This is a genomic window from Streptomyces sp. NPDC048751 (assembly GCF_043198595.1).
Classification (GTDB): domain Bacteria; phylum Actinomycetota; class Actinomycetes; order Streptomycetales; family Streptomycetaceae; genus Streptomyces.
On record NZ_JBICUX010000003.1, the window covers coordinates 504357 to 558628 of the forward strand.

General features: G+C 71.4%; 56 protein-coding genes and 1 riboswitch (2 of these 57 cut by a window edge). Of the genes, 30 read left to right on the top strand and 26 right to left on the bottom strand.

The features are described from left to right. From ACGFNV_RS13985 to ACGFNV_RS14000, 4 genes are all read left to right on the top strand, one after another. On the top strand, window positions 1-691 hold the end of the coding sequence (locus ACGFNV_RS13985; protein ID WP_393622194.1) for an MFS transporter. 743 nt of this gene lie to the left of the window's left edge; 691 of the gene's 1434 nt are visible here — the last part of the coding sequence; its start codon lies off the left edge, out of view; its stop codon occupies window positions 689-691. Window positions 692-971: 280 nt separating this feature from the next. Further along, window positions 972-1466: a DUF2771 domain-containing protein gene (locus ACGFNV_RS13990; RefSeq protein ID WP_393622196.1), complete on the top strand. Its 495-nt coding sequence runs from the start codon at window positions 972-974 to the stop codon at window positions 1464-1466. Window positions 1467-1486: 20 nt separating this feature from the next. Further along, window positions 1487-2188 carry a futalosine hydrolase gene (locus ACGFNV_RS13995; protein ID WP_393622197.1) on the top strand — a complete coding sequence of 234 codons (702 nt, stop codon included), beginning with the start codon at window positions 1487-1489 and terminating at the stop codon, window positions 2186-2188. Beyond that, window positions 2178-3026, top strand: coding sequence for a 1,4-dihydroxy-6-naphthoate synthase (locus tag ACGFNV_RS14000; protein ID WP_393622199.1), 849 nt, complete (start codon window positions 2178-2180; stop codon window positions 3024-3026). Before ACGFNV_RS13995 ends, ACGFNV_RS14000 begins: the two co-directional genes overlap by 11 nt. A gap of 24 nt (window positions 3027-3050) precedes the next feature. Here ACGFNV_RS14000 and ACGFNV_RS14005 read toward each other — a convergent pair whose 3' ends face one another. Further along, entirely contained in the window at window positions 3051-3434 is a 384-nt protein-coding gene (locus ACGFNV_RS14005; protein WP_133929040.1) for a cold-shock protein, read from the bottom strand. Window positions 3435-3585: 151 nt separating this feature from the next. Between ACGFNV_RS14005 and ACGFNV_RS14010 the strand changes: the two genes are divergently transcribed. After that, a complete protein-coding gene (locus ACGFNV_RS14010) occupies window positions 3586-3837 on the top strand; it encodes a hypothetical protein (protein ID WP_393622201.1) in 252 nt (83 codons plus the stop codon). Here ACGFNV_RS14010 and ACGFNV_RS14015 read toward each other — a convergent pair. Both ACGFNV_RS14015 and ACGFNV_RS14020 read right to left on the bottom strand, forming a co-directional pair. Further along, window positions 3813-4457 carry an HAD family hydrolase gene (locus ACGFNV_RS14015; protein WP_393622203.1) on the bottom strand — a complete coding sequence of 215 codons (645 nt, stop codon included), beginning with the start codon at window positions 4455-4457 and terminating at the stop codon, window positions 3813-3815. The two genes, ACGFNV_RS14010 and ACGFNV_RS14015, sit on opposite strands and share 25 nt — an antisense overlap. A 106-nt stretch (window positions 4458-4563) precedes the next feature. Beyond that, a complete protein-coding gene (locus ACGFNV_RS14020; RefSeq protein ID WP_393622205.1) occupies window positions 4564-5595 on the bottom strand; it encodes a hypothetical protein in 1032 nt (343 codons plus the stop codon). 145 nt (window positions 5596-5740) lie between these two features. Here ACGFNV_RS14020 and ACGFNV_RS14025 point away from each other — a divergent pair, with 145 nt between their 5' ends. Further along, window positions 5741-8290 (top strand): helicase-associated domain-containing protein, encoded by a 2550-nt coding sequence (locus ACGFNV_RS14025; protein ID WP_393622207.1) that lies wholly within the window; start codon window positions 5741-5743, stop codon window positions 8288-8290. Window positions 8291-8402: 112 nt separating this feature from the next. Here the strand turns inward: ACGFNV_RS14025 and ACGFNV_RS14030 are convergent, their stop codons facing one another. Next, window positions 8403-9308 carry an NADP-dependent oxidoreductase gene (locus tag ACGFNV_RS14030; RefSeq protein WP_393622209.1) on the bottom strand — a complete coding sequence of 302 codons (906 nt, stop codon included), beginning with the start codon at window positions 9306-9308 and terminating at the stop codon, window positions 8403-8405. 228 nt (window positions 9309-9536) lie between these two features. On the opposite strand from ACGFNV_RS14030, the gene ACGFNV_RS14035 reads away from it, so the two are divergent. Together ACGFNV_RS14035 and ACGFNV_RS14040 are read left to right on the top strand one after the other, a co-directional pair. Continuing rightward, window positions 9537-9914 carry a winged helix-turn-helix transcriptional regulator gene (locus ACGFNV_RS14035; protein ID WP_393622210.1) on the top strand — a complete coding sequence of 126 codons (378 nt, stop codon included), beginning with the start codon at window positions 9537-9539 and terminating at the stop codon, window positions 9912-9914. A 420-nt stretch (window positions 9915-10334) separates the two neighbouring features. Beyond that, window positions 10335-11975 carry a DNA repair helicase XPB gene (locus ACGFNV_RS14040; protein ID WP_393622212.1) on the top strand — a complete coding sequence of 547 codons (1641 nt, stop codon included), beginning with the start codon at window positions 10335-10337 and terminating at the stop codon, window positions 11973-11975. A 33-nt stretch (window positions 11976-12008) separates the two neighbouring features. Here the strand turns inward: ACGFNV_RS14040 and ACGFNV_RS14045 are convergent, their stop codons facing one another. Beyond that, window positions 12009-12188, bottom strand: coding sequence for a hypothetical protein (locus tag ACGFNV_RS14045; protein WP_393622214.1), 180 nt, complete (start codon window positions 12186-12188; stop codon window positions 12009-12011). A gap of 341 nt (window positions 12189-12529) precedes the next feature. On the opposite strand from ACGFNV_RS14045, the gene ACGFNV_RS14050 reads away from it, so the two are divergent. Beyond that, window positions 12530-14494, top strand: a complete 1965-nt coding sequence (locus ACGFNV_RS14050; RefSeq protein ID WP_393622521.1) for a HelD family protein — start codon at window positions 12530-12532, stop codon at window positions 14492-14494. A gap of 15 nt (window positions 14495-14509) precedes the next feature. Here the strand turns inward: ACGFNV_RS14050 and ACGFNV_RS14055 are convergent, their stop codons facing one another. Beyond that, a complete protein-coding gene (locus ACGFNV_RS14055; protein ID WP_393622215.1) occupies window positions 14510-15214 on the bottom strand; it encodes a copper homeostasis protein CutC in 705 nt (234 codons plus the stop codon). A gap of 79 nt (window positions 15215-15293) precedes the next feature. After that, window positions 15294-15965 (bottom strand): maleylpyruvate isomerase family mycothiol-dependent enzyme, encoded by a 672-nt coding sequence (locus ACGFNV_RS14060; protein ID WP_393622217.1) that lies wholly within the window; start codon window positions 15963-15965, stop codon window positions 15294-15296. 48 nt (window positions 15966-16013) lie between these two features. Between ACGFNV_RS14060 and ACGFNV_RS14065 the strand changes: the two genes are divergently transcribed. After that, window positions 16014-16658, top strand: a complete 645-nt coding sequence (locus ACGFNV_RS14065; protein WP_393622218.1) for a hypothetical protein — start codon at window positions 16014-16016, stop codon at window positions 16656-16658. Between the two features lie 28 nt (window positions 16659-16686). Then, window positions 16687-17769 (top strand): GNAT family N-acetyltransferase, encoded by a 1083-nt coding sequence (locus ACGFNV_RS14070; protein ID WP_393622219.1) that lies wholly within the window; start codon window positions 16687-16689, stop codon window positions 17767-17769. On the opposite strand, the gene ACGFNV_RS14075 is transcribed toward ACGFNV_RS14070, so the two are convergent. Then, entirely contained in the window at window positions 17751-18035 is a 285-nt protein-coding gene (locus ACGFNV_RS14075) for a DUF4031 domain-containing protein (protein ID WP_393622220.1), read from the bottom strand. The two genes, ACGFNV_RS14070 and ACGFNV_RS14075, sit on opposite strands and share 19 nt — an antisense overlap. Then, window positions 18032-18415 carry a hypothetical protein gene (locus ACGFNV_RS14080; RefSeq protein WP_393622222.1) on the bottom strand — a complete coding sequence of 128 codons (384 nt, stop codon included), beginning with the start codon at window positions 18413-18415 and terminating at the stop codon, window positions 18032-18034. Before ACGFNV_RS14080 ends, ACGFNV_RS14075 begins: the two co-directional genes overlap by 4 nt. A 55-nt stretch (window positions 18416-18470) precedes the next feature. Here ACGFNV_RS14080 and ACGFNV_RS14085 point away from each other — a divergent pair, with 55 nt between their 5' ends. The 4 genes from ACGFNV_RS14085 to ACGFNV_RS14100 all read left to right on the top strand — a co-directional run bounded on the left by ACGFNV_RS14085 (window position 18471) and on the right by ACGFNV_RS14100 (window position 21782). Next, a complete protein-coding gene (locus tag ACGFNV_RS14085) occupies window positions 18471-19400 on the top strand; it encodes a MurR/RpiR family transcriptional regulator (RefSeq protein WP_393622223.1) in 930 nt (309 codons plus the stop codon). Window positions 19401-19446: 46 nt separating this feature from the next. Further along, entirely contained in the window at window positions 19447-20430 is a 984-nt protein-coding gene (gene murQ, locus ACGFNV_RS14090; protein WP_393622225.1) for an N-acetylmuramic acid 6-phosphate etherase, read from the top strand. Between the two features lie 74 nt (window positions 20431-20504). Then, a complete protein-coding gene (locus ACGFNV_RS14095) occupies window positions 20505-21068 on the top strand; it encodes a GNAT family N-acetyltransferase (protein ID WP_393622226.1) in 564 nt (187 codons plus the stop codon). 132 nt (window positions 21069-21200) lie between these two features. Beyond that, on the top strand, window positions 21201-21782 hold the full coding sequence (locus ACGFNV_RS14100; RefSeq protein ID WP_393622228.1) for a hypothetical protein: 582 nt from the start codon (window positions 21201-21203) through the stop codon (window positions 21780-21782). 23 nt (window positions 21783-21805) lie between these two features. On the opposite strand, the gene ACGFNV_RS14105 is transcribed toward ACGFNV_RS14100, so the two are convergent. From ACGFNV_RS14105 to thrC, 6 genes are all read right to left on the bottom strand, one after another. Beyond that, entirely contained in the window at window positions 21806-23290 is a 1485-nt protein-coding gene (locus ACGFNV_RS14105) for an MFS transporter (protein WP_393622230.1), read from the bottom strand. Between the two features lie 178 nt (window positions 23291-23468). Continuing rightward, entirely contained in the window at window positions 23469-24596 is a 1128-nt protein-coding gene (locus tag ACGFNV_RS14110; protein ID WP_393622231.1) for an NADH:flavin oxidoreductase, read from the bottom strand. A gap of 199 nt (window positions 24597-24795) precedes the next feature. Next, window positions 24796-26418, bottom strand: coding sequence for a chaperonin GroEL (gene groL / locus ACGFNV_RS14115; protein ID WP_393622233.1), 1623 nt, complete (start codon window positions 26416-26418; stop codon window positions 24796-24798). 339 nt (window positions 26419-26757) lie between these two features. Next, the gene (locus ACGFNV_RS14120; RefSeq protein WP_007493268.1) at window positions 26758-26964 is read right to left on the bottom strand and encodes a cold-shock protein; all 207 of its coding nucleotides are present in this window, start codon (window positions 26962-26964) and stop codon (window positions 26758-26760) included. A gap of 432 nt (window positions 26965-27396) precedes the next feature. Continuing rightward, window positions 27397-27672 carry a MoaD/ThiS family protein gene (locus ACGFNV_RS14125; RefSeq protein WP_003991133.1) on the bottom strand — a complete coding sequence of 92 codons (276 nt, stop codon included), beginning with the start codon at window positions 27670-27672 and terminating at the stop codon, window positions 27397-27399. Next, the gene (gene thrC, locus ACGFNV_RS14130) at window positions 27669-28955 is read right to left on the bottom strand and encodes a threonine synthase (protein ID WP_393622235.1); all 1287 of its coding nucleotides are present in this window, start codon (window positions 28953-28955) and stop codon (window positions 27669-27671) included. Before thrC ends, ACGFNV_RS14125 begins: the two co-directional genes overlap by 4 nt. 17 nt (window positions 28956-28972) lie before the next feature. Next, window positions 28973-29126: riboswitch (SAM riboswitch) on the bottom strand. 131 nt (window positions 29127-29257) lie between these two features. Between thrC and ACGFNV_RS14135 the strand changes: the two genes are divergently transcribed. After that, entirely contained in the window at window positions 29258-30202 is a 945-nt protein-coding gene (locus ACGFNV_RS14135) for a glucosyl-3-phosphoglycerate synthase (protein ID WP_393622236.1), read from the top strand. 80 nt (window positions 30203-30282) lie between these two features. After that, the gene (locus ACGFNV_RS14140; RefSeq protein WP_393622238.1) at window positions 30283-31770 is read left to right on the top strand and encodes a trehalose-6-phosphate synthase; all 1488 of its coding nucleotides are present in this window, start codon (window positions 30283-30285) and stop codon (window positions 31768-31770) included. Here ACGFNV_RS14140 and otsB read toward each other — a convergent pair. From otsB to ACGFNV_RS14155, 3 genes are all read right to left on the bottom strand, one after another. Continuing rightward, window positions 31758-32618 (bottom strand): trehalose-phosphatase, encoded by an 861-nt coding sequence (gene otsB / locus ACGFNV_RS14145; protein ID WP_393622240.1) that lies wholly within the window; start codon window positions 32616-32618, stop codon window positions 31758-31760. The two genes, ACGFNV_RS14140 and otsB, sit on opposite strands and share 13 nt — an antisense overlap. 148 nt (window positions 32619-32766) lie before the next feature. Beyond that, the gene (locus ACGFNV_RS14150) at window positions 32767-32994 is read right to left on the bottom strand and encodes a DUF3263 domain-containing protein (protein WP_393622242.1); all 228 of its coding nucleotides are present in this window, start codon (window positions 32992-32994) and stop codon (window positions 32767-32769) included. Window positions 32995-33028: 34 nt separating this feature from the next. Beyond that, on the bottom strand, window positions 33029-34294 hold the full coding sequence (locus ACGFNV_RS14155) for an extracellular solute-binding protein (RefSeq protein ID WP_393622244.1): 1266 nt from the start codon (window positions 34292-34294) through the stop codon (window positions 33029-33031). 104 nt (window positions 34295-34398) lie between these two features. Between ACGFNV_RS14155 and ACGFNV_RS14160 the strand changes: the two genes are divergently transcribed. The 3 genes from ACGFNV_RS14160 to ACGFNV_RS14170 all read left to right on the top strand — a co-directional run bounded on the left by ACGFNV_RS14160 (window position 34399) and on the right by ACGFNV_RS14170 (window position 37536). Continuing rightward, window positions 34399-35346, top strand: a complete 948-nt coding sequence (locus tag ACGFNV_RS14160) for an ROK family protein (protein WP_393622245.1) — start codon at window positions 34399-34401, stop codon at window positions 35344-35346. Next, a complete protein-coding gene (gene nagA / locus ACGFNV_RS14165; protein WP_393622247.1) occupies window positions 35346-36488 on the top strand; it encodes an N-acetylglucosamine-6-phosphate deacetylase in 1143 nt (380 codons plus the stop codon). The genes ACGFNV_RS14160 and nagA overlap by 1 nt, the downstream gene beginning before the upstream one ends. Before the next feature lie 118 nt (window positions 36489-36606). Then, on the top strand, window positions 36607-37536 hold the full coding sequence (locus ACGFNV_RS14170; RefSeq protein ID WP_393622523.1) for a 1-phosphofructokinase family hexose kinase: 930 nt from the start codon (window positions 36607-36609) through the stop codon (window positions 37534-37536). 3 nt (window positions 37537-37539) lie between these two features. On the opposite strand, the gene ACGFNV_RS14175 is transcribed toward ACGFNV_RS14170, so the two are convergent. Both ACGFNV_RS14175 and cdgB read right to left on the bottom strand, forming a co-directional pair. Further along, the gene (locus ACGFNV_RS14175; RefSeq protein ID WP_393622248.1) at window positions 37540-38508 is read right to left on the bottom strand and encodes a carbohydrate-binding protein; all 969 of its coding nucleotides are present in this window, start codon (window positions 38506-38508) and stop codon (window positions 37540-37542) included. 130 nt (window positions 38509-38638) lie between these two features. Next, on the bottom strand, window positions 38639-40282 hold the full coding sequence (gene cdgB, locus ACGFNV_RS14180; protein ID WP_393622249.1) for a diguanylate cyclase CdgB: 1644 nt from the start codon (window positions 40280-40282) through the stop codon (window positions 38639-38641). A 402-nt stretch (window positions 40283-40684) separates the two neighbouring features. Here cdgB and ACGFNV_RS14185 point away from each other — a divergent pair, with 402 nt between their 5' ends. Then, window positions 40685-41176, top strand: a complete 492-nt coding sequence (locus ACGFNV_RS14185) for a flavin reductase family protein (RefSeq protein WP_393622525.1) — start codon at window positions 40685-40687, stop codon at window positions 41174-41176. A gap of 51 nt (window positions 41177-41227) precedes the next feature. After that, complete coding sequence (locus ACGFNV_RS14190; protein WP_393622250.1) at window positions 41228-41716, top strand: GNAT family N-acetyltransferase; 489 nt, start codon at window positions 41228-41230, stop codon at window positions 41714-41716. A 21-nt stretch (window positions 41717-41737) separates the two neighbouring features. Here ACGFNV_RS14190 and ACGFNV_RS14195 read toward each other — a convergent pair whose 3' ends face one another. After that, on the bottom strand, window positions 41738-42586 hold the full coding sequence (locus tag ACGFNV_RS14195) for a sigma-70 family RNA polymerase sigma factor (RefSeq protein WP_393622252.1): 849 nt from the start codon (window positions 42584-42586) through the stop codon (window positions 41738-41740). 116 nt (window positions 42587-42702) lie between these two features. Further along, a complete protein-coding gene (gene arfB, locus ACGFNV_RS14200; protein ID WP_393622253.1) occupies window positions 42703-43140 on the bottom strand; it encodes an alternative ribosome rescue aminoacyl-tRNA hydrolase ArfB in 438 nt (145 codons plus the stop codon). A gap of 160 nt (window positions 43141-43300) precedes the next feature. On the opposite strand from arfB, the gene ACGFNV_RS14205 reads away from it, so the two are divergent. Both ACGFNV_RS14205 and ACGFNV_RS14210 read left to right on the top strand, forming a co-directional pair. Beyond that, a complete protein-coding gene (locus ACGFNV_RS14205; protein ID WP_393622255.1) occupies window positions 43301-43876 on the top strand; it encodes a TerD family protein in 576 nt (191 codons plus the stop codon). Window positions 43877-43973: 97 nt separating this feature from the next. After that, window positions 43974-44984 (top strand): GNAT family N-acetyltransferase, encoded by a 1011-nt coding sequence (locus ACGFNV_RS14210; RefSeq protein WP_393622256.1) that lies wholly within the window; start codon window positions 43974-43976, stop codon window positions 44982-44984. Here ACGFNV_RS14210 and ACGFNV_RS14215 read toward each other — a convergent pair. Next, window positions 44981-46396 (bottom strand): M1 family metallopeptidase, encoded by a 1416-nt coding sequence (locus tag ACGFNV_RS14215; RefSeq protein WP_393622257.1) that lies wholly within the window; start codon window positions 46394-46396, stop codon window positions 44981-44983. The two genes, ACGFNV_RS14210 and ACGFNV_RS14215, sit on opposite strands and share 4 nt — an antisense overlap. 154 nt (window positions 46397-46550) lie before the next feature. Between ACGFNV_RS14215 and ACGFNV_RS14220 the strand changes: the two genes are divergently transcribed. Then, on the top strand, window positions 46551-47051 hold the full coding sequence (locus ACGFNV_RS14220) for a hypothetical protein (protein WP_393622258.1): 501 nt from the start codon (window positions 46551-46553) through the stop codon (window positions 47049-47051). A gap of 46 nt (window positions 47052-47097) precedes the next feature. Here the strand turns inward: ACGFNV_RS14220 and ACGFNV_RS14225 are convergent, their stop codons facing one another. Continuing rightward, window positions 47098-47775: a pentapeptide repeat-containing protein gene (locus tag ACGFNV_RS14225; RefSeq protein WP_393622260.1), complete on the bottom strand. Its 678-nt coding sequence runs from the start codon at window positions 47773-47775 to the stop codon at window positions 47098-47100. A gap of 98 nt (window positions 47776-47873) precedes the next feature. Here ACGFNV_RS14225 and ACGFNV_RS14230 point away from each other — a divergent pair, with 98 nt between their 5' ends. The 3 genes from ACGFNV_RS14230 to ACGFNV_RS14240 all read left to right on the top strand — a co-directional run bounded on the left by ACGFNV_RS14230 (window position 47874) and on the right by ACGFNV_RS14240 (window position 51727). Continuing rightward, window positions 47874-49079, top strand: a complete 1206-nt coding sequence (locus ACGFNV_RS14230; RefSeq protein WP_393622262.1) for an FAD-dependent oxidoreductase — start codon at window positions 47874-47876, stop codon at window positions 49077-49079. A gap of 108 nt (window positions 49080-49187) precedes the next feature. After that, window positions 49188-50168, top strand: a complete 981-nt coding sequence (locus ACGFNV_RS14235) for a zinc-binding dehydrogenase (RefSeq protein ID WP_393622264.1) — start codon at window positions 49188-49190, stop codon at window positions 50166-50168. A 56-nt stretch (window positions 50169-50224) separates the two neighbouring features. Beyond that, complete coding sequence (locus tag ACGFNV_RS14240) at window positions 50225-51727, top strand: MFS transporter (RefSeq protein WP_393622266.1); 1503 nt, start codon at window positions 50225-50227, stop codon at window positions 51725-51727. Window positions 51728-51748: 21 nt separating this feature from the next. On the opposite strand, the gene ACGFNV_RS14245 is transcribed toward ACGFNV_RS14240, so the two are convergent. Next, window positions 51749-52228 (bottom strand): GNAT family N-acetyltransferase, encoded by a 480-nt coding sequence (locus ACGFNV_RS14245; RefSeq protein WP_393622268.1) that lies wholly within the window; start codon window positions 52226-52228, stop codon window positions 51749-51751. 9 nt (window positions 52229-52237) lie between these two features. Then, window positions 52238-53158 (bottom strand): aminoglycoside phosphotransferase family protein, encoded by a 921-nt coding sequence (locus ACGFNV_RS14250; RefSeq protein ID WP_393622269.1) that lies wholly within the window; start codon window positions 53156-53158, stop codon window positions 52238-52240. On the opposite strand from ACGFNV_RS14250, the gene ACGFNV_RS14255 reads away from it, so the two are divergent. Then, window positions 53157-53822: a rhomboid-like protein gene (locus tag ACGFNV_RS14255; RefSeq protein WP_393622271.1), complete on the top strand. Its 666-nt coding sequence runs from the start codon at window positions 53157-53159 to the stop codon at window positions 53820-53822. The two genes, ACGFNV_RS14250 and ACGFNV_RS14255, sit on opposite strands and share 2 nt — an antisense overlap. A 107-nt stretch (window positions 53823-53929) precedes the next feature. Then, on the top strand, window positions 53930-54272 hold the 5' portion of the coding sequence (locus ACGFNV_RS14260; RefSeq protein WP_393622272.1) for a hypothetical protein. It continues 194 nt past the right edge of the window; 343 of the gene's 537 nt are visible here — the first part of the coding sequence; its start codon is at window positions 53930-53932; the stop codon falls past the right edge of the window.

Consider the following 54272-nt stretch of genomic DNA (forward strand, 5'->3'; position numbering starts at 1 on the left):
GAAGGTCGACTCGGCCAAGGGTGAGGACACCGCGCTGCTCGCGGCGGACGAACGGCACCTGCACGGGCCGCACCGGCAGCCCGTCAAGCGGCCGGGGCTGCGGACGGTCGGCATCGCCGTCACCCACGCCCTGGGCGCCAACGCGGGGCTGCGCTGTCTGTCCGGCTTCCTGATCTTCTTCCTGGCGTTCCTGCTGCGCGAGCATCCGCTGACCGGTCAGAGCGCGGCCGTGTCGCTGGGGATGGTGGCGGTCGCGGCGGGGGTGGGCAACGCGCTCGGCACGGCGGTCGGGGCGTGGCTGCGGACCCGTAAGCCGGAGATCATCATCGTGACGGTCGTCGCCGTGGTGCTGGGCGCGGCGGTCATAGCGGCGGTGTTCTTCGGCGCGTTCCTGGTGGCGTGCCTGGCGGCGTTCGCCGGGTTCGCGCAGGCGCTGGCCAAGCTGTCCCTGGACGCGCTGATCCAGCGGGACGTGCCCGAGCTGGTGCGTACCTCGGCGTTCGCGCGTTCCGAGACGCTGCTGCAGGTGGCGTGGGTGCTGGGCGGCGCGATAGGCATAGCGATGCCGCTGAACGGCGCGCTGGGCCTGGCGGTGGGCGCCGGCATCGTGGCGATCGCCTGGGCGACGACCGTACGGGGGCTGCTGCGCTCGGCCCGGCTCGGCGGGACGGCACGGACCCGCGTGGGCTAGGGCCTGTTGCGAAAGTGGCGCCTGCCGCGCGACGCCCGGCACGCGCTCTCGCCGCACCGCCCGGAAGCCCGAGTACGCCCAGTACGAGGGCTTCCAGGCGGCACGCCGAGAGCACGCACCGGACGCCGCGCGGCCGCCCTTCGGGCGACGACGCCACTTTCGCAACAGGCCCTAGTGCCGCGCACTAGCCAGGGCGCAACATGCCCCAAGGGGTCGTGACACACGGCGATGCCGCACCCCACGTAGGGAGGGGGGTGGACGTGCCCGATAGCCTTCGGCCATGACCTCGATGCAATCCGTGTCTGTGCGACGCCGCCGCGCCGTCGCCGCCGCCGGCGCCGTTTCCGCCGGACTGCTCGTCCTGTCGGCCTGCGACAAGCCGACCCCGATGTCCACGATCACCGTCGGCCGCTCCTCGGTCAGCGAGGAGGCCACCTGCGGTGGCGAGGGTGACGCCCTGAAGGCCGCGGATCTGGCGGCGTGCCTCAAGGACACCGGCGACGTCAAGTCCATCTCGGTCGACCCGGACGAGACGGTGCGCATCGGTGTCGACCCCGATGTGGCCGACAAGCGCTGGACGATCCTGATGAACGGTCAGCAGCTGACCGAGGACAGCGACAAGACCTACCGCACGATCCCGGGCAGCGTGTTCTTCAACGCCCAGTACGGCGCGCAGGGCAACTCCACGCTGGTCTCCATCCGCGCGGGCGACGGCAAGAAGGAGAGCCAGACCGTCACCGGTCTGTGGACCTTCAAGCTCAAGAAGGACGACTGATCGCTGCCGCTGGGCTTCGGGTGCTGGTCGCCACCGCGGTTCCCGTGGAGCGGGACGCGGTGGCAGGGGCCTTCGCGGGCCCCGGTCGTGAGGTGCGGCCGCCCGGCGTGACCCTGCACCACGTCGGCGAGGGGTACGACCTGCTCGCCGCCGGTGTCGGCCCCGCGCTCGCCGCCGCCTCCACGGCCACCGCCCTCACCGCGGCCGCCCTCGACGGCGCCCCCTACGGGCTGGTCGTGTCGGCCGGGATCGGCGGCGGCTTCCTCCCCGACGCTCCGGTCGGCTCCCTCGTCGTCGCGGACGCGATCACGGCCGCCGACCTCGGCGCGGAGACCGCCGACGGCTTCCTGCCGGTCACGGACCTGGGCTTCGGCACCGTCACCCACCGGCCACCGGATTCACTCGTACGGGAGACCGCGGCCGCCGCGGGAGCGCGTACCGGCACCGTGCTGACCGTCTCCACGGTCACCGGGACCGCCGAACGGGCCGCGGCGTTGCGCACCCGTCACCCCACCGCCCTCGTCGAGGCCATGGAGGGCTTCGGGGTCGCCGAGGCCGCCGCCGCGCACGGTGTGCCCGTGCTGGAGATCCGCGCGGTGTCCAATCCCGTCGGCCCGCGCGACCGCGCCGCCTGGCGCATCGGCGACGCGCTGGCGGCCCTGACCGGGGCCTTCGGGAAGCTCACGCCCGTACTGGAAGGTTGGAACCGGCATGACCAGTGAGCCCGTGAAGATCGCGTACTCGCCCTGTCCCAACGACACCTTCGTCTTCGACGCCCTCGCCCACGACCGCATCCCCGGCGCGCCCGCCCTGGACGTGACCTTCGCGGACATCGACGTCACCAACGGCATGGCCGAGCGCGGCGAGTTCGACGTGCTGAAGGTGTCGTACGCCGTGCTGCCCTACGTCCTCGGCGACTACGCGCTGCTGCCCTGCGGGGGCGCGCTGGGGCGGGGCTGCGGGCCGCTGGTGCTGGCGCGGGAGGAGGGCGTGGACCTCACCGGTCGTACGGTCGCGGTGCCGAGCGAGCGGTCGACGGCGTATCTGCTGTTCCGGCTGTGGGCGGCGGACACCGTCCCGGACGGCGTCGGCGAGATCGTGGTGATGCCCTTCCACGAGATCATGCCGGCGGTTCGGGACGGAAAGGTCGACGCGGGCCTCGTCATCCACGAGGCGCGGTTCACGTACCAGAACTTCGGGCTGCACAAGCTCGCCGACATGGGCGAGCACTGGGAGGGCACGACCGGGCTGCCGATCCCGCTCGGCGCGATCATCGCCAGGCGGTCGCTGGGGGCCGACGCCCTGAGGCTGCTCGCGGACTCGATCCGTACGTCCGTACGCGCGGCCTGGGACGACCCCGAGGTGTCCCGCCCGTACGTCATGGAGCACGCCCAGGAAATGGATCCGGCCGTCGCCGACCAGCACATCGGGCTGTACGTCAACGAGTTCACCGCCGACCTCGGCGAGGACGGCTACGCGGCGGTCAGGGGACTGCTGACACGCGCGGCGGCCGAGGGACTGTTGCCGCCCCTCGGCCCGAACGCACTCGACTTTCCCTAACCGGCGACGATGCCTCTACAGGAGCTAGACGTCCAACTGGTCGGCGACCGCGCGCAGCAGGCCCGCGATTTTCTTGCCGGAGGTCTTCTCGGGGTAGCGGCCCTTCTCGAGCATCGGCGTGATGTTCTCGAGGAGGGTCGTCAAGTCTTGAACGATGGAAGCGAGTTCGTCCGGCTTCTTGCGCTGGGCGGCAGCGACCGAGGGCGTCGGGTCGAGGAGGGTGACCGAAAGGGCCTGGTCGCCGCGCTGACCTGCGACGACTCCGAACTCCACGCGCTGTCCGGGCTTGAGCGCCTCGACTCCGGCGGGGAGGACCGAGGAATGGACGAAGACGTCACCGCCGTCGTCGCGGGAGAGAAAGCCGAAGCCCTTCTCACTGTTGAACCACTTGACCTTGCCGGTGGGCACGTCTGTCCTCGTCCTCGTACTCGTCGGAAAACTGCTTATTAACGCACTGGGGCGGGTCGTCGGGACCCGCCGGTACCAAGGCTAATGGTCTCCGGGCGGGTGACAAGACGTCGCCCGGTTGTTCCTTCGCGCAGGGAACTACCCTGGTCGAGTGCGTGACAAAACCCAAACGAATTCCGCCGCTCCCGGTGACCGATTGATCCGAGCCGGTGCGATCGTGTTCTTCATCGGTACGGTGGCCACTCTCGTCACGGTGGCCCCGCTCCTCCTCGGTACGTCGCCTTTTCCGACGTACATGTTCGGCCTGAGCATGCTGATGGGTGTCGGCTTCCTGCTGGCCGGTGCCGGCGTGCTCCGGTCGATCGCCGCGGGACGGCGTCAGGCGCGCGGCGCGTCGAGGTAGCCGGCGAGCCACTCCGGGAACGCGGTCAGGTCGGCGAGGACCACGTCGGCACCGAGCGCCCGCAGTTCCTCGACGCCGTACGGGCCGGTCGCCACGGTGACGGAGAGGGCACCGGCCGCCCGGGCGCCCCGTACGTCGCCCTCGTGGTCGCCGACGTACACGCCCGCGCCGTGCTCGCGCAGCGCCTGCGCCTTCTGCTCGGCCCACAGGTCGCCGACCAGCACGTCCGGTTCGATGCCCAGGTGCTCCAGGTGCAGCTTGGCGTTGGGCTCGTACTTGGCGGTCACGACGATGGCCCGTCCACCGGCCGCCCGCACGGCCTCGATCGCCTCCCTCGCGCCGGGCAGCGCGGGTGTGGCGGCGATGGCGACGCTCGGGTACATCGCGCGGTACAGGTCCGCGGTGGCCGCCACCTCCTCCGCCGGGAACCAGTTGACCAACTCCTGCGCCAGCGGCGGCCCGAGCCGGGTGACGGCGAGATCCGCGTCGATGTACGTCCCCGTCCGCTCCGCCAGCGCGGTGTAGCAGGCGTGGATGCCGGGCCGGGAGTCGATGAGGGTCATGTCGAGGTCGAAGCCGACGGTCGGGGCGGGTGAGCTCGTGGAGGCCATATGGGCCATTCTGCCCAGCCGCTCTGTCGGCTCCGCCGCTGGGGACCGCCCGAGGGCTACCGCCCACCGTTGTCCACCTCTGGCGACCTCTGGCTACTTCTCTGGTCGCAACTGACTACTTCTGTCGCTGGGACCGCCACACCAGGAACAGGGCCGACGCGACGGCCGCCCCCCGCACCACCCACGGCCAGGTCTCGGCGACCGCCTCGTTCATGTGGCCCTCGGCGATGGGGGTGCCCCAGCGGTCGTTGGTGCGGCCCCACAGCCACAGGAGCCCGGCGGTGACCGCGAGGCCCGGCACGCCCATCACCGCCAGCTTGGACTCCGTGGGGGTCAGCCGGCGGGAGCCGTACGCGATGAGCCAGCCGAGGATCAGCACGAACCAGTTGCCGAGGACCGCGCCGGCGACGAGACAGCCGGCGGCGATCAGCAGGAGGGGGTTGCTCCACTTGCCGGGCCGCAGCCCGGGGAGCCGCCGCCGCACGACCACGGCTTCCTCGACCACCTCGGCGGCCGCCTCGGCCTCGGCTGCCTTCTCCGCGGCGGCGGCCTTCGCCCGGGCCTCCTTCTCCGCGGCCTCCTTCGCCTCCTTCGGCGGTGGAGGCTTGAGCAGATCGGGGATCTCCACGCCGCCGACGAACCCGGGCACCTCGTCGCCGAGCCCGAAGGGACTGCCCCCGTCCGACTGCTGCCACCAGTCCGGCCGGCTCACCCCGCTGCCCAGTTCCGCCGCGCTCGCGAGATGCGGCGGGGAGGGCCCGTCGGACGCCGGGCGGCTCGGCGCGGCGGGACCCGGACGGGGCCGGGGCCGCGGGACGACCCGCCGGATCCCCTTCGGCCGCTCCTCCCGCTCCTCCCGAGTCTCCCCGTCGCGCTGTACGGGCACGGAGGGGGCCGGCGCCTGGGGGACGTCCGCCGTTCCGCCGGCCGCGGCGGTGACGACGTCGTCGGGGCTGCCGAGGCGGTCGATGATGCGGCGGACGGCCGCGGGACTGTCCACGGTCGCCTTCGACCGGCGCTTGTCGATCTCGTTGCGCAACTCCGAGACGAGCCGCATCCGCGCGGCCGACGGCAACTGCCGCTGCTGGGCCACGTCCCCGACGCGACTCAGATACTCGAAGACGACCTGGTCACTCTCGATCCCCACGAAGCCCCTCCGGGGCGGGTGCGTTGGACTGCCCGATGGATTACCCGATCGGGGACGAAGGTAGCGCAGGTCCGCATCTCCCAGCCCGCCCGGCGTTCACGGACGCCGCCCCCCACCGTCGTACCCACCCGCTAACGTGGGTCGGATGAGCAGCCCGGCTACCCCGCCCCGCTCCCTCGCGGAAGCGCTCCGCGGCAGGGACGACGTGTCCCTGGCCGCCCTTCTGCGTGCCCGCCCGGACCTCATCACCCCCGTCCCCACGGACCTCACGCAGCTCGCCACCCGCGCCGGCACCCGTGCCTCCGTCGTCCGCGCCCTGGAACACCTGGACCGTTTCGCCCTGCAGACCGCGGAGGCGCTGGCCGTGGCCGCGGACCCGGCGCCGTACGACGAGCTGCTCGGTCTGATGGCCGGTGACGACCGCGACCCGGCCGTCACCGCCGCGCTCCCCGCCGCTCTGGCGACCCTGCGCGCGCAGGCGCTGGTCTGGGGCGGCGACGACCGGCTCCGTCTCGTGCGCACCGCCCGCGAGCTGCTCGCGCCGTCCCCTCAGCACCCGTCGCCGACCGGCCTCGGCCCGTCGGTGCAGGAGTCGACCGCGGGCATGTCGCCGGGCCGCATCCAGGAGATCGTCACCACCGCCGGACTGCCCTCCACACATGACGCGGTCTCCGCCGTGGCCTCGCTCGCGGCCCTGTTCGGCGACCGCGAACGCATGGCCGCGCTGCTCGCCGAGGCCCCGGAGGAGGCACGGGACGTCCTGTCACGGCTGGTCTGGGGTCCGCCGTACGGCCAGGTCACCGCCGACCCCGCCGCCCACCTGCGCTGGCTCCTCGACCGCGGCCTGCTGGTGCCGACGGCGCCCGGGACGGTCGTACTCCCGCGCGAAGTCGCCCTGCACCTGCGCGACGGCCGCGCGCACCGGGCCCCCGAGCCGGTACCTCCCGCGGTGGAGTCGACGGCGGCGCACCGGCCGCAGATCGTGGACGCGACGGCGGCCGGGCAGGCGTACACGGCGCTGGCGACCGTCGAGGAGCTGCTGAAGGACTGGGACGAGGGCGGGCCCGCGGTGCTGCGGGCGGGCGGGCTCAGCGTGCGGGACCTGAAGCGGACCGCCGTCGCCCTCGACGTGCCCGAGCCGACCGCCGCCTTCTGGGTCGAGCTGGCGTACGCGGCCGGGCTGCTGGCGTCGGACGGGGAGGCCGACGAGCGGTACGCGGCGACACCGGCGTACGACGAGTGGCTGGGGCAGCCCGCCGCGCAGCGCTGGGTACGGCTGGCCGAGGCGTGGCTGACGGCGACCCGGACGGCGGGGCTGGTCGGCGGCCGGGACGCGAAGGACCGGACGCTGTCTGCGCTGGGTCCCGGTCTCGACCGCTCGGCCGCGCCCGAGGTCCGGCACCGCGTCCTGACCCTGCTGGCGGCCCTCCCCGAGGGCGCCGCCCCGGCCGCCGAGTCGGTCCTGGCCCGCCTCCGCTGGGAACGCCCCCTGCGCGGCCCGCACCAGGAGGACGACCTGCGCACCCGTCTCGCCGGGTGGACCCTGTCCGAGGCGGAGCTGCTGGGCGTGACGGGCCGGGGCGCGCTGTCGGCGCACGGCCGGGCCCTGCTCGGGGCGCCGGCGTCACGGTCACAGCGGCAACCGCACGGCGACCCGGCGCGACCGGCGGACGGCGGCCCCGGTGACAAGCTGCCCGTCCACCACCACCGCCCCGCACCCCCGGACCCCCTCTCCCCCGCCGAGCAGACCGTGGCCTCCGCGGCCGCCGCCCGTCTCCTCGCCCCGCTCCTCCCCGAACCGCTCGACCACGTCCTGCTCCAGGCCGACCTGACCGCGGTGGCGCCGGGCCCCCTGCAACGCCCGTTGGCCGACATGCTGGGTGTCCTCGCGGACGTCGAGTCGAAGGGCGGGGCGACGGTCTACCGCTTCACGCCCGCCTCCGTGCGCCGGGCCCTGGACGCCGGCCGGAGCGCCTCCGACCTGCACGCCTTCCTCACCGCGCACTCCCGCACGCCGGTGCCGCAGCCGCTGGCGTACCTCATCGACGACGTGGCGCGCCGGCACGGGCACCTCCGGGTGGGCGCGGCCTCGGCGTACGTGCGCTGCGACGACGACGCCGTACTGAACGAGATCCTCGCCGACAAGCGCGCCGCGGCCCTGCGCCTGCGCCGGCTCGCCCCCACGGTCCTCGCGGCCCAGGCCGACCCGGCGACGCTCCTCGACGGCCTGCGCGCGATGGGCTTCGCGCCCGCCGCCGAGTCCGCCGAGGGCGACGTCCTGGTCACCCGCGCCCACGCCCACCGCACCCCGGCCCGCACGGCCCCGGTGCCGGTCCCGGACGGCCCCCCGGTCCCGGACTCCACCCTCCTCACGGCCGCGATCCGCGCGATCCGCGCCGGCGACCTCGCCTCCACCACGCCCCGCAAGCCCACCTCCGCCGACCCCCCACCGACCGGCGGCGCCCTCCCGCGCACCAGCTCCGCCGAAACCCTCGCCACCGTGCAGGCCGCCGTCCTCACCGGCGACACCCTCTGGATCGGCTACGTCAACGCCGAGGGCACCGCCAGCCAGCGCGTCATCGCCCCCGTCCGCGTCGAGGGCGGCTTCGTCACGGCCTACGACCACACCGCGGACGAGGTCCGCACGTACCCGCTGCACCGGATCACGGGGGTCGCGGAGCTCGCGGACGACTGACGGTGATCGTCGGACGCGCGCCGCCTGAGCAGAACACACGCAACGGCGCCCCGACCTCGTCCGTCTGGTTGGGGCGCCGCTGTGTGTGGTGCATCTGTGCCATGCCCCCGCCTCAGATGCAGATCACGATCTTTCCGCAGGTGCGTCCGCGCTCGGCGTGCGCGTGGGCGTCGGCGATCCGCTCCAGGCGGTAGGTGTGTTCGATACGGGGTGTGTAGCGGCCTTGCCGGCCCAGTTCCGCGGCTGCGGACAGGAGGGTGGAGTCGTTCTCCGCGTTGACCACATGCGTGCCCAGGCGCTGCCCGCCCGCATGGTCGGCGACCGTCGCGACGCGCTTCGGGTCGCCCGTGATCGCGACGAGGTCGTCCAGGGATCCGGAGGCCGCGGTGTCGAGCGCGATGTCGACGCCGTGCGGAGCGAGAGCGGAGAGGCGCTGCGCGAGGCCGGGGCCGTAGGTGGTGGGAACGGCGCCGAGAGAGGTGAGGAACTCGTGGTTGCGTTCGCTGGCTGTCCCGATCACGGTGGCACCTTGTGCCACAGCGATCTCGACTGCCGCGCTGCCCACGCCTCCGGCGGCTCCTTCGACGAGAAGGGTACGTCCCGCGAGGGAGCCGAGCGCGTTCAGGCCACGCATCGCGGTCACAGACGCAAGACCGGCGCCCGCAGCCTGCTCGTCGTTCCACGTGTCGGGGGCGTGGGCCCAGGCGGAGAGGATGACCAGTTCTGCTGTTGCGCCGGTGACACCGCCCAGCCCGAAGACGCGGTCGCCGATGCTCACCCCGTGTACTCCGTCACCGATTTCGTCGACCACGCCAGCGGCGTCGCGCCCGGGAATGGCGGGTAGCTCCAGGGGAATCAGCTGGTGCAGGGCACCGGCGCGCAGCTTCCAGTCGATGGGATTGACGCTGGCCGCCGCGACGCGGACACGTATCTCACCAAGTCCGGGGTGAGGGTCGGGGGCCTGCTCGATCACCAGGCTCTCCGCCCCGCCGTATTCGTGGAAGCGGGCTGCACGCATAATGTCCTGCCTTTAACTTTATGGATCGAATTGATGGTGTTCATTCCACGCCCGTTACCCTGATGGGGTGCGGATCGGTGAGGTTGCCGAGCAGGCGGGCGGCAACCCGCCCCGAAAAACCACGATCCTGCTCATCGTCGGAATACCTCCCGCCGAGTCGACGCTCCGGAAGATATCCAGAAGGTCGGTCACCAGATGGATACCAAGACCGGAGACAGGGGACCCTCGATGACGCAACGGCCACCGCTGCCACCCGACTTGTTCGACGAGCTGTGCCCGTCCCCACTGCTGCCTTTCCGCTTCGGTGACAAATGGGCGCCCATGGTCCTCCGCTGCCTGGACGACGGCCCGCGCAGATACTCCGAACTCCGCGTGCCACTGGGCCGCGTCACCCCGAAGTCGCTCACTCAGTCACTCCGCGGCCTGGAGCGGGACGGGTTCGTGTCACGCACGGTGCACGCCGACCCGAAACTGCGGGTGGAGTACGCGCTGACACCGCTGGGCCGCAGCACGCTGGAGCCGCTGGCCGCCACCTGCCGATGGGCGACCGAGCACTGGGACGAGCTGCTCGACGCCCACGAAAGCGGCATCTCCTCCAACGGCTGACTCGAACCTGCGTTGGTGGGCCGTGTCCGGTGGCGTCGGCGTCAGTCCTGGCTGTCAGCCGCCTCAGTCCCCTGTTCGCTCTCCTTCGCCGCTGCCGCCCGCCGCATGTGCCCCTCCTCGCCGAAGTGCACCGACAGACGGGAAGTGTCCCTCGAGCCCACGCGAGAAGCCCGAGACATCGATGTCTTCCTCGCGGCTACTGCCTCCCAGCCGCGTGCCTCGCACAACGCCTCGCAAGCCGCTCTCTGGCGCTCAGGAGAAGTCGTCTCGTCCGTTTCTCGCGATAGGCGAACATAGATAGCGGCGCGCATACCCGGCGCGCTGGCCGGAACGCCCTTCCGGTGCCGGGCACGGGGCATGGCCCGAGCCGTGACAGGTGCACTGTCTGTCACGCTGGAGATCCTATCCGTGGAGGTATGTGTGTCCTGCCTAATCGTCCAGTCCGACAAGACCCTGCTCCTGGAAGTCGACCACGAGCGGGCCGATGACTGTCGTCGGGTCATCGCGCCCTTCGCGGAGTTGGAGCGGGCGCCGGAGCACATCCACACGTATCGGGTGACGCCGCTGGGGCTGTGGAACGCGCGGGCGGCGGGGCACGACGCCGAGCAGGTGGTGGACGCGCTGGTGGAGTACAGCCGGTATCCGGTGCCGCACGCGCTGCTCGTGGACATCGCGGAGACGATGGACCGGTACGGCAGGCTGACGCTGAGCAAGCATCCGGCGCACGGTCTGGTGCTGACGACCACGGACCGGCCGGTGCTGGAGGAGATCCTGCGGTCGAAGCGGATCGCTCCGCTGGTGGGGGCGCGGATCGATCCGGACACCGTGGTCGTGCACCCTTCCGAGCGCGGGCAGATCAAGCAGACGCTGCTGAAGCTCGGCTGGCCCGCCGAGGACCTCGCCGGGTACGTCGACGGTGAGGCGCACCCGATCGAGCTGGCCGAGGACGGGTGGGCGCTCAGGCCGTACCAGAAGCAGGCCGTGGAGAACTTCTGGCACGGCGGCAGCGGGGTCGTCGTCCTGCCCTGCGGTGCCGGGAAGACGCTGGTCGGGGCCGGGTCCATGGCGCAGGCGAAGTCGACCACGCTGATCCTCGTCACCAACACCGTCTCGGCACGGCAGTGGAAGCACGAGCTCGTGAAGCGGACCTCGCTCACCGAGGACGAGATCGGTGAGTACAGCGGGACGCGGAAGGAGATCCGGCCCGTCACCATCGCCACGTACCAGGTGCTGACGACGAAGCGGAAGGGGATCTATCCCCACCTGGAGCTGTTCGACTCGCGGGACTGGGGGCTCATCGTCTACGACGAGGTGCATCTGCTGCCCGCGCCCGTCTTCAAGTTCACCGCCGATCTCCAGGCGCGGCGGCGACTCGGGCTGACCGCCACCCTCGTCCGGGAGGACGGGCGCGAGTCGGACGTGTTCTCGCTGATCGGGCCGAAGCGGTTCGACGCTCCGTGGAAGGAGATCGAGGCGCAGGGGTACATCGCGCCCGCCGACTGCGTGGAGGTACGGGTCAACCTGACCGACTCCGAGCGGCTCTCGTACGCCACCGCCGAGACCGAGGAGAAGTACCGCTTCTGCGCGACGACCGCGACGAAGCGGAAGGTGACGGAGGCGCTCGTGCGGAAGTTCGCCGGGCAGCAGATCCTCGTCATCGGGCAGTACATCGACCAGCTGGACGAGTTGGGTGAGCATCTGAACGCGCCTGTGATCAAGGGCGAGACGTCCAACGCCCAGCGGGAGAAGCTGTTCGACGCCTTCCGGGAGGGCGAGATCAGCGTGCTGGTGGTGTCGAAGGTGGCGAACTTCTCGATCGACCTGCCGGAGGCGACGGTCGCCATCCAGGTGTCGGGGACGTTCGGGTCACGGCAGGAGGAGGCTCAGCGGCTCGGGCGGGTGCTGCGGCCCAAGGCGGACGGGCACCAGGCCCACTTCTACTCGGTCGTGGCGCGGGACACCATCGACCAGGACTTCGCTGCGCACCGCCAGCGGTTCCTGGCGGAGCAGGGGTACGCGTACCGGATCGTGGACGCCGACGAGATTCTCGCCGAGAACTGACCGGCCACCACCGGTTACTTACGGCGGACGCGGTTACTTACGGCGGACGCCGGCTTCCTCGCCGTACTCGCCCAGGATGATCACGTCGAAGGCGGCGCCCGCGAAGACCCTGATCGCGCGGAGGGCGTCGCCGAGGGGGTGGCGGGGGGCGTCGGTGAGGGGTGTCGCGCCGGACGGGCGACCGGAGGCTGGGGTGAAGGTCGCTGCACTCATGTCTCCATGGTGCGTCGACGGGCATAAAGGGGGCATCGGTCCCAGGTCCTGATCTTCCGTACTACTTGGGTACCGTCCGGGGCCCGTGCTTCCCCTAGGGGGAGGGAGCCACGGGGAGGAAAAAACCATTCGCGGCCTCCTCCCCCGCTCCCCTACAATCTCCGCTCTTGCCCGCCTCCCTCACGGAGTGCCGCCGTCCGGACGGAAACCGGTCGGCATCCCGCAGCGCCCGTCCCGCAGGCCCTTCCGGAGGCACCCCCTTGTCCACGCCCGTGTCCGCCGACCATCCCCTCTCCCGAGAGCGCTCCCACCTCGCCGCCTCGCGTGCCGCCCTGCGTGCCATGCGGGAGGACGTCGAGGCGCTCGACATCAGCGACGTCACCGCGAACTGGGTCAACGCCCAGATCCTGGAGCGCCAGATCGGCGAGCGCATCAAGGCGTTGGCCGACCTCAGTGACACCCCGCTGTTCTTCGGCCGGCTCGACTACCTGCACGCGCCCGGCGCGGAGCAGGCCGAGGGCGCGGAGGGCGAGCGCTTCTACATCGGGCGTCGGCATGTGCACGACGGCGAGGGCGACCCGATGGTCATCGACTGGCGCGCGCCGGTCTCGCAGCCGTTCTACCGGGCCTCGAAGAAGGACCCGATGGACGTCGGCCTGCGTCGCCGTTTCGGCTACACGGGCGGCGACCTCACGGCGTACGAGGACGAGCACCTCTCCGACCCGTCCGAGGCGGCGACGACCAGCAAGCTGCTCCAGCAGGAGATCGAGCGGCCGCGTGTCGGTCCGATGCGGGACATCGTGGCGACGATCCAGCCGGAGCAGGACGAGATCGTGCGCTCGGGGCTCTCCGGCAGCGTCTGCGTCCAGGGAGGCCCCGGCACCGGGAAGACCGCCGTCGGCCTGCACCGTGTCGCCTACCTCCTCTACGCCCACCGCGAGCGGCTCGCCCGCACCGGCACCCTCGTCATCGGGCCGAACCGGTCCTTCCTCCACTACATCGAGCAAGTGCTCCCCGCCCTGGGCGAGTTGTCGGTCAAGCAGGCCACCGTCGACGACCTGGTCGCGCACGTCGAGGTCCGGGGCACCGACGACGCGGCGGCCGCGACCGTGAAGGGCGACGCGCGGATGGCCGAGGTGCTGCGCAGGGCCGTCTACGCGCACGTGACCATGCCCACCGAGCCGGTCGTCGTCGTGCGCGGCTCACGGAGGTGGCGGGTCCCGGCGTACGAACTCGAGGACGTGGTACGCGAGTTGCTGGACCGCGACATCCGCTACGGCGCCGCCCGCGACGCCCTGCCGCAGCGCATCGCGCACGCCGTGCTGGTGCAGATGGAGCGGGCCGGGGAGGCGCCGGACGACCGGGTGCAGGACGCCGTCGCCCGCAACAGCGCGGTGAAGGCGGCGGTGAAGGCGGTCTGGCCGGCCGTCGACCCGGCGAAGCTGGTGCTGCGGCTGCTGACCGACGCGGACTTCCTCGCCGAGCACGCGGAGGGGATCCTCAGTGAGGACGAGCAGAAGACGATCCTGTGGGCGAAGCCAGTGCGGTCGGTGAAGTCCGCCAAGTGGTCGGCCGCGGACGCGGTGCTGATCGACGAGGTGACGGACGTCGTCGAGCGCACGCACTCCCTGGGGCATGTGGTCCTCGACGAGGCACAGGACCTCTCCCCCATGCAGTACCGGGCCGTCGGCCGCCGCTGCACCACCGGCTCCGCGACCGTCCTCGGCGACCTGGCACAGGGCACCACCCCCTGGGCGACCCGGAGTTGGGACGAGGCCCTGGCGCACCTGGGCAAGTCCGACGCCGTGGTCGAGGAGCTGACGGCCGGTTTCCGTGTGCCGACGGACGTCATCTCGTACGCCTCCCGGCTGCTCCCGCACATCGCGCCGGGCCTGACCCCGGTCGCCTCGGTGCGTGAGAACCCGGGCTTCTTCGACCTGCGGCCGGTCTCCGGGGACGGTGAGGTCGTCGCCGCCTGCGAGGAGTTGCTGCGCAACGAGGGCTCGACGGGCCTGATCGCCGCCGACGCCCGCGTCCCGGCACTCGCCGAGGCGCTCACGGCGGCCGGGATCCCGTACCTCGCCCCCGGCGAGGAGACCACCCGCGAGACCCGCCTGACCCTCGTCCCGGCGTCCCTCGCCAAGGGCCTGGAGTACGACTACGTGGTGCTGGACGAGCCCCGTGCGGTCGTCGACGGCGAGCCGGACGAACGCACGGGCCTGCGCCGCCTGTACGTGGCCCTGACCCGAGCCGTCTCGGGCCTGATCGTCACGCACGCGGCCCCGCTGCCGGAGCAGCTCAGCTAGGGCCTGTCCGGCGGATCACGCCTGCTCGCCGTCGGCGTCCAACACCCGCCGCCACTCCGCGACCGCCACCGCCGAGACCGGTCCCGCCCAGCCGTCGGGGCGGGCCGCGCCGCCGATGTGGAAGGCGTCGATGCCGGCGGCGAGGAGGGGCGGGACGTGGTCGAGGCGGAGGCCGCCGCCCACCAGGACGCGCTGCTCGTAGCCGGGCTGCCCGCGCCGCGCGGCCTCGGCGAGCAGCGTGGGAAGGCCGTCGTCGACGCCGGTGGCCGAGCCGGCGGTGAGGTAGGCGTCCAGGCCGGGGAGCCCGTCGAGCTGTTTGCGGAGCGCGTCGCGGTCGGCGGCCCGGTCGATCGCCCGGTGGAAGGTCCAGGGGCACCCGTCCAGCACGCCGACGACCCGCTCCACCGCGTCCAGGTCCACCCCGCCGTCCGCGCCGAGGAACCCGAGCACGAACTCCTCGGCCCCGGCGTCCCGCACCTCCCGCGCGACCCGGACGAGCCGTGCCACGTCCCCCGCCGCGAACCCGTCCGCCAGCCGCAGCATCACCCGCGGGGGGATGTCGACGGCGGCGCGGACGCCGGCCACGGTCCGGGGTGACGGGGTGAGCCCGTCGGCCGCCATGTCGGTGACCAGTTCGAGGCGGTCCGCGCCTCCGGCCTGGGCGGCGACCGCGTCCTCGACGTCGAGGGCGATCACCTCCAGGACTGCACGCTTGCTCATGGGACCCCATTCGTCTCAGACACGGCAACTACAGGTCTAGTCCAATTGTGCCCAAGACTACGCCCCCGGCCCCGCCGCGTCAGAAGAGGTTCAGCTCCGCCTCCTCCACCCCCACCAGCTCGTACGCCGCCCCCGCCACGGAACGCCCCGAGTACAGCCGTACGAGTGTGGCGGCGGCGCCGATGAACCGCGCCGGGGGCCGGTCCCCGGGGACGGCGCCCAGGCGCAGCGGCTCGTCCAGGTCGTCGAGGTCGGCCTGGAGCGGCACGTGTCCCCGTTCGCGGGTGATGCGACCCAGCAGGGTCAGCGCGTCCGGCAGCCCCGCTCCGGCGTACGCCCCCGGCTCGCCGAACGCCACCCGCACGTCACCGGCATGCACCCACTCCCCCAGCGCGACCCCGTCCAGCACCCCGCCCGCCTTGGCGATCACCGGCCCCGCCTCGGTCATCCCCCGCTCCAGCTCGTCCACGACCCGCGCGTCGGACCACTCCGCCCGCTCCGCGATGTCCCGGTCGTTGGACTCCGGCGAGAACACCCCCTCCTCGAACCGGCTCTCCACCACCCGCATCAGCGCGGACGAACAGTGCGCCAGCACATCCCGCACACTCCAGCCGGGACACGCGGCGACCGGCAGGGCGAAGTCGCTCTCGGGCCGCGCCCGCAACAGCGGTATGAGGACGTCCCGCTCGCTCACCAGGAGCCGTCCGGGCAGTTCGGGATCGCGTACGTCGTGCAGATCGGTTGTCGTCATGGACCACACGCTAGGGCGCGCCGACAGCTCACGCGTGAGAATGGGGGCATGGCCGATCTCGACGCCCTGCGCACCCGATTCGCCCAGGCCCTGGAAGGAGCCCGGGGACCGGCCGGCGGCCCGGACCCCCTCCCCTACGCCGACAACCTGCTCGACCGCTGGCAGGAACCGCAGCGCCGCTACCACACGCTCGCGCACCTGACCGCGGTCCTCGACCACGTCGACGTACTGGAGAAGCACGCGGACGACCCGGACGTCGTCCGGCTGGCCGCCTGGTTCCACGACGCCGTCTACCTCCCCGACCGCTCCGAGAACGAGGAGCGTTCCGCCCGTCTCGCCGAACGCGCCCTGCCCGAGGCGGGGGTGCCCGACGCGAAGACCGCCGAGGTGGCCCGGCTGGTCCGCCTCACGGTCACGCACGCCCCGGCCGACGACGACCGCGACGGGCAGGTGCTGTGCGACGCCGACCTGGCGATCCTGGCGTCGCCGCCGTCGGCGTACGCCGCGTACACCGCCGCCGTCCGCGAGGAGTACCACTTCGTCCCCAGCGACGCCTTCCGCGCGGGCCGCGCGGGCATCCTGCGCCAACTCCTGGCCCTGCCACGGCTGTTCACGACGCCTTACGGCGAGGAGAAGTGGGAGGCGACGGCCCGTTACAACCTGCGGAGCGAGCTGGAAATACTGTCGACCTGAGGACCCGGCCGTGCCTACGCTCGGCGGTATGCGAGACATGGGTGCCCAACGCTTGGAAGAAGCCGCGGCGAGTTGCGTGGCACTGCTGCGGACGGTGGAGGACCGGGACTGGGAGGGCACCAGGGCGAGTCGGCTGGAGTGGAGTTGCCGGCGGACGGCACTGCACATCGCCGAGGCCCTCATGCGCTACTCCGGTCAGCTGGCGGCACGCGCACAGGAGCGGTACGTCCCCTTCGAACTGCCCCTCGACGAAGCGCCCAACGGAGAGCTGCTGCGAGCGGTCGAGACCACCCAGCGCCTGCTCTGCGCCGTCATCCGCACCACCCCGGCCCAGGTACGCGCCTACCACCCGTACCCCTTCGGCAGCGCCAACCCCGAGGGCTTCGCCGCGATGGGCGTCGCCGAGATGCTGCTGCACACCCACGACATCGCCGAGAGTCTGGGCGTCGCCTACGAACCGCCCGCCGAACTCCCCGAGTTCGTCCTCACCCGGATCTTCCCGCACGTCCGGCCCGACACCGACCGCTGGCGCACGCTGCTGTGGGCCACCGGCCGCGGCGACCTGCCCGACCGCGCCCCCCTGACGGACTGGCGCTGGAACAACAACATCGTCCTCCCCACCGACCGCCTCACCCTCCAGGGCGTCACGCCCGCGGCCGCCGCCGACCTCGCCGCGGGCGGCGACGGCGGCTTCGACTGGGCCGAGGGCGGCCCGTTCGAGGGCACCCGCGAGGCGGCCGGAATGGTGACCAAGGCCTACGAGGGCGGCGTGCACCGGCCGGAGTTCGGCCTGTTCGTCCTCCTGCGCCGGGACGACGGCCGCGCGGTCGGCGGCATGGGCTTCCACGGCGTCCCCGACGAGGACGGCAGGGCGGAGGTCGGCTACGACCTCGTCGAAGCCGCCCGCGGCAAGGGTTACGCCACCGAGGCCCTGCGCGCCCTCGCGGGCTGGGCGCTGGCCCATGACGAGGTGACCGCGCTCATCGCGGTCATCGACCGCGGCAACACCCCCTCGCGGCGCGTGGTCTCACGCGCCGGGTTCGTCGAGGCCGGAGCATCCGGCGCGGACGGGGTGGACGAGACGGAAACCGTCTACGAGCTGCGCGGCTGACCGCTCCGATCGCTGCGCCGTCTGCGCAGCCCCGCACCGAGCAGCAGCCGCACCACCTCGCGGCTGCTGACCTCGACGGCGCCGGCCCGCACGGCGTCCGCGTACCGGTGGCTCGGGATGTCGTAGTGGTCGCGCTCGAAGGCCCGCGCGGGCACGCCGATCTCCGCGGCGAACAGGTGCAGTTCGTCGTACGAGACGTCGCTGACGAGGTGGGACCACATCCGGCCGTGCCCCGGCCAGCTCGGAGGGTCGATGTAGACGGTCACGACGAGGACGCCCCGCCCGTCGCCGACCCGAGCCCGCCGACCGCCGCGACCTTCACGCCCGCCTTGTGGCACACCCAGTGCGGTTCGGGACCGAGTTCGGGTTCGACGTCGAGGGCGTGCGGATCACCGGAGCCGCACACCGGGCACAGCGGCCAGCGCCCGTACGCCTCCAGCAGCGCGTCCTGTACGTCCTGCGCGACCAGCCCGGCGACGTACGGCGCACCCTCCGGCCACTGCTCGACCCACCAGCGTCGCTGCGCGACCGAGTCCTCGACCATGGACACCACGTCGGCCGCGGCGACCTGACCCGCGGCGAGATCGGCGAGCACCAGGGCGCGCGCCGCGTGCAACGTCTGCTCCAGAGAGCTGATGGGGTCCATGCACCCATTGTGCGCACTCTTGACCACGACACGGGTCCGAAAATATCTTTCACATGTGACCCGTGACATGAAGGAAATTTTCGGGAGCATCGGGAACAGCGGCCCCGGAGGCGCGCCGCCCGCCCCCGCCGCCCTCGCGGCCAAGGTGCGCACGCTCGCCCCGTCCATGACCCGCTCCATGCAGCGCGTGGCCGAGGCCGTCGCGAGCGACCCGGCGGGCTGCGCCGCGCTCACGGTCACCGGCCTCGCCGAACTCACCGGCACCAGCGAGGCCACCGTCGTCCGCACCGCCCGCGTCCTCGGCTACCCCGGCTACCGCGATCTGCGCCTCGCCCTCGCCGGCCTCGCCGCCCAGCAGCAGTCCGGCCGCGCACCCGCCCTGACCACGGACATCTCGGTCGACGACCCCCTCGCGGACGTGGTGGCCAAGTTGGCCTACGACGAGCAGCAGACCCTCGCCGACACCGCGTCCGGCCTCGACCTCGCGCAGCTCGACGCGGCGGTCACCGCGACGGCGACCGCACGACGGATCGACGTGTACGGCGTCGGGGCGTCCGGCCTCGTCGCCCAGGACCTCGCCCAAAAGCTCCTGCGCATAGGGCTCATAGCCCACGCGCACAGCGATCCCCACCTCGCCGTCACCAACGCCGTGCAACTGCGCGCGGGTGACGTGGCCGTCGCCATCACCCACTCCGGGTCGACCGGCGACGTGATCGAGCCACTCCGGGTCGCCTTCGAGCGCGGGGCGACCACCGTCGCGATCACCGGGCGTCCGGGCGGACCCGTGACCCAGTACGCCGACCACGTCCTCACGACCTCCACGGCCCGCGAGAGCGAGCTGCGGCCGGCGGCGATGTCGTCCCGGACCAGTCAGTTGCTGGTCGTGGACTGCCTGTTCGTGGGCGTGGCGCAGCGGACGTACGAGACGGCGGGACCGGCGCTGGCGGCCTCCTACGAGGCACTGGCCCACCGGCACCGCCGGTAGACGGCCCCCTGGCAGGACAGGACCCCGACGTCGAGAAGAGCACCCCATGACCTCCCCACCCCCACCCCGCTCCCCCTCTCCCTCGCACCACCGCTCCCTCCGCGCCGAGTTGGAAGCGCTGACCACCGAGGCCTTCCGTCCCGAACTCGCCGAGATCGACCAGCTCCCCACCCTCGACATCGGCCGCCTCATGAACACCGAGGACACCCGCGTGCCCACTGCCGTGGCCGAACGGCTGCCGGAGATCGCCGCCGCGATCGACGCCGTGGCGGAGCGGATGGCGCGGGGCGGCCGACTGGTCTACGCGGGCGCCGGGACGGCGGGGCGGCTCGGTGTGCTGGACGCGTCCGAGTGTCCGCCGACGTTCAACACGCGGCCCGAGCAGGTCGTAGGACTCATCGCGGGTGGTCCGCGGGCCGTGGTCACCTCGGTGGAGGGCGCGGAGGACTCACGGGAGCAGGCGGAGGCCGACCTCGACGCGCTCGGGCTCGGCGCCGACGACACGGTGGTCGGCATCTCGGCCTCCGGCCGCACCCCGTACGCCATCGGCGCCGTCGAACACGCCCGCGCCCGGGGCGCCCTGACCATCGGGCTGGCCTGCAACGCGGGCAGCGCGCTGGCCGCGGCCGCGGAACACGGCATCGAGGTCGTCGTCGGCCCCGAACTCCTCACCGGCTCCACCCGACTGAAGGCGGGCACCGCGCAGAAGCTGGTGCTCAACATGATCTCGACGATCACCATGATCCGCCTCGGCAAGACCTACGGGAACCTGATGGTCGACGTCCGCGCCTCCAACGACAAGCTCCGCGCCCGCTCCCACCGCATCGTCGCCCTCGCGACCGGCGCCGGGGACGAGGAGATCGAGGCGGCGCTGGCGGCGACGGACGGCGAGGTGAAGAACGCGATCCTGACGCTGCTGGCGGACGTGGACGGCCTTACGGCCGCGCGGCTTCTGGGGGAGTCGGGCGGCCGGCTGCGGGCGGCGCTGGCGAGTGCGACGGAGAGGGGGACGGAGACGGAGACCGGCTGAGCAGTGCTGGGGCGTCGACGTTCGTCGCAAACATGAGGCTCTGGGCGCGCACATCTTTGCGTAGTGTCCCCTGTATGGCGATCAACGTACGCAGGTCCCGTCCAGAAGATCACGCAGCGATCCTGTCCCTGATGGAAAAGGCCCGCGGAGCGGGGCTCAGCGACGAGGAACGGGGGCGTCGAGGTTTTGTGCAGGGCAACCTGACGGCCGAACTGCTCAACCGTTTACAGGAAGGCCCAGGCATTTTCGTCGCCGACGCCGCGGGGGAACTCGCCGGGTTCGCCATCACGAGCGAGCCGGACTGGCTCCCGCCACAACACCCGGCCGCGGCAGCCGTCGCGGCAGTCACCAAGGCGGCAGACGGGCGCGACCTGGGCAGGCTCTTCCTGTACGGCCCCGTCGCGGTCGACGAACGTTTCCAAGGGCGTGGGGTGCTGACCCAGCTGCTCACGGCGCTCAGCCGCGCCCTGGCGGATGACTTCGACCTCGCTGTCGCGTTCGTCGAGATGTCCAACGAGCGCTCCTTGGCCGTGCACCGGCACTACGAGATGGCCGAGGCCGCCCACTTCGAGACGGCCGGACGCACCTACGCGGCCTTCACGTTCTCGCCGGCGACCTTCGCACAAGGACAGTCCTGACGCGCGGCGGACGAGGCCAGGACGGCCGCCATCAGCGATCGCCGTCCTACCCTTGAGGAACACCGGTGGAACTCCCCGGCCCTATGGGTTTCACCCTCGACACCGAAGAACTCAAGGACTACGCCGACCGACATGAACCACGCCCAGCTCACCGCCCTAGGCCGTGCCCTCCGTCTCCTCGGGGAGCACGGGGAGGCCCTGACCGCCGACACGCCGGACGCCAAGCTGCACGAGGTCAAGGCGGACCTGCGGCGGGCGCTGGATCTGCTGGACGAGAGTGTGACCAGCGCCGCGCCCACCACCCGGTGCGCCGAGCATCCGAACGGGCCCGTCGACGAGGGCGCCCCCGACCTGTGCCTGCTGTGCGAGACGCGGCGCCGGGCCGCCCGGCGGTCGGAGTTCAACGGTGCTTACGGTCCGCCGCCCCGGGCCGCCGAGGCGCCCGCCCCCGCGCCGTCCCGTTACGGCACCAGCGCCGACCGCCCCCAGCCCCAGCAGCGGTGGCTGCCGGAGCTGTGGAACGGGCGGGAGTGGCAGCTGTGCGGTACGCCCCGCAGGGACCGGCGCGAGGCCGAGCTGTACATCGCCGCCCAGCGGCGCGGATCCCGGCCCGCGATGGCGTACCGACTCGTGCACGAGTTCACGGACTACGAGGTGCTGCGGGTGTGGGGCACGCCCGTGAAGGTGGACATCGAGCCCATGGGCAACCTCTGAGGCCCTCTTGGTGCGAGGACCCCTTACGCCTTCACCGCCGACGCCCCCGCGTCCGTCGGCTCCCCGGCGGTGGGCGCCCCCTGCCCCGACCCCTGCCGCTGGCGCGGGATGAACGACGCCACCGCGAACGCCAGCAGTGCCGCGCCCGCGCCGAGCGCCAGGACCGTGCGGAAGCCGTCCTTCGAGGGGAGGGCGAAGCCGCCGAAGTCCGTGGTCATCTGGGCGAGGACCACACCGGCGATGGCGCTGGCCGACGACGTTCCGATGGACCGCATGAGGGTGTTGAGGCTGTTCGCGGCGGCCGTTTCGGACGCGGGTACGGCGCCCATGATCAGGGCGGGCATGGAGCCGTACGTGAAGCCGATGCCGGCGCCGATCACGCAGGAGACGAGGACGAAGTGCCAGACCTCCGACATCAGCGCGATGTTGATGAGGTAGCCGGCGGCGACGATCAGCGCGCCGATCATCAGGGTCACCTTGGGGCCCTTGGCCTTGGAGACGGCGGCCGAGACGGGGGCCGTGGCCATCATGACCAGGCCTGAGGGGGCCATCACCAGGCCGGCGGCCAGCATGGACTTGCCGAGGCCGTAGCCGGTCGCGGAGGGCAGCTGGAGCAGTTGGGGAAGCACCAGGGACATCGCGAACATCGCGAAGCCGACGGCGATCGAGGCGAGGTTGGTCACCAGCACCTGGCGGCGCGCGGTGGTGCGCAGGTCCACCAGCGGGGCCTGCACCCGCAGCTCCCACCAGCCCCACGCCAGCAGCACGACGACGGCGGCGCCGAACAGGCCGAGCGTGGTGCCGCCGGTCCAGCCCCAGTCGGCGCCCTTGGAGATCGCGAGCAGCAGGCAGACCAGGCCGGTCGCCATGCCGACGGCGCCGACCAGGTCGAAGCGGCCGCCGGTGCGGACCCGGGACTCGGGCACGAAGAGGACGACGAGTACGGCGGCGACGGCGCCGAGGCAGGCCGACGTCCAGAACAGCACGTGCCAGTCGAAGTTCTCGGCGATGAGCGCGGCGGCCGGCAGGCCGAGGGCACCGCCGACGCCGAGGCTGGCGCTCATCAGCGCGGTGGCCGAGCCGAGGCGTTCGGCGGGCAGTTCGTCGCGCATGATGCTGATGCCGAGCGGGATTACACCGGAGGCCAGGCCCTGCAGTACGCGGCCGATGATCATCGGGAGCAGGGACTCACTGAGGGCGGCGGTGACCGAGCCGGAGACCAGCAGGGCCACGCTGACCAGCAGCATGCGGCGCTTGCCGTACATGTCTCCGAGGCGGCCCATCACCGGTGTGGCGACGGCGGCCGCCAGGAGGGTGGCCGTGACCGCCCAGGCGGTGTCCGAGGCCGAGGCGTTCAGCAGTTTCGGCAGCTCGGGGACGATCGGGATGACCAGGGTCTGCATCAGCGAGACGACGATTCCGGCGAGGGCCAGGACCGCCACCACCGCGTTCGACCTCGGCGGGGCTGACCCCCCGGCCTCGGCGGGGCGGACAGGAGCGTCGGACATGGCGGAGCCTCCGTCGGTGGGGCGGCATGAGAACAGCCGCGTACTTGACCGAGGCAACCTTAAGTCACTTGCTTGACTTAACCAAGGGGCTCAGAGGCAGACAGGCGGCCGCCCATGAAAAACGGGCCGGGGCGCCGCATCTCACGGCACCCCGGCCCGATACAGGCCCGGCGGCAGCTCAGCTCAGCGTCTGCAGCGCCGACGCCTCGTACGCCTTCAGCTCGTCCAGTCGCCCGCCGAGCACCTTCGCCGCCCACTCCGGGTCCTGGAGCAGGGCGCGGCCCACGGCCACCATGTCGAACTCGTCGCGCTCCAGGCGGTCGAGGAGGTCGTCGATGCCCTTGACCGGGGAACCCTCGCCCTGGAAGCCCTTGATGAAGTCGCCGTCGAGGCCGACCGAGCCGACGGTGATGGCGGTCTTGCCGGTGAGCTTCTTGGTCCAGCCCGCGAGGTTGAGGTCGGAGTCGTCGAACTCCGGGACCCAGTAGCGGCGGGTGGAGGCGTGGAAGGCGTCGACACCGGCCGCGGCGAGCGGGGTCAGGATGGCCTCCAGCTCCTCGGGGGTCTCGGCGAGCCGGGCGTCGTAGGCCTCCTGCTTCCACTGCGAGTAGCGGAAGATGACGGGGAACTCCGGCGAGACCGTCTCGCGCACGGCGGCGACGATCTCGGCGGCGAACTTCGTACGGGCCACGGGGTCGCCGCCGTAGGCGTCGGTACGGCGGTTGGTGCCCGACCAGAGGAACTGGTCGATGAGGTAGCCGTGGGCGCCGTGCAGTTCGACTCCGTCGAAGCCGATGCGCTCGGCTGCGGCGGCGGCCTCGGCGAAGGCGCCGATGACGTCGTCGAGGTCGCGCTGGGTCATCGCCTGGCCGGTGCCCTCGGTGCCGTCGACGCGCAGCCCGGAGGGACCGACGGCGGGGGCGTCGGCGAAGGGCGGCTCGCCCTGCTTGCGGACCATGCCGATGTGCCACAGCTGCGGGACGATCGTGCCGCCGGCCGCGTGCACGGCCTCGGCGACCTTCGCCCAGCCCGCGAGCTGCTCCTCGCCGTGGAAGCGGGGGACGCTGTCGCTCTGTCCGGCGGAGGCGTGGCCGACGTAGGTGCCCTCGGTGACGATCAGGCCGACGCCCGCGGCGGCACGGCGGGCGTAGTACGAGCGCACGTTCTCGCCGGGGATGCCGCCCGGGGAGAACATCCGGGTCATCGGCGCCATCGCGATGCGGTTCGGGACGGTCAGGCCGTTGATGGACACGGGCCGGGAGAGGATCTCGGCCGTGCGGGAGGCGGGCGTCGGGGTGGCGGTCACTCGGGACTCCTCGTCAAAACCAGCTGGTATGTGCACATGCAATAAAGTGATCGCCTACGTCAACCACCGCGCCCGGCGCCTCCATCCCGGTGCGGGGCGAAACGTCATGTGATCCCGGACACGCCCGAGGGCGGCACCCCCTGTCTCCAGGGAGTGCCGCCCTCGGCACGGAAGGGACGGTTCCGATCCTCGGTGAGGATCAGAAGTCCATGTCACCGCCCGGCATGCCGCCGCCGGCCGGGGCAGCGGACTTCTCCGGCTTGTCGGCGATGACGGCCTCGGTGGTGAGGAACAGCGCGGCGATGGAGGCGGCGTTCTGCAGGGCAGAGCGGGTCACCTTCGCCGGGTCGATGATGCCTTCGGCGATCATGTCGACGTACTCACCGGTCGCGGCGTTCAGGCCGTGGCCGACCTGGAGGTTGCGGACCTTCTCCACGACGACGCCACCCTCGAGACCACCGTTGACGGCGATCTGCTTGAGCGGGGCCTCGAGCGCGAGCTTCACGGCGTTGGCGCCGGTCGCCTCGTCACCCTCGAGTTCCAGCTTCTCGAAGACCTGGGAGGCCTGCAGCAGGGCCACGCCACCACCGGCGACGATGCCCTCCTCGACGGCCGCCTTCGCGTTGCGGACGGCGTCCTCGATGCGGTGCTTGCGCTCCTTGAGCTCAACCTCGGTGGCGGCACCGGCCTTGATGACCGCGACACCGCCGGCGAGCTTCGCCAGGCGCTCCTGCAGCTTCTCGCGGTCGTAGTCCGAGTCGCTGTTCTCGATCTCGGCGCGGATCTGGTTGACGCGGCCGGTGACCTGCTCGGAGGCGCCGGCGCCGTCGACGATGGTGGTCTCGTCCTTGGTGATGACCACCTTGCGGGCCTTGCCCAGCAGGTCGATGGTGGCGTTCTCCAGCTTGAGGCCGACCTCCTCGGAGATGACCTCGCCGCCCGTGAGGATGGCGATGTCGCCGAGCATGGCCTTGCGGCGGTCGCCGAAGCCCGGGGCCTTGACGGCGACGGACTTGAAGGTGCCGCGGATCTTGTTGACGACCAGGGTCGACAGGGCCTCGCCCTCGACATCCTCGGCGATGATCAGCAGCGGCTTGCCCGACTGCATGACCTTCTCCAGGAGCGGGAGCAGGTCCTTGACGTTCGAGATCTTGGAGTTCGCGATCAGGATGTACGGGTCGTCGAGGACGGCCTCCATACGCTCCATGTCGGTGGCGAAGTACGCCGAGATGTAGCCCTTGTCGAAGCGCATACCCTCGGTGAGCTCCAGCTCCAGACCGAAGGTCTGGGACTCCTCGACAGTGATGACGCCTTCCTTGCCGACCTTGTCCATGGCCTCGGCGATGAGCTCGCCGATCTGGGTGTCGGCGGCGGAGATGGAGGCCGTGGAAGCGATCTGCTCCTTGGTCTCGACATCCTTCGCCTGCTCAAGGAGGGCACCGGAGACGGCCTCGACGGCCTTCTCGATACCGCGCTTGAGGGCCATCGGGTTGGCGCCGGCGGCGACGTTGCGCAGGCCCTCGCGGACCAGCGCCTGGGCGAGAACGGTCGCGGTGGTCGTACCGTCACCGGCGACGTCGTCCGTCTTCTTGGCGACTTCCTTGACCAGCTCGGCGCCGATCTTCTCGTACGGGTCCTCGAGCTCGATCTCCTTGGCGATGGAGACACCATCGTTGGTGATCGTGGGGGCGCCCCACTTCTTCTCGAGGACGACGTTGCGGCCCTTGGGGCCGAGCGTCACCTTCACGGCGTCCGCGAGCTGGTTCATGCCGCGCTCGAGGCCGCGCCGCGCCTCCTCGTCGAACGCGATGATCTTGGCCATGTGAAGTGGTCCCTCCAGGACTGGGGGTGATTCCTTCGGACCGCGCCCGCGCCCGCGACGGACGGCTCGCCTGCCTCGTGGTTCCTTGCCCCACCCGGCGTGCGGGCCTCACCGACCCGGTCCTTCGTTGTCACTCTCACCTTCAGAGTGCTAACGCAATGATTAGCACTCGCCCCTGCCGAGTGCAAGCGCCTTCCCCGCATCCGCAGGTGAACGCCGGGTGCCGCGGCTCCCGCGCGGCGCGTCCGGGCGCGTCCGGGCAGACCGAAGGGCTCGTACCCCGGGAGGTACGAGCCCTTCGAAGATGTTCAGAAGAACGACGCTGCGTCGGCGCGTGCTTCAGCCGGTCGCGAGTCGGACCATGTCCGCCTGCGGCCCCTTCTGGCCCTGCGAGATCTCGAAATCGACCCGCTGACCCTCCTCCAGGGTGCGGTAGCCGTCCATCTGAATCGCGCTGTAGTGGACGAAAACATCCGCACCACCGTCGACCGCGATGAAGCCGTACCCCTTCTCCGCGTTGAACCACTTGACGGTGCCCTGAGCCATGCCTAACTCCCCTATTACTGGCCCTTGCACAGATCCACACTTCGCGGATCCGGGTCAGACCTCACCCCCCGCTTTGGTTGGGGGCGTGCGCCGGAACGCGTCGACCGCGGCCGAATGTATCTGTCCAACTGCCGTCTGCAACAGGTCAATCGGACGAGAATTCCGGGCATGGCCGGTCGGGAATTTACCGAGAATTCACCAGAATTCTGGGCAAGTCGGGCTCCACAAAAGGAGCAAATGGCGCAAAAGAACCACACACTTTGGCTACTTCTCATCGCATGTGGAGCCGTAAAACAGAGGCGTTCGGTACGCGAAAAACAGCGTGTTCCCCAACTGTACCGCGCTCAACCACACAGAATTGCCCCCTCCGCTTCTCTCACGGAGGGGGCAATTCGATGAACTCTCGGTAACTGATGTTACCGAAGGTAATGATCAGCCTCCGGCGACCGCCGGAATGATGGAGACACCGGCACCGTCCGGGGTGGCCGTCTCCAGACCCTGCTCGAAGCGGACGTCGTCGTCGTTGACGTACACGTTGACGAAGCGGCGCAGCTTGCCCTGGTCGTCGAGAACGCGGGCCGCGATGCCCGTGTGGTTCTTCTCCAGGTCGGCGATGACCTCGCCCAGGTTCGCGCCCTCGGCGGCGACCTCGGCCTGGCCACCGGTGTAGGTGCGCAGGATGGTGGGGATGCGGACGGTCACGCTCATGCGAGGCCAGCCTCTCGGAAGGAGTCCAGGTTCGGGCGGATGGTGGCGGTGAGCCCGGTGCCGGCCACCGCGTCGAGGGTCTTGAGGCCGTCGCCGGTGTTCAGCACGACAGTGGTGAGGGTCGGGTCCAGCAGACCGTTCTCGATCAGCTTGCGCGCCACACCCACGGTCACCCCGCCGGCGGTCTCCGCGAAGATGCCCTCCGTCCGGGCGAGCAGCTTGATCGCGTCGACGACCTGCTCGTCGTTGACGTCCTCCACGGCACCGCCCGTACGGCGCGCGATGTCGAGGACGTACGGCCCGTCGGCCGGGTTGCCGATGGCGAGGGACTTGGCGATGGTGTTCGGCTTCTGCGGCCGGACGACGTCGTGGCCCGCCTTGTAGGCCACCGACACCGGCGAGCAGCCCTCGGCCTGCGCGCCGAAGATCTTGTACGGCTTGTCCTCGACGAGACCGAGCTTGATCAGCTCCTGCAGACCCTTGTCGATCTTCGTGAGCTGCGAGCCGGAGGCGATCGGCACGACCAGCTGGTCCGGGAGCCGCCAGCCGAGCTGCTCGCAGATCTCGTACGCCAGGGTCTTGGACCCCTCCGCGTAGTACGGCCGCAGGTTGACGTTGACGAAGCCCCAGCCCTCGCCCGCCGGGTCGCCGATGAGCTCGGAGCAGAAGCGGTTCACGTCGTCGTAGTTGCCCTCGATGCCGACGAGCTCGCCGCCGTAGATGGCGGCCATGACGACCTTGCCCTGCTCCAGGTCGTGCGGGATGAACACACACGAGCGGAAACCGGCGCGGGCGGCCGCGGCGCCCACCGCGCCGGCGAGGTTGCCGGTGGAGGAGCAGGAGAGGGTGGTGAAGCCGAAGGCGCGGGCGGCCTCCAGCGCCTGGGCGACGACACGGTCCTTGAAGGAGTGCGTCGGGTTGCCGGAGTCGTCCTTGACGAAGAGCTTGCCGGCGTCGACGCCCAGCTCGCGGGCCAGGTTGTCGGCCTTGACGAGCTTGGTCCAGCCGGGGTTGATGTTCGGCTTGTCCGCCACGTCGGCCGGGACGGGCAGCAACGGGGCGTAGCGCCAGATGTTCGCGGGGCCCGCCTCGATGCGCTTGCGCAGCTCCTCCGTGTCGTAGGAGGAGAAGTCGTAGGCGATCTCGAGCGGGCCGAAACACTCCTCGCAGGCGAAGACCGGGCCGAGGGGCACGCGGTGACCGCACTCACGACAGCTCAGCGCGGCGGCGGGGCCGAGGTCTACGGTGGAGTCGGTGGTGCTTGCAACAGTCTGCACAGCCATGGAGGCGAGGCCCTTTCTCCTCATCTTCCTCACGACGCATCTCGCCGCGAGACGGATTTGGCACCTTCCCTAGCCGGGAGCCTCGCTGGCGATCGACAGTGATCTACGAGACCGGCTGGAGGGTTGCCGGGGCTTCAACGGGCCGTTTCCCTCTGCCCCTCTGGATGAGCGGTATGTGGTTGTTGACGCACATGACCCCCGACATGCGATGGTCACCAGCGTTGTCCAAGACTGTAACCGAAGGCCAGGACAGTTGAGATAGTCGTCCGAACCGCGAGACAACCCGTGAGGAGCCGCAGACTGTGCTGGAAGAAGTCGAGCGCTGGCTGAGCACCCGCTCCTGGTCCGTGACCGATCGCCCGCTGCACCAGATCCTGGCCGCCAAACAGCGGACGGGCCAGTCGGTCAGTGTCGTGCTGCCCGCGCTCAACGAGGAGGAGACCGTCGGCGACATCGTCGCCGTCATCCGCCACGACCTGATACAGCAGGTCCCGCTCGTCGACGAGATCGTCGTCGTCGACTCGGGATCGACCGACCGCACCTCCGAGGTGGCCGCCGCCGCGGGCGCCCGGGTCGTCCACCGCGACGACATACTCCCGCGTATCCCGACCGTGCCCGGCAAGGGCGAGGTGCTGTGGCGCTCCCTGCTGGTGACCGGCGGGGACATCGTCTGCTTCATCGACGCCGACCTGAAGGAGTTCTCCTCCGACTTCGTCTCCGGGATCGTGGGCCCCCTGCTCACCGACCCGGACGTCGATCTCGTCAAGGGGATGTACGACCGTCCGCTCGGCGGGGCGGCCGGCCAGGGCGGCCGGGTCACCGAGCTCATGGCCCGCCCGCTGCTGAACATGCACTGGCCGCAGCTGGCGGGGTTCGTGCAGCCGCTCGGCGGCGAGTACGCGGCCCGCCGCTCCCTCCTGGAACAGCTTCCCTTCCCCGTCGGCTACGGCGTGGAGCTGGGCATGCTGGTCGACTCCCTGCACCTGGTCGGGCTCGACGCCCTCGCCCAGGTCGACGTCGGGGTGCGCAAGCACCGCCACCAGGACGGGCAGGCGTTGGGCCGGATGGCCGCCGCGATCTACCGCACCGCCCAGCTGAGGCTGGCCCGCGGGCATCTGATCCGTCCGTCCCTCATCCAGTTCGAGCGGGGCGAGGACGGGTTCGAGCCGCGTACGTACTCCGTGGACACGGAGGAGCGTCCGCCGATGACGGAGATCGCGGAGTACGCCGCGCGCAAGGTGGCGTGACGCGCGGGGAGCCGTATACGGCTGTCCACGAAGCGCGATCGTACGTTTGAGCGTTTACAGGCCGGGCTAAGTTGAGGCGTATGGCTTCCACGCACGACGCTGCTGCTCAGGTGCTGGTCGCGTCCAACCGCGGCCCGGTCTCGTACACGGTCCAGGAGGACGGCTCGCTGCACGCCAAGCGGGGCGGCGGAGGGGTCGTCTCGGGCCTGTCGGCCATCGACCCGGACGCCGGCGCCCTGTGGGTGTGCTCGGCGCTGTCCGACGGCGACCGGGAGGCGATCCGGCGCGGGGTGGGCGAGAAGGGCGTACGGATGCTGGACATTCCGGCGGACGTGCACTCGGACGCGTACAACGGCATCGCCAACTCGGTGCTGTGGTTCGTCCACCACATGCTGTACCTCACCCCGCTGGAGCCGGTCTTCGACGCGGAGTTCCGGCGCCAGTGGGCGGCGTACGAGGCCTACAACCGCGCGTTCGCCGAGGCGCTGGCCGAGGAGGCGGCCGAGGGGGCGGCGGTCCTGGTGCAGGACTACCACCTCTGTCTCGTCCCCGGCATGCTCCGCGAGCTGCGCCCCGACCTGCGCATCGGGCACTTCACGCACACGCCGTGGGCGCCGGTGGACTACTTCGCGATGCTTCCCGACGACATCCGTTCGCAGCTGGTGCTGGGCATGCTCGGTGCGGACCGGCTCGGGTTCCTGACCCGTCGGTGGGCGGCGGCGTTCGCCGAGTGCGCGGAGGCGATGGACCCGCAGATCGTCGGCCGGCAGGGCGACGACGGGCTCAGGGCGACGCTCGAGTACGCGCGCGACTGGACCCGGCCCGGCCACCGCACGCGCATCTCCGTGCACGGCCTCGGCGCCGACGCGGAGTTCCTGCGCGAGCGGGCGCACCAGGCGGACGTCGAGGAGCGGATGGCGGCGCTGCGCGAGGAGATCGGCACGGCCCCCGACGGCAGCCTCCGCAGGACCATCGTCCGCGTCGACCGGACCGAGCTGTCGAAGAACATCGTGCGCGGCCTGCTGGCGTACCGGCAGCTGTTGGAGGACCACCCCGAGTGGCGCGAACGGGTGGTGCACGTCGCCTTCGCCTACCCCTCCCGCCAGGACCTCGCGGTCTACCGCGACTACATGGCCGAGGTGCGGCGGGTGGCGGAGGAGATCAACGAGCAGTACGGCACCCCGGGCTGGACCCCCGTCGTCCTGCACCTCAAGGACGACTTCGCGCGTTCCCTGGCGGCCTACCGCCTCGGCGACGTGGCCCTGGTCAACCCCATCCGGGACGGCATGAACCTCGTCGCGAAGGAGGTGCCGGTCGTCTCCGACGAGGGGTGCGCGCTGGTGCTGTCGCGGGAGGCGGGGGCGTACTGGGAGCTGGGCGAGGACGCGATCACCGTCAACCCGTTCGACGTGATGGAGACCGCGCGGGCGCTGCACGAGGCGTTGTCCATGAAGCCGGAGGAGCGGGCGGAGCGGACGAAGCGGCTGGCTGCCGCGGCGACCGCCCTGCCCCCCACCCAGTGGTTCCTGGACCAGCTGAACGCGCTGCGCGATCTTCAGTCCAGCTGATCCGCCAGGGCCCGCAGCAGCGCTACGACCCCTGCCGGGCCGTCGACCACGAGGTCCGCGCGTTCGGCCAGTTCGGTGACCTCGGCGCTGCCGCTGCACACGAGGAGGCCGGGGACGCCGTCGGAGCGGAGTTTGTCGACGGCGGCGTAGGCGGGAAGGTCGCCCAGGTCGTCGCCTGCGTAGAGGACGGCCTCGGCGCCGGTCTCGCGGATGTGTTCCAGAAGGGCGACGCCCTTGTCCATGCCGGGCGGGCGGAGTTCGAGGACCATGCGGCCCGGTTCGACGATCAGTCCGTGGCGGCCGGCGAGGTCGGTGAGGGGGTCGCGCAGGGCGTCGAACGCGGCCTGCGGGTCCTCGGCGCGGCGGGTGTGGACCGCGACGGCCCGCCCCTTCTCCTCGATCCACGTACCGTGCGAGGCGCCCGCCCGCTCGATGACGTCCGGCAGCTCGGCCCGGACCGCGGCGATGCCCGGGTGCGGGTCGGGGGCGGTGAGGATGCCGCGCTCCCAGCGTTCGGCACCGTAGTGCCCGAGCACGACGAGCCGCTCCAGCCCGTCGACTCCGTCGAACCCCCCGTGCCGGACGGCGACCTCGGCCGGGCGGCCGGTGATCACCGTCACTGCGGCGACCTTGGGGGCGAGTGCGGTGAGCGCGGCGAGCGCGGCGGGGTGGGCCCTGGCTTGCTCCGGGTCGGCGACGATCGGTGCGAGGGTGCCGTCGAAGTCGAGGGCGATCACCGTCCGGCGGGGGTTCCTGAGGATGGCGTCCAGTCCGTCGCGGCCCGGTGGGGTGGTGGGGGTGGGGACAGTGGGTACGGCTTCCGTGGAGTCCTTGTCGTGGCTGCCCATGGGGCGACTTTATCGGGGTTGGTACAGCCACTGGCGAGCGCAGGTCCGCATGACTCAGCCCGTCCGGCGTTTGAGGACGAGGCCGTTCAGGCCGATGGGGGTCTGGGGGCAGAGCCCCCAGCAGGCCCGCACCGGCGCAGGGTGCCCTCTAACGCTCCGCCCGCCTTTCCTCCCGTATGCGCCGAAGACGGTTCACCGTCACCGGATCGTGCGCCAGCGCACGCGTGTCGTCCAGGAGGGCGTTGAGCAGCTGGTAGTAGCGAACGGGGGCCAGGCCCAGTTCCTCGCGGATGGCGCGTTCCTTGGCGCCGGGGCCGGTGAAGCCCCGGCGTTCCAGGGCGAGGATGTCCTGTTCACGGCGGCCGAGGTCGGTCATGTCGGCCACCGTAGCCCCGGGCACCGACAGGCGCCTACTGGCCGCTGTCCGCGGCGGTGGCCGTCGTCTGCAGCCGGCTCAGGACCGCGGCGGGGCTGCCGTCCGACGCGACGGCCTGGCCTATGCGCTGCTTGATGGCAGCGTTGACATCGGCCCAGGAGGTCTTGGCGACCGGGTAGAGCTCGGAGAGCGGGAGCTCCTTGAGGAAGGGCCGCAGGTCCTGGTCCTCGTCGGCCGTGCTCATGGCCGCGGACGCGGACTCGGTGACGGGCAACAGGTCGTACGTGCGCGAGAAGTCGAGCACGTTCTGCTTGTCGTAGACGTAGTCGAGGAACTCGCCGATCTGGTCCTGGTGGCCGTTCTTCTTGAACGCCATCATCCAGTCGGCGACGCCCATCGTCGCCTTGCTCTCGCCGTCCTTGCCCGGCATCGGCACCATGCCGAACTTCACGCCCTTGGCCGCGGCGGCCTTCATGAGGGAGGGGTGGCCGTTGAGCATGCCGACGTCACCCGCGGCGAACGCGGCGAACGCGTCGGCCCGGTTCAGCTTGGCGGGGGCCACCGGCCCGGTGAGGCCCTTGCTGACGAGTTCGTCCTTGAGCCAGGCGAACGTCTCGACGTTCTGCGCGGAGTCGAGGCTGTAGGCGCCGATGGTCTCGGTGTAGCCGCCCCCGCCGCTGAGCAGCCACTGCATGGTCTCGGCCTGCGCCTCCTCGGGCCCGAGGGGCAGCGCGTAGGGGTACTTCACGCCCTGCGCCTTGAGCGCGGCCGCGTCGGAGGCGAGGTCGTCCCAGGTCTTCGGCGCGTCGAGGCCGGCCTTGTCGAAGAGGGTCTTGTTGTAGAACAGCAGACGCGTGGAGGCCGCGAACGGCATGCCGTACTGGATCCCGTGGATCTGTCCCGCGGAGGCCAGCTGGGAGGCGAAGTCGGCCTGGGTGGGGATGGAGAGCACGTCGCCGGCCTTGTAGAGCAGGCCCTTGTCGGCGTAGTCGGCGTACGCGCCGATCTGCGCCATGTCGGGGGTGTCGCCTGAGGCGACCATCTCCTTGACCTTGCGGTCGACGTCGTTCCAGGAGTAGACGCTGACCTCGACCTTGATGTCGGGGTGCTCGGCCTCGAACTCCTTGACCAGGGAGCCCCAGTACTTCTTGGAGCTGTTGCCCGCGCCGTCGCCGTAGTCGGCGGCGACGAGTCTCAGGGTGACGTCGTCGGATCCTCCGGCCAGACCGCAGCCCCCGAGGGCCACCGTCATACCCAGTGCGGAGATCACCGCGATCGTTCCTGTCCTGCGCCGCTGCACTACTGCCCCAACCTTGCTGTCTCGCCGTTCAATAAGTGAACCATAAGGTCTACACCACGTGAGTGGACTAGACCTCTTGTGGGTCGGCGGGCCACACTGTCCTTGTGAGACACGTCATCGCCCTCGATGTGGGCGGCACCGGGATGAAGGCCGCCCTGGCCGGGCCGGACGGCGAACTGCTGCACCGCGCACGCCGGGCGACCGGCCGCGAGCGCGGCCCGGACGCGGTCGTCGCCGAGATCCTCGACTTCGCCGCCGAGCTGCACGCCTACGGCGTCCGGCACCTCGGCGAGCCCGCGTCCGCCGCCGGAGTCGCCGTCCCCGGCATCGTCGACGAGGCCCGGGGCGTCGCCGCCTACGCCGCCAACCTCGGCTGGCGTGACGTCCCCCTGCGCGAGCTGATCAGCGCCGAGCTGGGCGGGATCCCCGTCGCCCTGGGGCACGACGTGCGCACCGGCGGTCTCGCCGAGGGCCGCATCGGCGCGGGCCGGGGCGCCGACCGCTTCCTTTTCGTGGCCCTCGGCACCGGCATCGCGGGCGCCATCAGCGTCGACGGACGGGTCGAGGCGGGCGCGCACGGCTTCGCGGGCGAGATCGGTCACGTCGTCGTACGGCCCGGTGGCGCCCCCTGTCCGTGCGGGCAGCGCGGCTGTCTGGAGCGGTTCGCCTCCGCGGCGGCGGTGAGCGAGGCGTGGGCGGCGGCCGGCGGCGGCCCGGAAGCGGACGCGGCGGACTGCGCGAAGGCCGTCGTGGCCGGTGACCCGGACGCCGTACGGGTGTGGCGGGAGGCCGTGGACGCGCTCGCCGACGGCCTGGTCACCGCGCTCACCCTGCTGGACCCCCGCACGCTCATCATCGGTGGCGGGCTCGCCGAGGCCGGGGAAACCTTGTTCGCACCGCTGCGGGACGCCGTCCGGCAGCGGGTCACCTTCCAGAAGCTGCCGTCGATCGTCCCCGCGGCGCTGGGCGACGCCGCCGGATGCCTGGGCGCGGGGCTCCTCGCCTGGGATCTCCTGAGCACTCCCACCACTCCCGCGGAGGTAACCACCTGATGGCCCTGACCAAGGTTCTCGCCGGTGCCCGGGTGGTCCTGCCCACCGGGATCGTCCCGGACGGCCGCGTCGTCGTGGAAGGCACCCGCATCGCCGAGCGTGCTCCCGAGAACGCCGAGACCATCGACGTGAGCGGCCACTGGCTGGTCCCCGGCTTCGTCGACCTGCACAACCACGGCGGTGGCGGCGCGTCCTTCTCCGGCTCGGTCGACGACGCCCTGACGGCCATCCGCACCCACCGGCTGCACGGCACGACCACGCTCGTCGCCTCGGCCGTCACCGACGACATGGACGTCCTGGTCAAGCAGGCCGGGCTGCTGGCCGAGCTGGCCGAGCAGGGCGATCTCGCGGGCGTCCACTTCGAGGGGCCGTTCATCTCGCCGTGCCGCAAGGGCGCGCACTCCGAGGGGCTGCTGCGCGACCCGGAACCGGCGGAGGTGCGCAAGCTGGTCGACGCGGCACGCGGCCGGGCGGTGATGATGACGCTGGCCACCGAACTGCCGGGCGGCATCGACTCCGTACGGCTGCTCGTGGAGCACGGCGTGATCGCGGCGGTCGGGCACACCGACGCGACGTACGAGCAGACGGCGGAGGCGATCGAGGCGGGCGCGACGGTCGCGACGCACCTCTTCAACGCGATGCCCACCCTCGGCCACCGCACGCCCGGCCCGATCGCCGCCCTCCTGGAGGACGAGCGCGTCACCGTCGAGCTCATCAACGACGGCACGCATCTGCACCCGGCCTCACTGCAACTGGCGTTCCATCACGCGGGCGCGGAGCGGGTGGCGTTCATCACCGACGCGATGGACGCGGCCGGCATCGGCGACGGGCTCTACATGCTCGGCCCGCTCCAGGTCGAGGTCAGCGAGGGCGTGGCGCGCCTGGTGGAGGGCGGCACGATCGCGGGCTCCACCCTCACCCTGGACCGCGCGTTCAAGCGGGCCGTGACCGTCGACGGGCTCTCGGTGCGGGACACGGTGACGGCCCTCTCCGCCACCCCGGCCCGCCTGCTGGGCCGTTACGACCGCATCGGCTCCCTGGAGCCCGGCAAGGACGCCGACCTGGTGCTGCTGGACGCCGACTTCGAGCTCAAGGGCGTGATGCGCCACGGCGCGTGGGTGGTCGATCCCCAACTGCACTGAACTGTCCCCGTACAGAGGGACGGTGGCCGACCCGCGCTCTGGGCCGACCGCCGTCTCTTTGGCATGATCGACCCTCCGGACAGATGGCAGGGACATGCACTCGGGGGAGGTCGGCACGGTGATCCTCACGGTCACGTTGAACACCGCTCTCGACATCACCTATCGCGTGCCGGTGCTGCGGCCGCACGGCTCGCACCGGGTCACCGAGGTCGTCGAGCGGCCCGGCGGCAAGGGCCTGAACGTGGCGCGCGTACTGGGCGCCCTCGGCCACGAGGTGACGGTCACCGGCTTCGTCGGCGGCGCCACCGGACGAGTGGTCCGGGAACAGCTCTTGGGCGTGCCCGGCATCGTGGACGCGCTGGTGCCGGTCGCCGGGGCGACCCGGCGCACGATCGCGGTCGTGGACGAACGGACCGGCGACACGACCCAGCTCAACGAACCGGGACCGCTCGTCGCACCCGCCGAGTGGTCCGCCTTCCAGAAGGCCTACGAGGATCTGCTCCCGTCCGCGTCGGCGGTGGCCCTGTGCGGCAGCCTGCCGCCGGGGGTGCCGGTGGGCGCGTACGCGGGCCTGGTGCGCACCGCCCGCACGGCGAACGTGCCCGTCCTGCTGGACACCAGCGGCGAGCCGCTGCGCCGGGGCGTCGCCGCCCGCCCGGACGTCGTCAAGCCCAACGCCGAAGAACTCGCCGAACTGACCGGCTCCCACGAGCCGTTGCGCGCCACCCAGGACGCCCGCCGACGGGGCGCCCGCGCCGTCGTCGCCTCCCTCGGCCCCGAGGGCCTCCTCGCCTCGACCCCGGAGGGCCGCTGGCGCGCCCGGCCACCCGCCCGTGCCCACGGCAACCCGACGGGCGCGGGCGACTCGGTGGTCGCGGGCCTGCTGTCGGGCCTCGTGGAGCACCTGCCCTGGCCGGAAATCCTGGCCCGCGCGGCCGCCCTGTCCGTGGCGACGGTCCTGTCCTCGGTGGCGGGCGAGTTCGACCGGGCGGCGTACGAGGAGCTGCTGGGGCGGGTGGCGGTGACCGGGGAGGTCACCGCCGCGTAGGGCCTAGTCCTTGACCCGGCCCTTCTTCAGCCACAACTGGTCCAGGAGCACGTTGCACTTGTCGCCGTTCTCGCAGGAGAGCGTGAAGGTGTTGGTGCCCTTGGTGAGCGTGGGCCAGGCGTAGGTGGTCGTCCAGCCGTTCTCGAAGTCGCCGTCCTTCACGTGCGTGTAGTTCCCCAGCGGCATCTTGCTGCCGAACTTCTTGCCGTTGACGGTGAGCGTCATCTCCTGGTCCTCGCCGGTCGCGCTGTAATGCGCGAACAGCGTGTAGTCACCGTCCGACGGGATGCCGTCGGCGCTCCACGTGACGGAGTTGCCGACCTGGTTGAGGTTGCCCACGTAGACACCGCCGCCGGACTTGGCGCCCTTGACGTCCGAGGCGAGGGCGGCGTTGCCTCCGAGGCGCAGGGCCTTCGCTTCGACCTCCGGCAGCTTCTTCTCGCTGTCGGCGCCCTTGCTGCTGCCGCTCGACGGGCTGGGCTCGGAGCCGCCGCTCTGCTGCTGGGCCGGGGCCGAGGCGGCGGCGTTGCCGGTCTTGTCGTCCTTGTCGTCGTCGCCGTTCATCATGGCGATGCCGATGCCGATCACAACGGCGGCGACGACCGCCACCGCGCCGATCAGCAGGCCCTTGGTGTTGGGGCCGCGGCCCCGGCCGCCGCCACCGCCGCCGTGCGACTGCTGCGGGCTGGTCGGGGCGCCGCCGGGGTGTGTCTCCGGGGCGGCGTAGTGGGCGTTCGGCTGGCCGTACACGCCCTGCTGCTGGGGTGCGGTCGGCTGGGCCTGGCCGTACTGCGCGGTCGGTGCCTGCTGCCCGTACTGGCGCTGGCCGACCGACCGGACTCTGTTGACCGAGTTCGGGTAGCCGTAGCCCCCGGAGGGCGGCTGAGCTCCATTGGCCTGACCGTCGGCGTAGAGGTAGCCGAACGGGTCGTCGTCCTCCGGCGTGCTCGCGCCGTTGTTGCCGGGCGTCATCCCTCGTACTCCTCAACAGGTGCGGGGCGCATGCGGTACGCGTTCGTGTACGTGTGGCAAATGGCGAGCCTACCCGCTCCAGGTGCCCCAAACGGGTGACTCGGATCGCATCAGCTCGCTGACCTGGGGATCATCCCGCACGTCTGTGTTGTTTGGGACGAGATCGTTTCTCGACGTACATCCGTTCGTCAGCGGACTTCAACACTTCGTCCGCGGTCATCCCGCAGTGTGCCCAGCCGATGCCGAAGCTGGCGCCCACGCGCACGGCCCGGCCCTCGGCGCGGATGGGCTGGATGATCTCGTTCCGCAGTCGTACGGCGAGGTCCTGGGCGTCGGCGCGGCCGAGCCCGTCGGCGAGGATCACGAACTCGTCGCCGCCGAGCCGGGCGACGGTGTCGCCGTCACGGACCTGGTTGCTCAGGCGGCGGGCCACCTCGATGAGGACGGCGTCGCCCGCGTTGTGCCCGAAGCGGTCGTTGATCGACTTGAATCCGTCGAGGTCGCAGAAGAGGACCGCGAGCCCCTTGGTGCCGTCGTCCAACTCGCCCTCGGGGGCGATCGTGTGGACGTGGTGGTCGTAGGCGTCGTAGGACTCGGTGCTCGGCGGGAAGTCGAAGGCGGGGTGGCCGAAGGCCGCGTCGTGGGACTCGATCGCCGCCACCGGGTCCGCCGACTGCGGCCGGCGACAGAGCCGGGCGGACAGCCGCGAGCGCAGCTCGGCGGAGTTCGGCAGGCCGGTGAGGGAGTCGTGGGAGGCGCGGTGGGCGAGCTGGAGCTCGCGGCGCTTGCGCTCCTCGATGTCCTCGACGTGGGTGAGCAGGAAGCGGGGCCCGTCGGCGGCGTCGGCGACGACGCTGTTGCGCAGGGACACCCAGACGTAGGTGCCGTCGCGGCGGCCGAGGCGCAGCTCGGCGCGGCCGCCCTCGGCGGAGGTGCGCAGCAGGGTGCCGATGTCCTCGGGGTGGACGAGGTCGGAGAAGGAGTAGCGGCGCATCGCGGAGGCGGGGCGGCCCAGGAGGCGGCACAGGGCGTCGTTGGTGCGCAGGATCCGGCCGTGCTGGTCGCCGCCCATCTCGGCGATGGCCATGCCGGAGGGGGCGTACTCGAAGGCCTGGCGGAAGCTTTCCTCACTGGCCCGCAGCGCCTGCTGCTCCCGTTCGAGCCGGACCAGCGCGCGCTGCATGTTCGCACGTAGACGCGCGTTGCTGATCGCGATGGCCGCCTGGAACGCGTACATCTGGAGCGCCTCGCGCCCCCACGCGCCGGGGCGGCGTCCGTTGCGCGGCCGGTCCACGGAGAGCACGCCGATCAGCTCGCCGCAGGAGCCGCCGCCCGGCGCCGCCGGCGTGTACATCGGCGCGAAGAGCCGGTCGGAGGGGTGCCACTCGTCCTCGAAGCGGGGCGCGGGCCCGTCGGTGTACCACTGCGGGACGTCGTCGTCGTCGAGGATCCAGCCCTCGGTGTGGGGTATGAAGACCAGGTCGCCCCAGGTCTCGCCCATGCTCAGGCGGCGCTCCCACGACTCGCGGGAGCCGACACGGCCGGTGATGAGGGCCTCGGCGGCCGGGTTGCCCGAGAAGGCGGCGACCACGAGGTCGCCGTCGGGGCGCACGAGGTTGACGCACGCCAGCTCGTACCCGAGGGCGGTGACGACTCCGTCCGCGACGGTCTGCAGTGTGTCGGCCAGGCTGCGGGCCGTGTTCATGTCGGCCATGACCTGGTGCAGCTGTCGCAGGGACGCAAGACGGACGTAGGGTTCCGACTCGGTCTCCATGCTCGCCCTCCCCCCGAGACCTCGCAGCGAATCAAGGGTTCTCATCGGCGTATCGTCCAGCAGCTTCCCCGCCACTGAATCACAGCGCGCTCCCCACTCGGTACACAGGGTCAACAATTAATGCGTCTTGTGACTCAAGTCACAGAAGAACGTGAACAATTGAGTCGGGGTTTCTGTGTTTTCCCTGAGCGTTTGCGTCTGTTTACCGAAGGCGTGCTTTACGGCTCCGGCTTCCGCCGTGGGTCCTAGGACTCCGCTCGGCCGGAGGTCCGATGCGCGCCGCGGGAGGAGGACACTAGCGTTCCCGGTGTGCTGAACTCCCGCCCCGCCGTGCCCGCGCCCGCCGCCCCCGCCGCCTTTGGGCATGCTGAGGGGGTGAGCAACGAAGAGTTCCGCGCCGCCATGTCACGGCTGGCCGACGGCGTGGTCCTGGTGACCGCGCTGGAGCCGCCGCTCGACCCCGACGACCCCGACGCCCCGGCCGGCGAGGACGTCGGCATGACGGCGACGGCCTTCATGTCGGTCTCCCTGGACCCGCCCCTGGTGCTGGTCAGCGTGCGCGAGGGCTCCCGCTTGGACGACCTGCTCGACGAACAGCCCCTGTGGGCGGTGTCGGTGCTGTCCGAGAGCCAGCGCCACATCGCCGGCCGCTTCGCCATGAAGGGCCGTGTCAGCGACCGGCTGCTGTTCGCGGACATCCCGTACACCCGCGGCGCGGAGTCCGGCGCGCCCCTGGTGGGCGGCGCCCTGGCGACCCTGGAGTGCCGCACCGAGCAGCGGGTGACCGCCGGGGACCACACGCTGGTGATCGGACGCGTGCTGACCGCCCGCGTACCGAGTGCCGAAGGGGGGCCTCTGGTGTATTTCCGCGGCCGTTACCGGCATTTGGGCTGAGGCCCTGAAATCCCTTGGCCGCGAGGTGAGTTCGCCGCCTAGGGTAGGCGGATGACCACATCGGAACCGCGGCTTCCGTCCGGACTCCGCCTGGAAGAAATCACACCCGGGAATTTCGAGACCGCCACCGGCATTCGGGTCCGCCCCGATCAGGAACACGCCGTCTCCCCCGTGATGCAGTCCCTCGCCGAGGCGTACGTCCGTCCTGCCGGTGTCGCCTGGCCACGCCTGATCCTCGACGACGACCGTCCCGTCGGCTTCCTGATGGCCTTCCTCGACATCGACTGGCACGGCGACGGCACCCTCTTCCGCTCCGGCCTGTGGCGCCTCAACATCGCGGCCGACGAACAGGGCAAGGGCTACGGCCGCTTCGCCGTCGACGCCGTCGCCGCCGAGATCCGCCGCCGCGACGGCAAGGAGCTGTACGTCACCTGGCACCCCGGCCCGACCGGCCCCGAGGCGTTCTATCTGGGACTCGGCTTCCGGAAGACCGGGGAGACGAGCGGGGACCAGACGGTCGGGGTGCTGCAGCTGACGTAGAGGGTGGGCGCCGGACACGCACTACGCGGTGAGCTCGATGTCGAGCCCGGCCAGCCGCTCCGGGTCCGCGATGACCTCGATCGCGGCGATGCGGTCGTGTACGAGTGCGAAGGTCAGCACCCGCTCCGGGCGGTCGTCGACCAGCACCACGAGGCCCGTGGCGCCGTCGACGAGGGCGGGCCGTGCGACGCGGGCGAGGTGCGCGAAGCGCGCGGCGCCGGACGCCACGGCCGCCGCGCCCGCGGTGATCCCGGCCTCGCCGCGCGCGATCACGTCCGGGTCCAGGACGGCGAGCAGTCCCTCGAAGTCCCCGTCGCGCGCGGCCGCCAGGAACGCGTCGACGACCTCGCGCTGCCGGACCAGGTCGGCGCCGGGCTCCGGGGCGCCCTGCACCCGGCGCCGGGCCCTGCTGGCGAGCTGCCGCGCCGCCGCCGGCGTACGGCCCGCGATGTCGGCGATCTGCTCGTACGGCACCGCGAACAGGTCGTGCAGCACGAAGGCGAGCCGTTCGGCGGGCGTGAGGGTGTCGAGGACGACGAGGAGGGCGGCGCCCACGGAGTCGGCGAGCAGCGCGTCCTGGGCGGGGTCGGGCTCGGCGGACGGCGCCGGGGTCCAGGTGTCCAGGGGCTGCTCGGCGCGGGACTTGCGGGAGCGGAGCATGTCCAGGCAGACCCGGCCGACGACCGTCGTCAGCCAGCCACCGAGGTTGTCGACCTGCCCGACGTCGGAACGGCTCAGCCGGAACCAGGCCTCCTGCACCGCGTCGTCGGCCTCGGCGAACGAGCCGAGCATGCGGTGGGCGACGGCGCGGAGGTGGGGGCGGTGCGCCTCGAAGCGCTCGGCCAGGAAGTCGCTGCCGGTGTCGGTCATGGGGTGCTGCCCTTCGTCCGTCGGGATCCGCCGTCACCGCATTGACGGATGGCGAACGAGGAACGTGACATCACCGGGATCGGGTTCTACGGATGTTCAGGACCTCGTACGGATGCTCAGGACCAGCCCTGCCCCGAACGCCCCCGCTTGGTCTCCGAGCGCTGCTTCTTCTCCCGCAGCCGCCGCTCGTTGATCCCGCGCGGGATCCGGGTCGCCCTGCGCGGCTTGGGCGGGGGAGCCGTCGCCTCGGCGAGGAGCGCGGCCAGACGGACGGCGGCGGTCTCACGGTTGCGCCACTGGGACCGGTGCTCGGAGGCACGGACACTGACGACCCCGTCGACGAGGCGCCCGGCCAGCCGCTCCAGTGCGCGCTGCTTCCAGACCTCGGGCAGCGCCTCGGTCGCCGCGAGGTCGAAGCGCAGCTCGACCTGCGAGTCCGAGGTGTTCACATGCTGGCCTCCCGGCCCGGACGACCGCGAGAAACGCCACAGGAGCTCGGCCTCGGGCAGGGAGACGGAGCCGCGGATCAGGTACGGACCGGACATGCCGTCCATGTTCCCCGCTCTGTCCGGTCCACGTCACCCGAATATCCGAGGTAAAGAAAGTAAAGCGCCTGGAACCCTGAGCGCCCCTCGCTGCGTTCATACGGGTAGCTGTAGCTTCATGCCGTACTGCGGTACTGCCGTACGTAAACGAGGGAAAGGACTCCCAACCATGGCTGTAAGCCTGTCCAAGGGTGGCAACGTCTCGCTCACCAAGGAGGCTCCGGGCCTGACCGCCGTCACCGTGGGCCTCGGCTGGGACGTCCGCACGACCACGGGTACGGACTTCGACCTCGACGCCTCCGCGATCGCGGTCAACCCGCAGGGCAAGGTCTACTCCGACGCCCACTTCGTCTTCTTCAACAACAAGCAGACCCCGGACAACTCCATCGTCCACACCGGTGACAACCGCACCGGTGAGGGTGCCGGCGACGACGAGGCGATCAACGTCAACCTCGCTGCCCTCCCGGCCGACATCGACAAGATCGTCTTCCCGGTCTCGATCTACGACGCGGAGAACCGCTCGCAGAACTTCGGCCAGGTCCGCAACGCCTACATCCGCATCATCAACCAGGCCGGCGGCGCCGAGATCGCGCGCTACGACCTCTCCGAGGACGCGGCCACCGAGACGGCCATGGTCTTCGGCGAGCTCTACCGCAACGGCGCCGAGTGGAAGTTCCGCGCCGTCGGCCAGGGCTACGCCTCCGGCCTCGTCGGCATCGCCCAGGACTTCGGCGTGAACGTCTGAGCGACGGCCCACTTCTGAGCGACGCCCATGCTCTGACGGAGCCCCCGGCCGCGAAAAGCGCCGGGGGCTCCGCCGCGCCCGCGATAGGTTTCCGGGCGTGCTCCTCACCCCCCTCGCCCTTCCCGTCCCGCCCCCTCTGCTCGCCGAGCTCACCGCCCTCTACGCGTCGAACCGCGAGTTCCACGCCCTGAGCGGCGACTTCCCGGACCCGGACGACATCACGCCGGAACAGGTGGCGGCAGCGCTGGAGGGGGAGTCGGCGCATCCGGACGCGGAGGTGCTGCTCGCGCACGACGCGGGACAGCTCGTGGGGATCGCGGTCACGCTCGCCCACCATCCCGACCCGGCCGACCCGGACCCGTGGATCGGCCTGCTGATGGTCGACGCCGGTGCGCGGCGACGCGGACACGGCCGCCGTATCGCGCAGGGCCTGGAGGACCGCTTCCGCGCCACGGGCCGCACCGCGATTCGCCTCGCCGTCCTCGACGTCAACCCAGACGGCCTCGCCTTCTGGACGGCCCTCGGCTACGAGCTCCTCGACCGACGCCCCGACCTCCGACACGGCCGCCATTGCGCGGTCCTGCGCAAACCACTGCGCACCCCGCGCCGCGCGGCCCGCGTCGCCGTGCTCGACCCCGACGGCTCGGTCTTCCTCTTCCGGTACGACAACCCCGAGGTCGGAATCCACTGGGCCCTGCCCGGCGGCGGCCTCGAAGCGGACGAGACCCCACGCGAGGGCGCCCTGCGCGAACTGCGCGAGGAGACCGGCTGGACCGACCTGGAGCCCGGCCCCCTCCTGTGCACCTGGGAACACGACTTCACCCGGTTCGACCTCCCCGTCCGCCAGCACGAGCACATCTACGTCGCCCACGGCCCCCACCGCGAACCGACCGGCCCCGCCGTGGCCGGCCACCCCGACGACGGCATCCTCACCTGGCGCTGGTGGACCCGCCAGGAACTCGTCGCGGAGGCCGAGCCGGTGTGGCCGCCCGGACTGGCCCGACTGCTGGACGAGCTGAACGCGACGGGCACGCATGACGCGGCGGAGCCGCCCCAAAGGCGGACACGACCCAAGGGCCGACGCGGCCTGAGGGCGGACCCGGCCTAAGGGTGGTCCGGCTTGCCCTCGCCGTACAGCCAGTCCTCCCAGATCGCGTCGAAGTCCTTGTCGGGGGCCTTCTTCTCGACGTACGCCGTGAAGTCGTCGGTGTCGGCGTTGCCGTGGCGGTGGTCCGACGTCCAGCCCTGGACGATGTCGTAGAAGGCGTCGTCGCCGACCGTCTGCCGGATCTTGTGGATGACCATGGCGCCACGCCAGTAGACGGGGCTGTCGGAGATGTGCGCGGCGTCGGACGGCTTCGCCGGTGGGAACGCCCAGATCGCCTCGCCGGTCTCCTCGTCGTCGAGGTCGCCCCGGTAGAGCGCGTCGAAGATCTCCTGAGCGCTGTCGCCGCCGTTGTCCTCCTGCCACAGCCACTCCGCGTACTTCGCGAAGCCCTCGTTGAGCCACATGTCCTGCCAGCTCTTCGGCGTGACCGAGTCGCCGAACCACTGGTGGACGAGCTCGTGGACGAGGGTCTCGGTGTCGGGGGCGCCGTGGAAGACGGGCCGGTTCTGGGTCTCCAGGGCGTACCCGGCGTCGTCCTCGCGGTCGACGACCGCGCCGGTGGAGGAGAAGGGGTACGGGCCGAAGTTGTACTCGGCCCACTCCATGATCTCGGGAAGCTTCGCCAGCACCTTGCGGCTCGCGTCGGTCTGCTCGGGGTCGACGGCGGTGTACACCGGCAGACGGTCCTCGCCGACGGTGGTACGGGTGATGTCGTAGTGGCCGATGGCGAGCATGGCGACATAGCTCGCCATCGGCTCGGCGGTGTGCCAGGCGTAGGTCGTACGCCCGCCGGTGGTCCGCTCGCTCCGCAACTCCCCGTTGGAGACGGCCTGCAGGCCCTTCGGCACCGTGACGGCGATGTCGTACGACGCCTTGTCGGAGGGGTGGTGGTTGCCGGGGAACCACGCCATCGACCCGGTCGGCTCCCCGAGCGCCAGCGCGCCGTCGGCGGTCGGCAGCCAGCCCTCCTCCGACTTGTCCGGGTCGGTGATCGTCTCCGGGGTGCCGGAGTAGCGGACCGTCACCCGGAACGTCTCCCCCTCGGCCAGCTCGTCGTGCGGTCGGACGGTCAGCTCCTGCCCGCTACGGCTGACACGGGCGCCCCTGCCCTCCACGGTGACCGTGTCGACGTCCAGGCCCTTGAGGTCGAGGTCGAACGCGGAGAGGTCCTGGGTCGCGCGCGCCGTGATGCCGGCCGTGCCGGTGAGGTGGCGCTCTTCCGGGTCGTAGGCGAGCTTCAGGTCGTAGTGCGTGACGTCGTACCCACCGTTGCCCGCCTTGGGGAAGTACGGGTCGCGGACGCCTGAGCCGCCGGGGCTGCCCTCCACGCCGCCGCCGCTGCACGCGGTCAGGGCCAGGGCCAGCAGGGCCGAGGAGGCCAGAGCGGGGACAAGACGCACGGATCGGGACATGATCCGGATCCTACGGGCGCGGATCATGCCCTTGTGGGCGGAACGTGATCCTCTGGGCAGGAATCGTGGTCCCGGCCCCACTCGGGGACCGTGGTCCCGACCCCATTCGGGGACCGTGGTCCCGGCCCCATCCGGGCGTGACACCATCGTCGTCGTGCTCGACATCGGCTACGCCCTCTCCAACCGCTTCCCCGACCCCCCGCAGACCGACTACCGCCGCGCGGACGTCCACGCCCTGCGCCACGACCTGTTCTGCGGTGACGTCTACCTCGCCGACACCAAGGCGGACCGGGAGTTGTCCACAGCCTGGGGATGGGTGCCGGTGCTCGACTTCGCCTGGGCCCTGTGCGACATCGTCGAACGCCTCGACCGGGACCCCGCCGGCTCCCGCGCCTCCCGCCCCCAGCACGCGGAACTGGACTTCACCGAGTCCACCGACCGCCTCCTCTTCGAGCGCCGCTTCGGCTGGGTCGACATCGAGTCCGACTGGATGCCGGCGGAGGAGCCCCCGCTGACCTTCTCCCACGCCGAACTGCGCCGCGAGGCCCGCGACTTCCTCCACGACCTCGTCGCCGACCTGACCGACCTCCACGACGACCTCGCCGAGAACCCTGCCATCTGGACCCTCCAGGCCCGCTTCCCGAGGATCGCCTAGGTTCCGCCTGCCGCCGAGGGCTCCACCCTGCCCATCGGCGCTCCCCTCAGCCCTCCACCCGAATCCCCATCTCCGCCGCCAGGACCGGTGCCAGATCCAGCAGTTGCGACGGGCTGATCACCGCCCCCGCCAGGCGGCCCACGCCCCGGGCGACCTCCAGCGAAGCCGCCCTCCGCAGGTCCACGTCCGTCAGCGTCGCCGCGCTGAAGTCCGCCGCCTTGAGAGTGCAGTCGACGAACTCGACGCGTTCCAGACGGGCTCCCCCGAAGTCCGGCTCGACCAGCACGCAGCTCTCGAAGACGACATCGCGGAGCCTGGCTCTTCGCAGGTTGAGATAGTCGATCTTGCCGCCGCGCACCAGCACCCGCTCCAGAACGGCACCGTGCACCTGCGTCCCGCCCAGCCGGGCGTCGAGCAGCTCGACATCGCGCAGGGTCGCCTCGGAGAGATCGGTGCCGACACCCCGTATGCCGGACAGGACGGAGTCCAGGACACGGGCATGACGCAGCCGGGTCTCGTCCAGCGCGCACGCGCTCAGCGCACAGTCCATGAACCGCGCACCCGCGCCGTCCTGACCGGACAGGTCCGCCCCACGGAACTCCACGCCGTCATAGTCCCCGTCGGGCTCCAGCCCCCCGCCGTACTCCTCCAGTCGCGGCAACCGCACCTCCGGCCGCCGCGCCCCCTTCGGACCGGTCCCGCCGGCCGCCGCTCGCCTCACCATGCCCCCATGCTGCACCCCACCACTGACAATCCACCTGACCTGCGAATACACCATCCGGCAAGACCCGGGTGTCACATTTCGAGGCTCCCAGCAGTCGTATGCACAGAAAGGCGACCCCGACGACCAGAGGGAGACCCCCAGCCATGCACCGCATCACCGTCATCGGCGGCGGCTTCGCCGGACTCACCGCGGCCATCACCGCCGCCGAGGCGGGCGCCAAGGTCACCATCCACGAAGCCCACCACACCCTCGGCGGACGAGCACGCACCGCCGAGGGCCCGTACCGCACGAACGACGGCCCGCACGCCCTCTACAACGGCGGCCCCCACTGGGCCTGGCTCAGGCAGCGCGACCTCATCGGCCCGCTCGCACCGCTCCCGCCCCTGGAAGCCGCCCGGCTACGACTGCGCCACAAGGGCGTCCTGCGCCGCACCCCGCCCTTCGCGATGCTGAAGCTCCTGCGCCACACCGCCCAGCAGGCCCCCGTGGACGTCGACTTCATGACCTGGGCCACCCGCCGGGCCGGCGAGGAGGGCGCCCGCGCCGCCGCCCACTACTCCGCCGTCGCCCTCTTCCACCACGACCCCGGCGCCCTGTCCGCCGCGTTCGTGCAGGAACGCCTGCGTCGTGCCACCAAACTCCCGCCCGAGGCGCACTACCCGCGCGGCGGCTGGGCGACCATGATCGACCGGATGGCCTCCCGCGCCTGGAACCTCGGCGTACGCATCGAGACCCTCTCCCGCGTCGACACCCTCCCCACCGACACGCCCGTCGTCGTCGCCACCTCCCTCGCCGCCGCCCGCCGCCTCCTCGGGGACGACTCCCTGACCTGGCCGAGCGGCCGTACCGCCCTCGTCGACCTCGCCCTGCGCACCCGGCGCGGCGACGCCTTCGCCGTGTCCGACCTGGACCGGACCGGCTGGCTCGAACGCTTCACCGCCCAGGACCGCTCCCTCGCCCCCGCCGGCGAACAGCTCGTCCAGGGGCAGATCCCCCTCGCCCCGCACGAGACGAAGGCCGACGGCGTCGCCCGTGCCGAGCAACTCCTCGACCTGGCCTTCGACGGCTGGCAGGTCCGGGTCACCTGGCGCCGCGCGGCCGTCGCCGACGGCCGCACCGGCGCGGTCGACCTGCCCGGCACCAGCTGGCGCGACCGTCCGGCCGTGGACCGCGGCGACGGCGTCTACCTCGTCGGCGACCAGGTCGCCGCTCCCGGCGTGCTCTCCGAGGTGTCGTTCAACAGCGCGCTCACGGCCGTGTCCCTGGCACTGGGTCGGCACGCCCTTGACCTCAAGCAAGCTTGAGGTTGAAGAGTGAGGGCTCGACAAGAGGTCCGCGAACGGACCAGACATCCGCCGACGGACCAGACATCCGCCGACGGACGAGAGATCCACGACCCGGGGGAGCCCCACATGCGCGCCATCCGCCTGCACGCCTTCGGCCCGGCCGAGAACCTCACCCACGAGGAGGTCGAGGCCCCGCGGCCGGGCCCGGGCCAGGTCCGTATCGCCGTCGAAGCGGCCGGAGTCCACCTCCTGGACACCGCCGTACGCGAAGGCGTCCAGGGCCCCCTGCCCGAGCTGCCCGCCCTCCCCACCATCCCGGGCCGCGAGGTCGCCGGCACCGTCGAATCCCTCGGTGAGGGCGTCGCCGCGCTCTGGCTCGGCAAGCGCGTCGTCGCCCACCTCGGCTTCGCCCCCGGCGGCTACGCCGAACTGGCCGTCACCGACGTCGACCGCGTCCACGAGACCCCCGCCAACCTCGACGCCGCCCAAGCCGTCGCCATGATCGGCACCGGCCGCACCACGATGGGAATCCTCCAGTTCGCCCGGCTCGGCCCCGACTCGGTGGCCCTCGTCCCGGCAGCCGCGGGCGGCATCGGCACCCTCCTCGTGCAGTACGCGAAGAACGCCGGCGCCACCGTCATCGGCCTCGCCGGAGGCCCCGAGAAGGTCGCCCACGTCCAGGCGAACGGCGCCGATCTCGCCGTCGACTACAACGACCCCACCTGGCCCGAAAAGGTCCGCGCCCACCTCGGCGGCAGGCACGCCACCGTCGTCTTCGACGGCGTCGGCGGCGACATCACCCCCCAGGCCCTCGCCTTCCTCGGCCCCGGCGGACAGCACCTCGTCTTCGGCTGGTCCGCTCAAGGCCGCCAGGACACCACCCGCCACTTCGTGGAAGGCGTCTCCGAGCAGGTCCTCGGCCCCGTGATGATGCGCAAGGCGGGCGGCCCCAGCCCCGTACGCACCCTCGAACTACGCGCCCTCACCGAAGCCGCCGCCGGCCGCCTCACCCCCGCCGTGCACCGCTTCCCCCTCGCCGAGGCAGCCGCCGCGCACCGGGCCCTGCAGACCCGCGCGACGATCGGAAAGGTGGTACTGGAGCCATGACCAGGCACAAGAAATCCGGGGATGCGATACGCCCCGATTCATGGTCTTCTGGCCGAATGACTGTCGCCCGATCAGGTGAACCCGGCCAGGCGACCGACACCGACCCCCGCCGCTGGTGGGGCCTGGTCGTCATCGCCCTCGCCCAACTCATGGTCGTCCTCGACGCGACCATCGTGAACATCGCCCTCCCCTCCGCCCAGGCCGACCTCGGCATGTCCGACGGCAACCGCCAATGGGTGATCACCGCCTACACCCTCGCCTTCGGCGGCCTGCTCCTCCTCGGCGGACGCATCGCCGACCTCGCCGGCCGCAAACGCACCTTCATCATCGGCCTCATCGGCTTCGCCGCCGCCTCCGCACTCGGCGGCGCCGCCACCACCGACGGCATGCTCTTCGGCGCCCGCGCCCTCCAAGGCGTCTTCGCGGCCCTCCTCGCCCCCTCCGCCCTCAGCCTCCTCACCACCACCTTCACCGATCCCAAGGAACGCGGCAAAGCCTTCGGCATCTACGGCGCCCTCGCCGGCAGCGGCGCCGCGATCGGCTTCATCGTTGGCGGCCTGCTCACCGAATACCTCGGCTGGCGCTGGTGCCTCTACGTCAACGTCCCCATCGCCATCGCCGCCGTCCTCGGCGCCTACGCCCTCCTCCACGACCGCCCCGGCCACCCCGGCGCCCGCCTCGACGTCCCCGGCGCCCTCCTCGGCTGCGGCGGACTCGTCGCCATCGTCTACGGCTTCAGCGAAGCCGAACCCCGAGGCTGGACCGACCCCCTCGTCCTCGGCCTCCTCGCCGCCGGAGTCGCGCTCCTCACCACCTTCGTCTGGTGGCAGAGCAAGACACCCACGCCCCTGCTCCCCCTGCACATCATCAAGGACCGCAACCGCGCCGGCTGCTTCCTCACCATGGCCCTCGCCGTCATCGGCCTGTTCGGCCTGTTCCTCTTCATGACCTACTACCTCCAGGTCATCCTCGCCTACTCCCCCGTCAAAACGGGCCTCGCCTTCCTCCCCCTCACCGTCGCCATCATCATCGGCTCCACCCAGATCTCCGCCCGCCTCCTGCCGCACGTCGCCCCCCGCATGCTCATGGTCCCGGGCATGATCCTCGCCGCCGGCGGCATGCTCATCCTCACCCGCATGACCGTCACCTCCTCCTACACCACCGAGATCCTCCCCGCCCTCCTCCTCATGGGCCTCGGCATGGGCCTCACCTTCATGCCCGTCTTCTCCACCGCCACAGCAGGAGTCGCCCCCCAGGACTCCGGCGTCACCTCCGCCACCGTCAACACCTCCCAACAAGTCGGCGGCTCCATCGGCACAGCCCTCCTCAACACCATCGCCACCACCAGCAGCGCCACCTACATCACCAGCCACCTCACCAACCCCACCCAACGGGCCCTCATCACCCGCGAAGGCATCGTCCACGGCTACACCGTCGCCATCACCTGGGCCGCCGCCATCATGCTTCTCGCCGGCCTCATCGCGGGCCTCATGGTCACCACGAAGCCACCGGAACACGGAGCACCGACGGAGCCGGCGGTACCGGAGTCAGTGGCCTGAGCAAGGGCAGACCCCCTCTACCTACGCACGCGCTCCCAGCCTCGCCAACGCCCCGTCCGTCAACCGGTACACCGTCCACTCGTCCTGCGGACGCGCCCCCAGAGCCTCGTAGAAATCGATCGCCGGCCGGTTCCAGTTCAGGACGGACCACTCCAGGCGCTCGTAACCGCGCCGCACACATATGCGGGCCAGTTCCGTCAGGAGCGCCTTGCCGTGGCCGCCGCCGCGGGCCTCGGGGCGGACGTAGAGGTCTTCTAGGTAGATGCCGTGGACACCGCGCCAGGTCGAGAAGTTCAGGAACCACAGGGCGAAACCGACCGCCTCGCCGGTGGAGTCGTCGACGGCGATGTGGGCGTAGGCGGCGGGGCGGTCCCCGAAGAGCGCCTCGTGGAGCTGCTCCGGGGTCGCCCTCGCCTCGTGGGAGGCCTTCTCGTAGTCGGCCAGCTCGCGGACGAGGGTGTGGATGGTGGGGACGTCGGCGGGGGTCGCGGTGCGGATCATGCCCGGAGACTAGCCGCGCCGCAGACAGCGGGCGATCACGAGTTGTTCCTCGTCCAGTTCGCGGCCGTCCTCGATGTCCCAGAGGCAGTTCTGCAGCAGTCGGCCGAGCGTCCAGGCCCGGGCGCGTTCGCGGTCCAGGGCGAGTACGTCGGTCATGGCGTCGAAGCGCCAGAGGACGTCGTCGGCGTCGAAGCGGTTGGCGAGGGCGGGCCACAGTTCGAAGCCCGGGTCGCCGGCGAGGGGCTTGGGGTCGATGGCGAGCCAGGGGGCGCGGTCGGAGGCGAGAACGTTCTCGTCGTGGAGGTCCCAGTGCAGGAGACGGTCGCCGGGTTCGTGGACGACCTCGCGTACGGCGGCCGCGCAGTCGGCGATCAGGCCTCGGGCGTCCGGGTCGGGGACGCGTTCGAGGGCCAAGGGCGTCTGCTCCAGCATCGCCTGAGCGATGTCGCCGAGGCGGCGCATGCCCGGTGGGGCCGGGAACGACGTCAGGTGGGCCAGGAGGCGGGCGATGACGAGGACGCTCTCGTGGACGTCCGGCTCGTGAGCGAGCATGCGGGTCGGGTCGAGGCGTTCGAGGAGCATCGTGCCGGTCGGCTCGTCGTGCCGCAGCAGTCGCACCGCCCCGTCGCCGTCCCACTCGCGCAGCGCGACCGGTTCCCCCTCGCTCTCCTCGTCGCGGAGCTGCAGCTTGAGCACGGCCCGGCTGCCGTCGGCGGCGGAGACGACCGGCAGGACCAGCGCGGACACACCGTGCATGGCGGGGCCGTCGAGCCGCAGCTCCCAGCTGTCGAGGAAGCCGGCCGCCAGTTCCGGAAGTCCCGCTATGAACGCGCGTCCCGCCTCGCCGTTGTACTTCTCCTGCGCCTTCGCCAGCCCGCCCGGAATGTCGATCACGGGCGGGACGATACTGGCGTGCGTGAATCGGCTCATGCGAATTTCCGCGGGCCTGTACCGGGTCGTGGCGTACGTCCGCGGTGCCCCCGGAACGTACGTGTGGCTGGGAATGCTGTTCGTGACCACGGTGGCCGTGCACCACATGTCGCCGGAGTTCGAGCACGAGTTCCTGCGGGAGCGGTCGACGAACATCAGCGGGCTGTCGCAGAACCCGTTACGGGTGCTGTTCGCCAGCGCGATGCTGATCGACGGCGGGTTCTGGCTGCCGTACGTCGTGCTCTACAGCCTCTTCCACGCACCGGCCGAACGCTGGCTGGGAACGGTGCGCTGGCTGGTGGTGTGCCTGGCCGCGCACATCCTCGCCACGCTGATCAGCGAGGGCGCCGTGCTGCTGGCTATCTGGGAGGGCCGGGCCCCGTTCTCGTCGGTCGACGCCCTCGACATCGGGGTCAGCTACGCGCTCGCCGGAGTCGTAGGCATTCTGACGTACCGCATCGCGATGCCCTGGCGCCTGGGTTATCTCGCGGTGCTGCTCGCGGTGTACGGGATACCACTGGCCGTGAGCGGGACCTTCACCGACTTCGGACACTTCATCTCCGTGCTGATCGGTCTCGCCTGTCATCCGCTGACGCGGGGCCGTGGAGAACCATGGAATCCGAAGGAGACACTGCGCACGTTCAGGGGTGGCGTCCGCCCATGAACAGCGCGGCGAGCGGGGTCGTCAACGGCCGCCGGTGAACTGCCGGGTGCCGCTGGGCAGCGATATCCAGTATTCGCAGAACACGCGCACGTGGAACCCTCTCCCTCATGAGCGAGACGACCCCCTACGACGATGACCGAGCCGCATACTCCCGCCAAGGACTGGCCCGTCTCGTGCTCTCCGACCACGCCAGGGACGTCGCTGACAGCGCCTCCGGGCTGGTGGGCACCCGTCACGATGCCGACACCGGACTCGCCGGCCGTGTCAGCCAAGCCCAGCAACTCATCGAACTGGCCGAACAGACCCTGGCCTCGGCCGTCATCCACGAAGTAGAACGCGGCAGCTCCTGGGCTCAGGTCGCGGCCTACCTCGGAATCAGCGCCGACGAAGCCCGCGAGCGATACACCCCTGCCCTCCAAAAGTGGAACACCGCATTCAAGGAGCCCTACA

Coding starts and splice junctions, on each gene's coding strand:
- ACGFNV_RS14030 (WP_393622209.1), bottom strand. CDS start 9,308: ATGCGTGCAGCCCGCTTCCACGAATACGGCGGGGCGGAGAGCCTGGTG.
- ACGFNV_RS14215 (WP_393622257.1), bottom strand. CDS start 46,396: ATGTCCCGATCCGTGCGTCTTGTCCCCGCTCTGGCCTCCTCGGCCCTG.
- ACGFNV_RS14195 (WP_393622252.1), bottom strand. CDS start 42,586: ATGACCGACACCGGCAGCGACTTCCTGGCCGAGCGCTTCGAGGCGCAC.
- cdgB (WP_393622249.1), bottom strand. CDS start 40,282: ATGGAGACCGAGTCGGAACCCTACGTCCGTCTTGCGTCCCTGCGACAG.
- arfB (WP_393622253.1), bottom strand. CDS start 43,140: ATGGACGGCATGTCCGGTCCGTACCTGATCCGCGGCTCCGTCTCCCTG.
- ACGFNV_RS14225 (WP_393622260.1), bottom strand. CDS start 47,775: ATGGTGAGGCGAGCGGCGGCCGGCGGGACCGGTCCGAAGGGGGCGCGG.
- ACGFNV_RS14070 (WP_393622219.1), top strand. CDS start 16,687: ATGCGAGACATGGGTGCCCAACGCTTGGAAGAAGCCGCGGCGAGTTGC.
- ACGFNV_RS14185 (WP_393622525.1), top strand. CDS start 40,685: ATGTCACGGCTGGCCGACGGCGTGGTCCTGGTGACCGCGCTGGAGCCG.
- ACGFNV_RS14175 (WP_393622248.1), bottom strand. CDS start 38,508: ATGACGCCCGGCAACAACGGCGCGAGCACGCCGGAGGACGACGACCCG.
- ACGFNV_RS14100 (WP_393622228.1), top strand. CDS start 21,201: ATGAACCACGCCCAGCTCACCGCCCTAGGCCGTGCCCTCCGTCTCCTC.
- ACGFNV_RS14035 (WP_393622210.1), top strand. CDS start 9,537: ATGACGCAACGGCCACCGCTGCCACCCGACTTGTTCGACGAGCTGTGC.
- ACGFNV_RS14025 (WP_393622207.1), top strand. CDS start 5,741: ATGAGCAGCCCGGCTACCCCGCCCCGCTCCCTCGCGGAAGCGCTCCGC.
- ACGFNV_RS14120 (WP_007493268.1), bottom strand. CDS start 26,964: ATGGCTCAGGGCACCGTCAAGTGGTTCAACGCGGAGAAGGGGTACGGC.
- ACGFNV_RS14045 (WP_393622214.1), bottom strand. CDS start 12,188: ATGAGTGCAGCGACCTTCACCCCAGCCTCCGGTCGCCCGTCCGGCGCG.
- ACGFNV_RS14140 (WP_393622238.1), top strand. CDS start 30,283: ATGGCTTCCACGCACGACGCTGCTGCTCAGGTGCTGGTCGCGTCCAAC.
- ACGFNV_RS14190 (WP_393622250.1), top strand. CDS start 41,228: ATGACCACATCGGAACCGCGGCTTCCGTCCGGACTCCGCCTGGAAGAA.
- ACGFNV_RS13990 (WP_393622196.1), top strand. CDS start 972: ATGACCTCGATGCAATCCGTGTCTGTGCGACGCCGCCGCGCCGTCGCC.
- ACGFNV_RS14065 (WP_393622218.1), top strand. CDS start 16,014: ATGGCCGATCTCGACGCCCTGCGCACCCGATTCGCCCAGGCCCTGGAA.
- ACGFNV_RS14000 (WP_393622199.1), top strand. CDS start 2,178: ATGACCAGTGAGCCCGTGAAGATCGCGTACTCGCCCTGTCCCAACGAC.
- ACGFNV_RS14255 (WP_393622271.1), top strand. CDS start 53,157: ATGCGAATTTCCGCGGGCCTGTACCGGGTCGTGGCGTACGTCCGCGGT.
- nagA (WP_393622247.1), top strand. CDS start 35,346: ATGGCCCTGACCAAGGTTCTCGCCGGTGCCCGGGTGGTCCTGCCCACC.
- ACGFNV_RS14205 (WP_393622255.1), top strand. CDS start 43,301: ATGGCTGTAAGCCTGTCCAAGGGTGGCAACGTCTCGCTCACCAAGGAG.
- ACGFNV_RS14015 (WP_393622203.1), bottom strand. CDS start 4,457: ATGGCCCATATGGCCTCCACGAGCTCACCCGCCCCGACCGTCGGCTTC.
- groL (WP_393622233.1), bottom strand. CDS start 26,418: ATGGCCAAGATCATCGCGTTCGACGAGGAGGCGCGGCGCGGCCTCGAG.
- ACGFNV_RS14240 (WP_393622266.1), top strand. CDS start 50,225: ATGACTGTCGCCCGATCAGGTGAACCCGGCCAGGCGACCGACACCGAC.
- ACGFNV_RS14250 (WP_393622269.1), bottom strand. CDS start 53,158: ATGAGCCGATTCACGCACGCCAGTATCGTCCCGCCCGTGATCGACATT.
- ACGFNV_RS14080 (WP_393622222.1), bottom strand. CDS start 18,415: ATGGACCCCATCAGCTCTCTGGAGCAGACGTTGCACGCGGCGCGCGCC.
- ACGFNV_RS14235 (WP_393622264.1), top strand. CDS start 49,188: ATGCGCGCCATCCGCCTGCACGCCTTCGGCCCGGCCGAGAACCTCACC.
- ACGFNV_RS14050 (WP_393622521.1), top strand. CDS start 12,530: ATGCGGGAGGACGTCGAGGCGCTCGACATCAGCGACGTCACCGCGAAC.
- murQ (WP_393622225.1), top strand. CDS start 19,447: ATGACCTCCCCACCCCCACCCCGCTCCCCCTCTCCCTCGCACCACCGC.
- ACGFNV_RS14230 (WP_393622262.1), top strand. CDS start 47,874: ATGCACAGAAAGGCGACCCCGACGACCAGAGGGAGACCCCCAGCCATG.
- thrC (WP_393622235.1), bottom strand. CDS start 28,955: ATGGCTGTGCAGACTGTTGCAAGCACCACCGACTCCACCGTAGACCTC.
- ACGFNV_RS14125 (WP_003991133.1), bottom strand. CDS start 27,672: ATGAGCGTGACCGTCCGCATCCCCACCATCCTGCGCACCTACACCGGT.
- ACGFNV_RS14150 (WP_393622242.1), bottom strand. CDS start 32,994: ATGACCGACCTCGGCCGCCGTGAACAGGACATCCTCGCCCTGGAACGC.
- otsB (WP_393622240.1), bottom strand. CDS start 32,618: ATGGGCAGCCACGACAAGGACTCCACGGAAGCCGTACCCACTGTCCCC.
- ACGFNV_RS14095 (WP_393622226.1), top strand. CDS start 20,505: ATGGCGATCAACGTACGCAGGTCCCGTCCAGAAGATCACGCAGCGATC.
- ACGFNV_RS14060 (WP_393622217.1), bottom strand. CDS start 15,965: ATGACGACAACCGATCTGCACGACGTACGCGATCCCGAACTGCCCGGA.
- ACGFNV_RS14105 (WP_393622230.1), bottom strand. CDS start 23,290: ATGTCCGACGCTCCTGTCCGCCCCGCCGAGGCCGGGGGGTCAGCCCCG.
- ACGFNV_RS14055 (WP_393622215.1), bottom strand. CDS start 15,214: ATGAGCAAGCGTGCAGTCCTGGAGGTGATCGCCCTCGACGTCGAGGAC.
- ACGFNV_RS14245 (WP_393622268.1), bottom strand. CDS start 52,228: ATGATCCGCACCGCGACCCCCGCCGACGTCCCCACCATCCACACCCTC.